Here is a 57,671-nt window from a genome sequence, read left to right on the forward strand (position 1 = left end):
ATAATAATACATCACTTAAAGTAATATGAATTTCTAGTTTCAGCACCTATTAAGACTTCAAAATTAAAATATTTTAATAAGTCAATCAACAAGTGCCCACACAGATTGTCTGATTCGTTGTTAAAGAGCAAAAAATAACGACGCACTGCAAAATTCACATCTCTCACAACAGCGCGTCGTTGTGTGGGGCGTATTATAGGAAAAAATTAGACCTATGCAAGCACTTTTTACAAAAAAATTATAAATTGCTATTAAATGACTAAATTATCACCATTAAAACACGATATTTTCTACACCTACCTCAGTTTTATTCAAAATTTGAGCTAAAACAAAACTTTGATTGTCCACCTGATAATTTAATGTTTGATTTTCTGTATCCCAATGTAAAAGCGTATTTGCCTTCACATCATTAGAAAATAACCTGTCGAAATGTTGTGTAATTCCCAATACAGATAAATCTAGCTTATCCTCTTGAGAATCAAAATCTACAATTATATTAAGCTCTTGATTTTTAAAATCATTATTCCCTAATACAAAAACATCCTTACCTTTTCCACCTGAAAGAATATTGTTGCCCTCCCCACCGTCTAGCCGGTTATCCCGATCATTCCCTAAAATATGTTCAATCTGAGCAGTCGAACGGCTAGAAAAATTAGTTTGTTCCCCTAATTGATAAACAACCGTTGGCAAACTCTCCCCTGCAGACTTTCCATTTTCTTGTAATTGAGTGTAGGCAACCGTACTCTTAGAATCATAGGGATCTGAATGGAAATAACGTTCAACAACATCAGCAATACCATCATTATCGCTATCTTGAGTATAAGAATTTGGCATCTCTTGCCATTTATCGTGACGACTACCGAAAGAAAAATGCTCAACCAATTTATCGGTTTTCTCGTAAAAGCGTATCAACGAATGTGAATCTAGCCAATCTCTTTTTTCAGGTTCAAAACGAACAGCATTTTCGTAAGTCCCAAAACCATCACCAATTTTATCTTTTACTTCTTTAGCAAGAGAATTGCCTACCCCAGCACCAATAAGCCCGCCAGCAGCAATTCCTAACCCTAAACCTCCAGTAATAAGACCCAGTATACCAAGACCAATGGCTCCGATGGCAGCACCTCCTCCAGTTGCTGTACTAACAACACTGCTCGGTACTCCCCCATCAGCCAAAAACTCCCCATTAATCACATAGGAATTGGTTTTATAGTGTGGGACATTGCTGGTAACATCATCATTACTGATCTCCTCTTTAACCAAGCGGTCATTATTAATACGAGCCAGATCCAATGCTTCCTCTGATTCTCTAGTCGTTAAAAGCATCAGTGGATTAAAAATCGCACTATGTTTCATTTTTGCCTGTAATTCAGGGCTTTGTTGCATTACATAAGCAGTAAAATACTGAGATAAATAACCACCGAGCGAATGCCCTGTGGCATAAACCGAATCAGACTTTTCTAGTAACTCTCTAATGTTCTCTTCTTTTTCTATCTGTTCTGCCTGCTTCGGTGTAACACCACGTAGGGCTTTTAAATCTGCATACCAATCTTGAAAATTGAGCCATTTACCCTTAGAACCTCTAAAAGCAAATACTAATTGCTCATAGCCACCATTCTCTTTTTTACCTTGACCAAAAATGGCATAATCTAAACCACTCCCTAAAAAATCGCCTTTATGTTCAGCTTCAACAAATTCCCAATTCTTAACAAAATCTCGCCCCTCTTCCTCACTAAAACTCAGATTAAATCCTTCCTTTTTGTCTTCGTTAATTTTATTCCATTCGATTAAATCTTCTTTATCGTTAAAAATGGCTTTGAGTTCTTTCTCATCTTTGTAAGAAAGTGTACTGAAAGTACGTAAATCCCGTTCTGATACATTCCAACACTGAGGATTCGGATCAAGCATATCAAATAAACCGTCTTTATCACTATCAAGCCGGCTGTTAAGTTTAAAGGTTTCAAAATCATATTGATAAGATTTCAAACTGATCGCTTTTTCGGATACATTTTCCTCTGACTGAGCGTCTGATTTTATTTGTTCTGGCTGATTTTGCTCTAGTTGAATTTCATTTTTTTCTTCCGTCTTACTTTCGACACTTGGTTGTGGTTTTAACGATGTAGGAGGTAACATTGCATTTTGCTCTTCAATTGATGAACCTTGTTGCGCCTCATCAGTTTTTTTCTCAACAGATTGTCCACCACCATTACTTCTACTACCAGACAATAAAGCAATGCCTCCACCAAATGCCGCTAATCCGCCTAAAAAATACCATTTTAATGAAGACTCCCCTTTTTCACTCCCTTCTACAGTCTCTTCCAACTGTTCTTCAGGTAATTTTTCAGATGCAAATTGAGCTTCCGTAGCCTGTATAGGTGTCCTTTTTTGTGGGACAAGACTTTCATCAACTAATCCCTCAGTCTGAGTTGGCGGCAAATTTTCTTCAACGGCATTAACGTTTACAATATTTTTCATTTTATTCATATAACCTCCATAAAATAGGTAAAAAGTATTGAGAAATGATCACATTCCTCCTCATAAATCGAACAATTTTTGATTATATATTGTTTTTTTTTTGATCAATCTTATATATTCTGCCTAATAAAAATCAATGCTTAACTCAACATAAAATATAGAGGATAAATAATGCTTCCAGCAAAAGCAAAAAATCATTTCTTAATGATTTTTCATTCACTAAACGTTAAAATTCAAACAATTTTTATCGAGGAGAATACAATGCATAACAATTTTATCGGCTTAGGCGTAGCAGGTAATTTTGCCGGCCATTTAGAACAAGCGGGCGAGGCGGCGGATTTTTTACAGGTGAAAACGCTAGAGGCTGTACAGCCCAAAGCGATTTTCCCTTTTTATGTACCCAGTGAAAACTTGGACGAGTATCAATTTCTGTCCACCTATCCCCTTTCCCATTCAGAAATTCGTTTCCCAAATGATGCGGACAATCTACAAATTGAACCTGAAATTGCCTTAATGTGCGAAATTCAATATTCTCTCGGAAAAGTGACCGCACTTTTGCCGACTCATTTTGCCGCTTATAACGACTGCTCCATTCGCCGCCCAAATGCTCGCAAAATTTGTGAGAAAAAGAATTGGGGGGAAAAATCCAAAGGCATTGCGGCAAATTGGTTAGCCTTAGATCATTTCAATACTGGCGGAGTGTTGGACGATTTCCATATCGCCTGCTTCCATAAACGCAATGGCGTAATGAATGAGTACGGCATTGATAGCCCGGCGGTGGGGTATAGCTATTTTCATCAAAAATTATTGGATTGGATTATCGATCGGATGAATAATCAGCTTGATGAGGGTCCGATGAACAATATCGCAGTATTACTTAAAACGGCAAATTATCCGAGACAAGCCATTATCAGCATTGGCGCAACACGTTACACCGACTTTGGCGAACACCATTTCCTGCAAGTTGGCGATACCAGTATTGTGGCGGTGTATAACGCTAAACGCTACTCTCATTCTCAAATCACTGAAATGGCAGAAAAAGAGCAATTTGAGAGTGATATTTCCTCTCTCATACAAAAGGTGATTTAAATCTAAGTGCGGTTAAAAACAACGAAATTTTTAACCGCACTTATTTTCTACGTAGGGAGACTTCGCCACCGTTAAAAGTGCGAAGTTCACTTCCGCATTGTACTTGTAAGCGTCCTCGCTCATCAATACCTTGCTCAATACCGGAAACCACACCCTGCTCAGTAAGAACATTCACCTCTTGGTAAGAAAACGCATTATGTCTCTGCCAGACTTGTCGAAATTCTTCACTAATCCCTTCTTTTTCGAAACGGTTTAAATACCTATACAGATGTTGAATTAATTTCGGAAATAAAATTTGGCGATCCGCATTAGGATCAATTTCACACAATTGTGTATAAGGTTGGTTAATACCTGTTTTTTCCGGTAACGACACATTGATTCCTACACCAATAACAAGGTTTAAATAACCATTTTTTACATTCGGAATCTCAACTAGAATACCGCCCAGTTTTCGCCCATTAAATAAAATATCGTTCGGCCATTTCACTTGTGCACCAAACGTCTCTGCAATCGCAAGCCCCACGACTAAACTCAACCCTTCAATTGATTTTTTAGGATCGAATGTCCAATAAAAACTAAACATCATTTGACCGGCAAAAGGTGACAACCATTGACGACCACGCCGCCCACGACCAGCCGTTTGATATTCCGCAAGACAAAGATCGCCTTTTTGAAGATGAGCAATATTTTGTAAAATCCATTCATTAGTGGAGGATATTACCGGTTCATAATGTACCCGATAGGGTAAAAGAGCGGTTGAAATTTGCTGTAAATTGAGTAAAGGCAACTGCGGTATTAATTGATAGTGTGAGGCATTTTCTTCAATATTTAGCCCCAACTCTCTCAACTGCTGCACATCAAAAGCCACATTTTGCGAAAATGTCGCCAATTCTGACCGCACCTTTGGCGTGCAATCGGACAAACTGGTTAATAATGCCAAATTCATACTTCTTCCCATCACGAAAACGTTTGCAAATCATAGCATAAAATCTAAAAATTTCATTTTCAACGCCATATAAAATCTGTATAATCCCGCCGCAATATTTTTTAACATTCATTTTTAACGACGGAAATATTGCTATGCTTAGAATCAAAAAAGAAGCGCTGACATTTGATGATGTTCTTCTTGTCCCGGCACATTCTACCGTGCTTCCAAACACGGCTAATCTTTCAACCCAACTCACTAAAACTATTCGGCTGAATATCCCCATGCTCTCTGCAGCGATGGATACGGTCACCGAAACCAAATTGGCAATTTCCCTCGCCCAAGAAGGCGGGATTGGCTTTATTCACAAGAATATGTCTATTGAACGCCAAGCTGATCGTGTGCGTAAGGTGAAAAAATTCGAGAGTGGTATTGTTTCCGAACCGGTTACCGTTTCACCAACGCTTACGCTTGCAGAATTAGCCGAACTTACCAAGAAAAATGGTTTTGCCGGTTATCCAGTGGTTGATGCGGAGAAAAATCTGGTAGGTATTATCACTGGCCGTGATACCCGTTTCATTTCAGATTTAAGTAAAACGGTAGCGGATTTTATGACGCCAAAAGAGCGATTAGTCACCGTCAAAGAAGGGGCGTCCCGTGAAGAAATTTTCCACTTAATGCATGAAAATCGTGTGGAAAAAGTATTGGTGGTAAACGACAATTTCAAATTAAAAGGGATGATTACCCTAAAAGACTACCAAAAAGCCGAAAGTAAGCCGAACGCCTGTAAAGATGAATTCGGACGTTTACGTGTGGGGGCGGCAGTGGGGGCTGGCCCGGGTAACGAAGAACGTATTGATGCTTTAGTCAAGGCGGGCGTCGATGTATTGTTAATCGACTCTTCACACGGTCATTCCGAAGGTGTGCTACAACGTGTGCGTGAAACCCGTGCCAAATACCCAGATCTTCCTATCATCGCCGGTAATATTGCGACAGCTGAAGGTGCTATTGCTTTGGCTGATGCCGGAGCAAGCGCCGTGAAAGTAGGGATTGGCCCCGGCTCAATCTGTACCACTCGTATCGTCACCGGTGTAGGCGTACCACAAATCACGGCGATTGCCGATGCCGCAGAAGCCTTGAAAGATCGTGGTATTCCGGTCATTGCTGACGGCGGTATCCGTTTCTCCGGTGATATTGCCAAAGCCCTCGCTGCCGGTGCAAGCTGTGTGATGGTGGGGTCAATGTTTGCCGGCACGGAAGAAGCCCCTGGCGAAATTGAGCTTTACCAGGGCCGTGCCTTTAAATCCTATCGTGGTATGGGTTCATTGGGTGCCATGGCGAAAGGTTCATCGGATCGCTATTTCCAATCGGATAACGCCGCCGACAAACTCGTGCCCGAAGGTATTGAAGGACGTATTCCATACAAAGGTTATTTAAAAGAAATTATCCACCAACAAATGGGCGGATTACGTTCTTGTATGGGCTTAACGGGCTGTGCCACCATTGATGAACTTCGTACTAAAGCGGAATTTGTACGAATCAGCGGTGCAGGTATTAAAGAAAGCCACGTTCACGATGTGACGATTACTAAAGAAGCCCCGAATTATCGAATGGGGTAAGCTGTAAAGTGGGCTTTAGCCCACTTTTGTTGTTTAAAGTGCGGTCATTTTTCACAAAGTTTTTCAAAATTTGAACGTTTATACTGAATAAGGAAGCCCTATGCTCCAAGCAATTATCTTTGATATGGATGGTGTGATTGTCGATACTGAATTTTTAGAATACGGCTTACAAACACAGTTTATTGAATCCATCAAAGAACACGACCGCACTTTAACTCCACTCGAATATTCAGAATTGGTAGGAAAAGGGTTGTCTGACATTCCTGAAATTGTAAAAAAATTAAGTGGTTCTTCATTACCATTAGAAGAAATCAAACAACGCTATTTTGATTTTTTCAATCAACTTTTTTCAAAAGTGGATTATCCTTCAATTTTCCGTTCTGATATTCAAAAAATTATTGATTTTGCCAAACAACACCATATTAAACTGGCAGTAGCCTCCTCTTCTCGCCTTGAACATATTCAGACTATTTTGACGAAATGTGGTATCATTCAACACTTTGATTTTATTGTCAGTGGCGAACAATTTGAACGTAGCAAGCCTGATCCGACAATTTATCGCTACACCCTCAAAAAATTAGATGTGCAAGCAAAAAATGCTGTAGCGATTGAGGATTCATTTTTCGGCATTCAAGCGGCAAAATCTGCCGGTATTCCTGTGATTGCCTACGAAGAAAAACGAATACTTATTGACCAATCCGAAGCCGATTATTGTGGCAAGGATATGATCGAAATTTCAACCATCATTCAAAAGTTACATTATTAACCATTTTATTAAGGTAAAAAATGACAAACATTCACCATCATAAAATCCTCATCCTCGACTTTGGTTCACAATATACCCAGCTGATCGCACGTCGTGTGCGTGAAATTGGGGTGTACTGCGAACTTTGGGCGTGGGATGTAACCGAAGAACAAATCCGAGAATTTAACCCAACGGGGATCATTCTTTCAGGCGGACCGGAAAGTACCACGGAAGAAAACAGCCCACGCGCGCCGGAATATGTCTTTAATGCAGGTGTGCCGGTACTGGGTATTTGCTATGGTATGCAAACGATGGCAATGCAATTAGGCGGTTTAACGGAAACCTCCGATCACCGTGAGTTTGGTTATGCCTCTGTTTCATTGGAAAATTCGACCGCACTTTTTGCGAACCTCAACGATGGCGATAACAAATTAGATGTTTGGATGAGCCACGGCGATAAAGTGACTCGTTTGCCTACTAACTTCAATGTAACCGGTACAACGCCAACCTGCCCAATCGCCGCCATGTCTGACGAAAGCCGCCATTTCTATGGCGTGCAATTCCACCCTGAAGTTACCCACACCAAAAGTGGTTTAGAATTATTAACGAATTTTGTGGTGAACATTTGTGGTTGTGAGACCAAGTGGACGGCTGAAAATATTATTGAAGACGCCGTTGCCCGCATAAAAGCACAAGTGGGCGATGATGAAGTGATTTTAGGCTTATCAGGTGGCGTAGATTCCTCTGTTGTCGCCTTATTATTGCACCGCGCAATCGGCAAAAACTTGCACTGTGTCTTCGTGGATAACGGCTTATTACGCTTAAACGAAGGCGATCAAGTGATGGAAATGTTCGGCAATAAATTCGGTTTAAACATCACCCGTGTGAACGCAGAAGATCGTTTCCTAAGCGAACTCGCCGGCGTGGATGAACCAGAAGCGAAGCGTAAAATCATCGGTAAAGTCTTCGTCGATGTGTTTGATGATGAATCGAAAAAATTGCCAAATGTAAAATGGTTGGCACAGGGTACGATTTATCCTGACGTGATCGAATCCGCCGCTAGCAAAACAGGCAAAGCACATGTGATTAAATCACATCACAACGTGGGCGGTCTGCCGGATTATATGAAGCTCGGTTTAGTCGAACCATTGCGTGAACTATTCAAAGACGAAGTGCGTAAAATCGGCTTAGCGCTCGGTTTACCGGCAGAAATGCTCAATCGCCATCCATTCCCAGGCCCTGGGTTAGGGGTGCGTGTGTTAGGTGAGGTGAAAAAAGAATACTGCGATCTCCTCCGCCGTGCCGATGCGATTTTTATTGAAGAATTACACAAAGCAGATTGGTATTACAAAGTCAGCCAAGCTTTCACCGTGTTCCTTCCGGTGAAATCCGTCGGCGTAATGGGGGACGGTCGTAAATATGACTGGGTTGTTTCTCTCCGAGCCGTTGAAACCATCGACTTTATGACCGCTCATTGGGCGCATTTACCATACGAGTTATTAGGCAAGATCTCCAATCGAATTATCAATGAAGTGAATGGTATCTCTCGCGTTGTGTATGACGTAAGCGGAAAACCACCAGCAACAATTGAATGGGAATAACGAAAAAGTGCGGTTATACCGCACTTTTTTAATATCTTTACAAAATTTTGTGATGAATATCTACCTTAATTTCCACAATCCGGCTAATAATCTTTCCATCAGTCATTTTCGTGGTGATCAATTCTTCTTGAGCGACATCTTTCACACTTGTAATCGCTTTCCCTTGAGTGTTTTGAGCAATGGAATAACCACGAGACAATACTTTCAATGGGCTTAATCCGTCTAGTTTGCCACATAAAGTCGCAAGCCTATTTTGGCGTTCTGTCAATCGGCGGTTTGTGCAGAAATGCAATTGCCCTTGTAATTGCACTAATTGTTGTTGATAACGTTGGATACGATAAGGTAAGGGATTTTGTGCCAAACGAAGGGAAAGCGCGGTCAATTTTTGCTGTGTTTTTTCAACCTGACGTTTCATCGCAAACTGTAAACGCTGTGCCAGTTGCTCATTTTTTGCCTGTTGAACACGCAGTTGATTCTGCGGATGTTGATTTTGTAAACGCAATGTTAGTTGCTTTAAATGCTGGCTTTTTTCTGTTAATAATCGGTCAAGCGCGATATCTAAACGCTGTTGCTGATGGCGGAGTTGTTGCAGTAACTCCCCTTGATTTCGGCTGACCAATTCTGCCGCCGCCGAGGGAGTCGGCGCACGAAGATCAGCAACAAAATCGGCAATAGTGACATCCGTTTCATGACCTACGGCACTGATAATCGGTAACGTGGAGCGAAAAATCGCACGTGCAACAGATTCCTCATTAAAACACCAAAGATCTTCTAACGAACCGCCGCCCCGCCCGACAATCAGCACGTCCACTTCTCGCCGTACATTTGCCAGTTCGATCATCTGCACAATCTCAGCCGTTGCCTCTTTGCCTTGCACGGCTGTGGGATAAATCACTACCTTCAAACTCGGATCACGACGAGCCAAAATGTGCAAAATATCTTGTAATGCTGCGCCGGTAGAGGAAGTGATAATCCCTACGGCTTTACTAAAGTGCGGTAAATTTTTCTTGAGATTTTGAGCAAAGAGTCCTTCTGCCGCCAATTTCATTTTCAGGGCGTCAAATTGCTGTTGTAACAAGCCTTCACCCGCAGAATGCATGGATTCAATGATGAGTTGGTAATCCCCCCGTGGCTCATATAAACTCACATTAGCACGCACCAAGACTTGCATCCCATTTTGCGGACGAAACGCCACACGCAAATTTTTCATCCGAAACATCGCACAACGCACCTGTGCATTTTCATCTTTTAAGGTGAGATACCAATGCCCCGATACCGGTTGGGTAAAATTAGAAATTTCCCCCGTCAGCCAAATTTGTGAAAAATTGTTTTCCAACATTTGGCGTGCCGCATTATTGAGTTGGGATACTGAATAAATATTATCAGACATATTCATCGAGCAACACCCAGCCATCGTCCAGCCAGTTACAAATTGAATCTAACAATAATTCCATCGTCGTTTCCGGATCTTCCGTTTCATTCGTTAAATCCGTTAAAAACGCCCAATCTAAGTATTCACCGTCCGCTAAGCGTTTCAAAACTTCCGTTTCCACCAAGTTTAACTCATCCAACCATTCGCCATTGGCATAAATGCGAAGGGGATTTTCCGTGTAGAGCAACTTGCAATTATTATCCTGACAAAGTAACGCCCCCTGTTCTAAATCGGCACGGACCTCTTCAGGATCACTCATTTCTTCAGAAACCAACAGTTCATAACGGCGTGAACTCACCGCGCTTGCCACAGCCTGTTTGAATAACTTATCAAAGGCTTCTGAATGGGCTAGTTTATCCAGTAGTTGTTGTTTCATCACCTGAATATTTTCGTCGGCAAGCTTACCGCTACGCTGTACCGATTGTGTTAAGCGAAGCGGTAAATCAAATTCACTTAAATTCAAATCCGGATCTTGATGGCAAAAACCTTTACTAATGCCATCAATTAAATGGGTCAAATTCGGATAACGCAGACCGAAAGAAAAAGTCAAACAATCTTCCTCCGCCACGCCATAATGTGCCATACGGGCGGGAATATAAAGAATGTCGCCCGGATTCATAACCTCATCAATCACCAATTCCCCCATATCGTCAAAAATACGAATCGGCTGATTCGGTTTAAATTCGGTACTCGGATCACACCATTTTCCCAACTGCCAACGGCGGCGGCCATAGCCTTGCACTAAAAACACATCATATTCATCATAATGTTTGCCCACCGAGCCACCTTTCGGCGCATAAGACACCATAATGTCATCACGTTGCCATTGGGGAATAAAACCAAATTTGTTCCAAAGTTGTCCTAATTCCGGCGACCATTGTTCCATATTTTGCACCAGCACCGACCATTTCTGTGGCAAATGTTTAAAATCCTGTTCCGTTAAAGGGCTAAAAAACACTTTCCAATCATCATCCGAAAAGGTTTTAATTAAACGTGCCGTGACATCTTCATTTTGCGCCAATTCGATAATATCTTGCGGTTCAAACTGCCCCACAATTTCAGGCAACCCGTTGCGGATAATGAGTGGCTTTTTCTGCCAATAATCCCGCAAGAAAATTTCAGGGGTAATATGCTCGGGTAAGCAAAAATCGGCTTGGGAAAGTGCGGTCATTTTTGGACTCCTTTTTCTTTATTGGCTTGAGCGGCTTGTTCTGCTGCCCGTTTACGGCGGATTTCTTTCGGATCAGCCAGTAAGGGACGATAAATTTCAACACGATCGCCCTCTTTCAATATATCGGTTAATTTTGTCGGACGACTGAAAATGCCCACTTTATTCTCACGTAAATCAATATCGGTAAATTGTTGCAGAATACCAGATTGCAAAATGGCAGTTTGTACCATTGTGCCCTCCTCCACTTGAAAAGATTTTAAATAATAGCGTTCCGGCAAGGCATAGGCGATTTCAATATTGATCTGATTCATTATGCTTTCTTTATACAAAAAATTTTGGCTATTATAGCGGAAAAGTGCGGTCAATTTTAACGATAAAATAAGGAAATATATTAATTTTGGCGGGCGTGCTTGTTCTTGCGTTATAGATTGAGAATTTACCTGCATTTCGCTACAATACGCCACTATTTTTTAACATCATTATGCAATATGTCTGAAATTAAACTCATTGTTGGACTTGGTAACCCTGGCGATAAATATGCCGAGACACGGCATAATGCCGGTGAATGGTTGGTAGAACGTTTAGCGTATCGTTTCAATGTTACGCTTAACCCCGACAATAAATTCTTCGGTAAAACCGCCCGCACGTTGGTGAATGGAAAAGAAGTCCGCCTGCTTGTGCCGACCACCTTTATGAACTTAAGCGGTAAATCCGTAGGCGCACTGGCGGGATTCTATCGAATCAAACCGGAAGAAATTCTTGTGATTCATGACGAGTTGGATTTATCACCCGGCACGGCAAAACTCAAACAAGGCGGCGGACACGGCGGACATAACGGCTTAAAAGATATTGTGGCGCAGTTAGGAAATAGTAACAATTTTTACCGTTTACGCCTTGGCATTGGACATCCAGGACATCGTGATTTGGTAGCCTCTTATGTGCTAAGTAAACCGTCTCCGACAGAGCGTAACATGCTTGAAAAAGCCTTGGACGAGGCAACAGATTGCGTAGAGATGATTTTTAAAGACGGCATAGTAAAGGCGACTAATCGCTTAAACAGTTTTAAAATTTAAAAGTGCGGTCATTTTCGCAACTTTTTTAACTCAATATTAAGGAAAAAATATGGGATTTAAATGTGGTATCGTGGGCTTACCAAACGTAGGGAAATCCACCCTTTTTAATGCGCTCACTAAAGCAGGTATTGAAGCGGCGAATTATCCGTTCTGTACAATTGAACCAAACACCGGCGTGGTCCCAATGCCGGACCCCCGCCTTGATGCTCTTGCAGAAATCGTCAAGCCGGAGCGTGTCCTTCCAACCACCATGGAATTTGTGGATATCGCTGGTTTAGTGGCAGGTGCAAGTAAAGGCGAAGGCTTGGGTAATAAATTCTTAGCAAACATTCGTGAAACCGATGCAATTGGTCATGTTGTTCGCTGTTTTGAAAATGACGATATTGTTCACGTGGCAGGGAAAATCGATCCGTTAAACGATATTGAAACCATCAATACCGAACTTGCCCTTGCTGATTTAGATAGTTGCGAGCGAGCCATTCAACGCTTACAAAAACGAGCCAAAGGCGGTGATAAAGAAGCGAAATTTGAACTTTCAGTGATGGAAAAAATCCTTCCCATCCTTTCTGAAGCGGGGATGATCCGCTCCGTTCCTCTCGATAAAGAAGAGTTACTTGCGATTAAAAGCTATAACTTCCTCACTCTAAAACCGACGATGTATATCGCCAACGTTAATGAAGACGGTTTTGAAAACAACCCGTATCTTGAAAAAGTTCGTGAGTTTGCCGAAAAAGAAGGCTCAGTAGTTGTGCCGGTATGTGCCGCCATTGAAGCGGAAATTGCGGAATTGGAAGAGGAAGAAAAAACAGAGTTTTTACAAGATTTAGGCATTGAAGAACCCGGCTTGAACCGTGTGATTCGTGCAGGATACGCCTTATTAAATCTTCAAACCTACTTCACCGCCGGTATAAAAGAAGTACGTGCGTGGACTGTTTCCGTAGGCGCTACCGCACCAAAAGCCGCTGCCGTTATTCACACGGATTTCGAGAAAGGCTTTATTCGTGCCGAAGTCATCGCCTATGAAGATTTTATCCAATTCAAAGGGGAAAATGGTGCAAAAGAAGCCGGCAAATGGCGTTTAGAAGGGAAAGATTACATCGTGCAAGACGGCGATGTGATGCACTTCCGTTTCAACGTATAAATCTAATTCAACACGACCGCACTTTTAAAGTGCGGTCTTTTTTAGAAAAATTTGGGGAACTTTATGTCTATTAAATATCGTCCAGAAATTGATGGTTTACGTGCAATTGCAGTCATTTCAGTCATCATTTTCCATTTAAATGAAACTTGGCTTCCTGGTGGCTTTCTTGGAGTAGATATTTTCTTTGTAATTTCAGGTTTCTTAATTACTGGAATTATTATCACTGAAATAGAAGAAAATCGTTTTACTTTCCAAAATTTTTATAATAGGAGAATTAAACGAATTTACCCTGCCTTTATTACCGTTATGGCACTGATTTCTTTTATTGCTTCCGCTATTTTCATTTATAATGATTTCAATCAATTAAGAAAAACTATTGAATTAGCCACATTATTTTCATCTAATTTCTATCTTGGATTCACACAAGGTTACTTTGATTTAAATGCCAATGAAAATCCTGTATTACATATTTGGTCATTAGCTGTTGAAGAACAATACTATTTAATTTTTCCACTATTACTTATTTTTTCTTATAAAAAATCCAGAAAAATAAAAAACTTACTTTACATCACATTACTATTTTTTATAACATTAATTTTAACATCCTTTATCCCTATTAATTTCTACAAAGACGTTTTAAACCAACCCAATATCTACTATCTATCAAACCTACGTTTTCCTGAATTATTAATTGGCTCACTCTTAGCAATTTTTAATAAATTAACAAATCAGCAAATCAGCAAATCAGCAAGCAATATTATTGCCATTTCAAGCTCAATTTTATTAATTTTTTGCTTGTTTTTTATACACAAAAATATGAACTTTATTCCTGGTATAACATTAATTCTTCCTTGTATACTATCTGCGCTGATTATTTATAGCACAACAAAACAAAATCTGATAAAAAGCTTTTTATCAAATAAGGCTATTGTTTTTATTGGAAAAATATCTTATTCGCTATACCTATATCATTGGGTATTTATCACCTTTACTTATTACATTACAGGAGAAAAGGTATTAACTAATTATCAAATATTAGGGATTTTAATAGTTACCGTTATCTTTTCTATCCTAAGCTATTACATTATTGAGCAGCCAATTAGAAAATCTAAGCTCACCTTTAAAAAAGTATTTTTCTATTTATATCTTATTCCTTCAGCTACACTAATCGGATATAACATTTATGCGAAAGGAAAATTAAAACAGGAAAAAGAGTATATTGAACAAAATACTCAAGATTTTATAAGTATGAATAATTTACCTCCAAAAATTATAACTATAGGTGATTCCCATGCAGAACATCTTGAATATTTTCTTGATTATGTCGGCCAAAAAGAGGGATGGAAATCAGAGATTTTGAATTTAGGACCTAAATGTCAAGTAATGGTTAATGACGCTTCTCATGTTATACCTGAATGCCAATCCCAATGGGATAAGGTAGAAAAATATGACATCGTATTTATTTCTGGGTTTTATGATTTAAGAATGGGAGGACAACCTGTGCCAAGATTTGAAACAGATTCCTATATTATTCCTAATTTTCAATCTAGATTTAAAGCAATGGTGAAAAAACTTGCAGAATCCAAACCCGTTTATGTTTTTGCAAATAACAGTTCTATTACCCGTTCTCCTATTCGTGGTCACTTATTGGAAAAATATGGTCTTGAAAAATATTTACAACCGGTTCGTAGAATGGGCAATATTGATACGAGTAATGAGATCATTCATGATTTAATTAAAAACATTCCAAATGTTTATTGGGTTGACGCTCAGCAATACTTACCAAAAGATAGTGTTATATCTGAAGGAAGGTATCTCTATGGCGATCAAGATCACTTAACAAATTTTGGCTCTTACTATATGGGACGAGAATTTAATAAATACCAAAGAATTCTCTCAGAAGAACAAGTACAAAACTTATATAAATAACCCTCTAATTATCCGAGAATAGCACTATGTCAAACATCATCATTCTAGACGGCGGTATGGGGCGTGAATTAGCACGCCGTAAAGCACCTTTTAAACAGCCCGAATGGTCGGCACTTGCCCTGTATCAACAGCCAATCGCCGTTCAATCTGTGCATGAGGATTTTATCAAAAGTGGCGCACAGGTGATAACCACTAACAGTTATGCTGTTGTGCCTTTTCATATTGGGGAACAACGTTTTCAGGCTGATGGAAAAATGTTAGCGGATCTTGCCGGGCGTTTAGCTAAAAGTGCGGTTGAAAATTCGGGTGTTTCACCTATCAAAATTGCTGGCTCTATTCCGCCGTTATTCGGTTCTTATCGTTTTGATTTATATCAGCCGAACCGCGTACAAGAAGTTGCACAACCGATCATTGACGGGCTTTCGCCTTATGTGGATTTTTGGCTGTGCGAAACCCAAAGTTCCGCTACCGAACCCCAAGCGATCAAACCTCTATTGCCTAAAGATACACGCCCGTTTTGGGTTTCTTTTACCTTACAGGATGATGAACCCACTGATGTCCCCCGCCTACGTTCCGGTGAAACAGTGCAAAGTGCGGTCGAAAAAATGATCGAATTGGGCGTGGCGGCAATTTTGTTCAACTGTTGCCAACCTGAAGTCATTCAACAGGCTTTGCTCGTCACACAGGAAACATTGAAAACCCGTCATGCAACAAACATTCGTATTGGCGCTTACGCCAATGCTTTTCCTCCCCAACCCAAAGATGCAACGGCAAATGAGGGGCTTGATGAAATCCGAGCGGATCTCACCCCACAACAATATCTAGTGTGGGCGGAAAAATGGGTTGAAAGCGGTGCGACCATTATTGGCGGCTGTTGTGGTATTGGCCCTGAGCATATCGGGGCATTAGCGGAAAAATTTAGCTAGTCTGAACAACAGTCCATAAAACGAAATAAATTAAACTGATTATGCAAACGATCAATCAAATCAAAACGGCGATTATCAATGATCCTCAAAATCAAGATTTCACCGTTCGCCATATTGAACCACTTTTTGCCGCCCCTAGCACTGCTCGTATTAACATTGTCGGTCAGGCTCCCGGTGTAAAAGCAGAGCAAACCCGTCTTTATTGGAACGATAAAAGTGGCGATCGCCTGCGTGAATGGCTAGGTGTTGATCGTGATATGTTTTATCATTCGGGGGTGTTTGCGGTAATCCCTATGGATTTTTATTATCCGGGCAAAGGTAAATCAGGCGATTTACCACCACGCAAAGGTTTTGCGGAAAAATGGCATCCTCAAATTTTAGCCACTTTACCAAATATTCAGCTCACACTCTTAATCGGGCAATATGCGCAAAAATACTATTTACCGCAAAATACCTTAAACGTGACGGAAACAGTAAAAAACTATCGTGAATTTCTACCGCACTTTTTTCCTTTAGTTCACCCATCACCACGCAATCAACTTTGGTTACAAAAAAATCTATGGTTTGAACAAGCTGTGATTCCAACATTACAACAATATGTGAAAACCATTCTATCCCTTTAATTTTTATCATTTTTTAGGAAAGCATAATGTCAAATAAAAAAATTGGCTTATTGTCTCTGACAGCATTAGTGTTGAGCTCAATGATTGGCTCGGGTATTTTCAGCCTACCGCAAAATATGGCGGAAGTTGCCGGCTCGGAAGCGCTCATTATTGGTTGGACGATTACGGGCATAGGAATTATTTTTCTCGGTCTCTCGTTCTTTTTCATTTCCCGACTTCGCCCCGAATTAGACGGTGGTATTTACACCTATGCACGAGAAGGTTTTGGCGATCTCATGGGATTTATGTCTGCTTGGGGCTATTGGCTCTGCGCCACTATCGGGATTGTGGGTTATTTAGTGGTTGCCTTTGAGGGATTGGGTACGTTCACCGATAGCGAAAGTGCGGTGATTTTCGGGCAGGGAAATACTATCGCTTCATTTATTGGTTCTTCAATCGTTGTCTGGCTTGTACATATTTTAATCGCCAAAGGGATAAAAGAAGCGGCAACCGTGAACCTTATTGCCACCTTTGTGAAAGTTTTTCCCCTGTGCTTGTTTATCATACTCGCCCTATGGTTCTTCAGCCCTGAAACATTTAACCATGATGTAAAAGCGACCGCGTTAAATAATCATGTCTCCGATCAAGTAAAAAACACCATGTTAATCACTCTGTGGGTGTTTACCGGCGTGGAAGGTGCGGCGGTATTATCGGCACATGCAAAAAAACGTACGGATGTCGGGCTGGCCACCGTATTGGGAATTGTCATCGCCCTTGCCTTATATGTGGCAATCACCGTGCTTTCCTTAGGAATTTTACCCCGTGAAACGATCGCTACAATGTCAAATCCCTCCATGGCAGGTTTGCTTGAACATATGATCGGGAGTAGCGGAAAAATCATCATTACCGCTTGTTTAATTGTCTCGGTAGTCGCCTCTTATATTAGTTGGACAATGTTCTCTGCCGAAGTACCTTATCGTGGCGCTAAGAACGGTGCGTTCCCGAAAATCTTCGACAAACTCAATGAAAACAACACGCCAATTCACTCCCTTTGGTTTACCGGATTTGTCGTACAACTTTGTTTGTTATTAGTTTTGCTGACAGGAAAAAGTTATAACGCTTTATTATTGATCTCCACTTCAATGATTTTAGTGCCTTATTTTTTAATTGGCGCCTATTTATTAAAGCTCTCCATTCAACAAAATGCCCCTTGGTATATTAAACTCACCGGCTTAATGGCATCGCTTTACGGTTTGTGGATTTTATATGCCGCTGGGCTGGATTATTTGCTACTTTCCGTATTACTTTATGTACCGGGAATTGGATTATTTTTATATTCTCGCTATCAATACCAAGGCGGAAAATTCAATTTAAACAAATGGGAGAAATTAGTCCTCGCCATTATTGCAGTTCTCTTTATTTGGGCAGTTTATAACGCCTTTACTAATGTTGATTGGGGCTAAGCAATCCATTAAGTGCGGTCAAAAATCAGTATAGTAGGGACACACTGCGTGTGTCCGTTATAAAGCCAAATCATTTCAATAGGTTAAAATTCGGACACACGCAGTGTGTCCCTCCCCCAAACAGATTTGTGCAACTGCTACATAATAGCAATAATCTTAACCTCACTTTTACTCTACAAAAGCAAACGTTTTCCTTATATAGCACTTTAACGTATAATTCGCGCTTTCTTTTACATAAGGACCCAAAATATGAACAACCAACTCCTCTACTCCGTTGAAGATAAACCGCCTTTTGGATTGAGTTTATTGCTTGCCGCACAACATTTATTAGCCGCACTGGGGGGAATTATCGCCGTGCCATTGGTGATCGGGAATGTTTTAAAACTCCCCACAGAAGATACGATCACATTAGTGAACGCCGCATTATTAATTTCCGGCGTGGTCACAGTGATTCAATGTCGTGGTCTAGGTCCAATTGGTATTCGCTTACCCAGTGTGATGGGAACCAGTTTTACCTTTGTCGCCGCCGCCCTCGCTATTGGTTTCAGCGATTATGGTGCCGCAGGGATTTTAGGGGCTTCCTTAGTCGGCTCTTTAGTGATGATTATCGGTAGCTTTTTTATGCCTTATATTCGTAAACTTTTCCCACCGGTTGTCACCGGCACAGTGGTGATGATGATTGGCTTGAGCTTAATTCCTGTTGCGGTGGATTGGTTTGCCGGCGGTCAGCGTGGTGATGCCAATTATGCCACGCCGGAAAATTTGATGATGGCAAGTTTTGTCTTGGTTATCGTTGTTGCGTTGGTTCAATGGGGGAAAGGTATTTTCTCCGCCGCCGCTATTGTAATTGGAATGATGACAGGCTATGTTCTCTGCCTTATTTTAGGTTGGGTGAATTTTGACGGTGTGGAAAACGCCCAAACCTTTGCTGTTCCCCAACCGCTTCACTTTGGGCTTGCCTTCCCTATTTCAGGTATTATCGGAATGTCCATTGCTTATTTAGTCACAATCGTTGAATCTAGCGGCAATTTCCTTGCATTGGGAAATGCCACTAATACTGAAATTACCGGTAAACATTTACGTGGCGGTGTATTGGCAGATGGTTTAGGCTCGGCTTTAGCGGCGATTATGTCCACCACACCGTTTTCTTCATTCTCTCAAAATATCGGGGTTATTTCTCTAACCGGCGTGGCAAGTCGCCATGTGGTCGCATTAACCGGTGTGTTATTGGCATTAGCAGGATTATTCCCTGTATTTGGTGCATTAATCGTCTCTATCCCTCTACCGGTACTCGGTGGTGCAGGCTTAATGATGTTCGCCATGATTATTGCCGCGGGAATTCAAATGTTGGATAAAGTGGAACGTAGCAAACGCAATGGCTTAATTATTGCTATTTCAATCGGTTGCGGTTTAGCGGTCACCACCCGTCCGGAACTGCTTGATAAATTACCGCACTTTTTCAAAGAGGTATTGGGATCAGGCATTACGGTTGGCTCACTATTGGCATTGATATTGAATTTAATTTTGCCGGAAGATAAACAAATCACAAAAGAATAATGAGAAAAAACACGCAATGATGCTATGCAAAAATGCGTGTTTTTTTAATCTGTGAGGATTTATACCACAGGTTTTTGGCGATAAAAAATCAATCCGGGCAACGCAAGCCCAAAAACCAACGCCCCTAAAATAAAGGCGGTGTTAATAAATGAGCTGATCATTTGCTCCAAAAGTTCATGAGAATAACCATAGTGATGAATTTGTACTATCGAAATCATCGCTTTATAAGCATGCACGCCCGGAATCATGGGAATGATCGCCGCCACCGTAAATGCCTTTGGATGTGCCAAATAACGGTGTGATAAATGCACGCCAATAAAGCCGATAACACAAGTGGCAAAAAAGGTTGCAAAAACAATAGGCACATTAATGTGTAAAAGTAATGTGCGTGTTACATGCCCTAATGCCCCTAAAATCGCACAATATTTTAACGCCTTAAGCGGCACATTAAATGCTAAGGCAAACCCCACCGCCGGAATGGCGGCAAAAACCATATCATCAAACAAACTCAATAGAAACATCATCATTAATGCCCCCATGTCGTGATATGTAACACACTTAATGCCAACACAATACCAAGGCAAGCCCCAAAGGTCAGAACGGTGGCAACTGTCCAACGCCCTAACCCCATATTGACATAGCCTTTTAAAATATCTGCCAACGAATTAATTAATGGGAATCCCGGTACAAGCAACAACACGCTGGAAGCTAAGGCGATTTGCGGATCATTTCCCCATTGATATTTCAAACTAACACCGGAAATGAGGGAAGCCACAAACGCCGTAATCGCAAAAACAATAATCGGATTATAATGATGTTTTGATAATTCTTGCCGGACAAACATCGCCACGGAGGAAGCCAAAAAAGTAATGAGGCAAATCAGCCAATCGCCTCCCGACAGATGTGCAAAAGAGGCGCAAGATAAACCAATCATAGGCACCACCAAAGCACGGTGATACTTCAAAGGATTTAAATTATCCAGTTTCTTCTGTGCCAGATCCAAATTGTATAATTTATGCTCTACCGCAATCACAATACGCTGTACTTCAGTCACCATTTGCATATTGATGCCTTTATCAGTATTTTTCCGTACTGTGGTAATGCAATGGTGGTTTGAAAGGGTTGTAATCACCACCGCATTTGCCGTAAGGGCACATTCTACACTTTCCACCCCAAGAGCGATTCCTAAACGTTGTGCCATTTGCACCACCACCGTGCTTTCCGCCCCATGTTGTAACAACAATAATGCCGTTTGTACACAAGCACGTGTCACGCCCCGTTGATACGCTTGTTCCATATCATCCTTATACCTAGAATTAATTAGATGAATTATAGACAGCTTGATAAAAAACGGTGTAAAAACAAACCGCACTTATGATCCAAATCAAAAGTGCGGTCAGTTTTTTGTTAGTTTTAGAGTTTAACGACTTTAGCCTGTTTAATCATATTATCTGCCACTTCAAGAATAGTGATTTGCAAACCTTCGATTTCACAAACTGTGCCTTCATCAGGAATTTCCTCTAAGTGTTCAAGAATTAAACCATTGAAGGTGCGGGCATCTTCGGTATCTAATTCCCACCCAAACATTTTATTCAAATCTCGCAGATTCGCCGAGCCATCAATAAGCATTGAGCCGTCTGATTGTTGTACCACTTCCTCGTCAATAGTCGGCGCAGTAGAAGTGGTAAAATCACCGACAATTTCTTCTAGAATATCCTCTAAGGTCACTAAGCCTTTAATATCACCATATTCATCTACAACTAAGCCTATACGCTCTTTATTTGCACGGAAGTTCATTAACTGCGTTTTCAATGGCGTGCCTTCCGGAATAAAATACACTTCGTCCGTAGCTCGAATTAAGGTTTCTTTAGTAAATTCATTTTTCTCAAGTAATAAACGGAAAGCTTCACGTACACGTAAAATACCCAATACATTCTCGTCTAAACTTCCTTTGTACAGCACCACACGATTATGCGCCGCATGATTCAGCTGACGCATTATTGCTTTCCATTCATCATCAATATCAATACCGCCAATTTCATTGCGAGGCACCATAATGTCATCTACGGTGACAGTGCCCATGTCAAGAATAGAAAGTAACATTTGAGGATGTTGCTCATCAGGCGTAGCTTCTCCAGCTTCAGTCACAATACTTCTTAATTCTTCATGGCTAATCACCTGTTTTTGCATATCCGGTTTTAGCCCTATTAATCTCATTAAGGATTTCGTAAAAATATTCATTAACCAAACGAGTGGATAAAAGACTTTTAGCAGAAAAGATAAAATATGGCTTGAAAATAACCCGACTTTCTCAGGGTACATTGCCGCAACGGTTTTCGGGAAAATTTCAGAGAAGACCAGCATAACAAAGGTTAATAACCCTGTTGCTATCGCCACACCGGCATCGCCATACAAACGCATACCGATCATTGTCGCAATTGCGGAAGCACTGATATTGACAAGATTATTGAAAATAAGAATAAAGCTTAATAAGGTGTCAGGTTTCTCAAGCAATTTCTCCGCTTTTTTCGCCCCTTTATTATTTTGTTCGGCAAGAAAACGTAAGCGATATTTGTTCAGCGAAAGCAAGCCGGTTTCAGAGCCGGAAAAATACGCCGATAAAACTAAACAGATAATGAGAGTGATAAATAAAGTACTAAGGGGAATACTATCCAAGAGTTGATCCTTTTTGTTTGTTAATCATCATCCGTAAATTGTGTGGGTTTACAAAATTTGTGGGATTACAAATATTTTATGTGCCACACGTTATTTTCACACAGCTACGGTTCACAATAATAAAGGCGAATCTCTATTCGCCCTATTTTTAAATTAACCGACTGCCAAAATAAGCAATCGTGAGAAAAATGATACCTGAAATGGCGTAAATAATCATCCTTTTTCCTCGCCATCCTAATCGCCAATGCCCAAATAAGGCAATACCAAATATCAGCCAAGCTAAAAATGAAAACCCTGCTTTATGGATGTTTTCTGTCGTCAGCGCACTGAGCGAATGATACACACCGGAAATTAACGTCAATGTGAGAAAACCTTCCCCTAATGCAAATAATTTGAAGAAATGGCGTTCAACAGTGAGGAGTGAAGGCATAATCGGTGAAAACAGCATTTTTTTGGCTTTTAAACGATAATCAATCCATCCAATTTGAATCGCATAAAGTGTCGCAATAAAACATACGGCATAGGTAAAAATGGATAAGCCAATGTGAAATAACATCGCTGAATCTTGATTTAATAGCTGAATAATATGGCTTGGCATAAAAGTAGCTAAAATCAAGTTTAAAACAGAAAAAGCAAACACAATGGGCAATAAAAACCAAATAGAATTGACACGCAATATTGCCAAGGTGGCAAGCGCTGCAATGCTCACACTCATCAGTGAACCAATTTGCATCAATGTGAAAATATGATCTTCCGCTAAATTTTGTAAAGAAGGATATAAACTTGCTACATGAAAAATAATCGCCAAAAGTGCGGTCAAAAACAGCAGTGTTTTTTTAGGGCGATATTGAACATTATCAGTTGAGGTAAGTAATGGTGCGATCATCAACACACTTATCAGATAAAACAAAATCGAAAATACGGCAAACCACATAATTTGAGCAAGTTTATTGAGAATGTTTTACATTTTAACGATCTCCCAGGCAATTCGCCATAAATTTATTTGAAATGATGAAAATCCCCTAAATTTCGGTATAATCACGGCAATTTTGGCTAAAAAACAGGATTAATATGTTTGAGAATTTATCTGATCGCCTTTCGAAAACCTTACGCAATATCACAGGGAAAGGTCGTTTAACGGAAGATAATATTAAAGAAACCCTACGTGAAGTACGCATGGCACTGCTGGAAGCAGATGTCGCATTGCCGGTGGTGCGTGAATTTATCGCCAAAGTAAAGGAAAGTGCATTAGGCGAAGAAGTCAATAAAAGTTTAACTCCGGGGCAAGAATTCTTAAAAATCGTACAACGTGAGCTTGAAAAAGCCATGGGTGAAGCGAATGAAAGCCTAAATCTCGCCACCCAGCCACCGGCAGCCATTTTAATGGCGGGTTTACAAGGTGCGGGGAAAACCACCAGCGTGGGAAAATTGGCAAAATTCTTGCGTGAACGCCATAAAAAGAAAGTATTGGTTGTCTCCGCCGATGTGTACCGCCCAGCGGCGATCAAACAATTGGAAACCTTGGCACAATCCGTGGGGGTGGATTTTTTCCCTTCTGATGTCAAACAAAATCCGGTAGAAATTGCCAAAGCCGCCCTTGCAGAAGCAAAATTGAAATTCTACGATGTTCTCATTGTAGATACTGCCGGTCGCTTACATGTAGATGGCGAAATGATGGATGAGATCAAACAAATCCACAATGCGTTAAATCCAATCGAAACCCTCTTTACCGTTGATGCGATGACAGGGCAAGATGCGGCAAACACCGCCAAAGCTTTTAACGAAGCACTACCACTCACAGGGGTGATTCTCACTAAAGTGGATGGCGATGCTCGTGGCGGGGCGGCATTGTCAATCCGTCAAATTACAGGCAAACCGATTAAATTCCTCGGTGTTGGGGAGAAAACCGATGCCCTTGAGCCGTTCCACCCTGATCGTGTTGCCTCGCGTATTTTAGGCATGGGCGATGTGCTTTCCCTTATTGAAGATCTTGAACGCTCGGTAGATCGTGAAAAAGCGGAAAAAATGGCACAAAAATTCAAGAAAGGTGATACCTTCACCCTTGATGATTTCCGTGAACAGTTGATCGAAATGAAGAAAATGGGTGGAATGATGTCCATGTTGGAAAAACTCCCCGGAGCGAAAAATTTACCTGATCACATCAAAAACCAAGTGGACGATAAAATGTTCATAAAAATGGAAGCGATCATTAACTCTATGACTTTAAAAGAGCGTGCCAATCCCGACATCATCAAGGGTTCCCGCCGCCGTCGCATAGCATTAGGTTCTGGCACACAAGTGCAAGATGTGAACAAATTACTCAAACAATTTGATGAAATGCAACGTATGATGAAAAAAATGCGTAAAGGCGGAATGGCAAAAATGATGCGGGGAATGCAAGGTCTAATGGGAGGAGGCTTGGGCGGTCTTGGTGGTTTAGGGGGAATGTTTAAACGTTAGACAAATAAACTCCCAAAACAAAGTGCGGTTAAAAAACGGATCGTTTTTCGACCGCACTTTTAATCAAGCTTATCTATTTCAGCCATCCCATAAACTAGTTAGTTCAAGCCATTTAAACGGGCCATTCTTTCTTCAAACGGTAAAGTTGATAAAGATTTACGCAAACAAGGAAAGTATTCAATACCGCCACAGGATAGGCATCAATAATAATGCCATAAATCACAAAAAGTACATCACCAATACTGTTGACTATACGCAAATGGACGATCGATTTAAATAAAAACGATGTTGCCACAAAAAACGTTGCCATATAGCCCAGCAATTCTATTGTGTTCAATTCCATTAGTGCTCCGCTCTTTCATTAAAATAAATGTGTTGAATAATAAAAGATTTAGATTAAAGGGAAAAGAGGCGAAACAAAGGCAACCGATTGCCCCACAAGGAATGTTTATTATTCCCTCAAAAAATTATATAAAGATAGTCTGAACCAATAACATATAAAATATCGTACCTACTGCAATAGATAGAAACATATTCTTTTTCCAAAAATGTAGCCCTAACACCAATGCACCTGCCAGAAAATCAGGTATGCCATGGTATCCATTTAACACATCAATATTTTTATAACAATAGACAACCAACATACCAAACATCGCTGCCGGTAGTACCTTTCCAAGATAGCGGATATATTCTGGAATTGGGCGATTTGCCGGAAAAATCCAGAAAGGCAAAAGGCGGGTAAATTGCACGGCAAGTACGCAAACACTAATCGTAATAACCTGCTCCGTTAATGTCATTTTAACGCCTCCAATTTACTTTCCATTTTGGGACGACGCAGCGTCAAAATTGACCAAATTCCGATTAAGGTTGGAATTAAAAAATGCTGTTTTCCCACAATGAGCAGAGAAATCAGGGCAATACCCAAACCAAGTAAAGAACTTTCATGGGATTTTTCTTTCATCCAATTTTCCGCAAAAATCACTAGGAAAAGCGCGGTCATGGCAAACTCAACACCCTTTAAATCAATAGGAACAATCTCTCCGAATAAATTACCTATTGCGGCTCCCAATACCCAATAAATATGCAGATATAAACTCACAAAGAACATATACCATCCTTTGTCTAAGTGCGGTGGAATATTTGCCATATAATTCAGCGAGAAAGATTCATCAACCAAACTACTGATTAAATACCAACGCTTTTTGCCAAGATGCACGCCATATTTTTCTAACATTGAAATGCCATAGAAAATTTGACGTCCACTCACCATGAGTGTAATCAGCAAAACACTGAGTGGAGAAAAAGGGGCGATTAGTGCAGCCGCCGCAATAAACTCCACCGACCCGGCATAAATCAATAATGCCATTAATGTGGGATACCAAACACCAAAGCCAAGCGCTTTCATATAAATGCCATATGCCACGCCAAGAAATAAAAATCCTGCAATCATCGGGGCACTATAAGGCAGTGCAGCTTTCGCAGCTGTACGAATAGGATGTGATTGAAAAAATTCCATTGATAATTCTTATTCTAAAACTGATAACCCGGGTAAAGTGGAAAAACTTTGAGATTTAACGGTTTGATAAAAATCTTCCATATAAGCGAGACTTTCATCTTCTTTTCGAATGGCAGCATATAGGTTGCTATGCAATCCTTCTTGCGTCACTTTTCGAGCGACTACATAGCCTTTTTCAAGATATGGCAATGCGGCCCAATAAGGCACTGTCGCAATACCACGGCGACTCGCCACGAGCTGGATCATCGCGATGGTAAGCTCTGTAGTTCGGCGTGTGGGATTAATTCCTTTTGGTTTCAATACCTTACGTAAAAGATCCAACATATCGTCCGGCACAGGATAAGTAACCCAAGTTTCATCGGCAAAATCTTCGGCTTGCCAAATTTCTTTCGCAGCCAAGGGGTGATCTTTCGAGCAAATGCCGACCATTTCATAAGAAAAGAGCGGTTTAAAAACCACCTCATTATTTGCTTCAATCTCAGACACAATCGCCCAATCTGCCCGATGAGAAAGTAATAAACCGACGGGATCGGTGTGAAAGCCTGAGACAATATCTAACTCGACCAAGCCCCAATTCTGACGAAATTCATCCATCGCCGGCATAAGCCAATCAAAACAAGTATGACATTCCACCGCAATACGCAATTGCCCAGCCTCACCATGTTTAACTCGGGTTAAATCACGCTCCGCATCAATCACTTTAGGCATCACGTCGTTGGCAAGGCGAATCAAACGTTCGCCAGCAGCAGTAAAACGTAGCGGATGACTTTTGCGTTCAAATAGGGGCAAACCAAATTGATCTTCGATAAGTTTTATTTGATGTGAAAGTGCAGATTGAGTGAGGTAAACCCGTTTTGCCGCCGATGAAACACTGCCCGTTTCTTTCAAAGCAAGCAGCGTTTTAAGATGTCGGAGTTCAAGAAATGTTGGCTTCATGAGTACTATTCATAAAATGCTAAAAATGAATAAATACTATCATACCGAAAAAACAGGAAAGTTAAAGGGCAAGAATGAATGGATATTTCACAAAAATTATCCGTCAAAAACGTTTCTCAAAAACAAGGTTAATATTACTTTGCTTGTAAGAATACATTTGGGGGATATTACTATTTTGCTTTTTCCATATAAATTGTAGCTTCGGCGTGATACCCCATAAATGCCAATCCCGCTTCCAAAGTAACATATGCAAAGAATAAATATGGTCTTTTCTCACCTTTCCAAAAGAAAAAAAGTCCAAATTTCCCAGTTTTGCCGTATCTTTATATGCTCTTTTAATAAAGGATAAGCCAATTTGTGAAGAAATCCCCCCTTGCCATTCTTGCCCCCAGCCAGCCCGAAATGCGTGACTGTCTGAACTATATTGCCGAACTTTCGTTCTTTCGGACACCACATCCGTCCCCAAATAAAAGTGAAGTTTTGGATTAATGAACCAAGCTAAAGTGGAAGAAAACAGCCGACTATGTCCATTTAACATCAGCTCATCAAAATAATGCTGTTTAGCAAATTCAAATGATAAAGAAAGCCGCCAATTTGGGCTGAACCAGTAAGCATTTTCCAGTGAAATCCCATTATTCCAACGATAGGATTTATTGCCATACCAGCGTTTTTCATAGAAAGGTTTAATCCGAAAGGTATTATTGGCGACTTTATAAGCATACCCGAGAGAAGTGCGGTTAAAAATATCATCATATTTGTGATTATCCCAATAGCTTTTTCCTACAAAGAGATTGGTCAGAGAAAAATAGTGAGATCCGACTAAATTAAAATCTCTGTTCACATTTAAATAATAAGAAAAACCTTGTGCTTTTTGCGGGAGCATTCCCCCTGATTTACTTAATGTGGCTTGGTTGGATAAACGGATATTTTCAGCATCAGATACATTATTGACATTTTTTTCTTTAACATAGTGAATCGAAAAATCAATCTCCCACCCCGCCTGTTTTGCGAGATTTTCAAGATAGTGCTCAACTAACCTTCTGCTATCCTCCGGCAATTCTGGGTCGGATTTTATTTTTTCAAATTGTTCTTTCGCAGCCTCATTCTGTTTTTGATAAAAAAGCGTGATCGCTAATTCCAATCGAACCGGAGTGAGAGTCGGATTTTCAGCTAATACTTTTCTATAAAGTGTAATGGCTTGTGAGTAATCTTTTTGTAAGAAAGCGACTCGTCCGGCCGCGACTCCAGCCAAACGTGCATTATGTTCAGAAAAATTTCTATAATTCTCTAACAAAATATTTAAATCTTGTGCATTTAATTGATATAAATTTTCTGAAAGCACTTGTTCCACTTGCTTGAAATTCATTCCTTTTTCAAAATAAAAAGATTGTGCTGCCGAAAAACGAGAAATAAATAAAAAAAGCAAGGCAAAAGAAAATTTCTTCATTATTTACTCATCATAAAAATAGGCGGACTATTTCCGCCTATTCAATCATAAAGAAAAAATAATTAGCGATAACCACCAAAAGATGTGTTTAATGCCGGGTTATTGGAAAACTCAACTAGCCCAGCGGCTTCTTCTGCATTTGGCCCAAATAATCCGCCTTTATAATGTCCACCATTATTAAAAATCACACTTGCTTTACCAGAAAATTGGCTACCCTTTAAATCTGTTTCATGTAAAGTAATATCCCGCGCCCATGGCATTTCTATTAGACCCGAGACTTTCTTCGTATCAAAATTAACATTCAATGTTGTTTTACCATCTGCTTGAACACCATCAACAGTATCTGCAATCAGGTCTCCACGTGTACGAACAGCATGCCCGGTGTAGGTTGCCGAACCTCTAGGCAATCCGCTTTCAGGTGTTGATGTACCTTGATAACGAATTTCTTGACGGGTTTTACCATCATTCACCCAAACACCATAAAATGAGTGGTTTTGGTTATAGCCAATAAGTTTGCCGTCCATGGTTTCCGCTCTCACTAAACCCTTTGGAGTATTTGTAAGATCTACCTTTGTTCCATCAGGCGTTTCGGCAGTGCCCGCACCACCACCGCCACCTGAGCAAGCAACAGCAACTGCAGATAAGGTAAGAATTGAGAGTAACTTAATTTGTTTTAGCATAATGATTTCCTCATAGGTTATGGAAAGGATATTAATACTCACGACTTTGTCGCACTTTTACTTCGTTTCGTTTTAGCTACTGTTTTAGAAGAGGCCTTAACCTTTTCTACACCAGCTCTGTCTTCAATTGAGGTTTCTTCCCGCTGATTCATTTTTGCACTCGGGCGTAAATGAGGGGGAATTCCCCAACGAAAACCATCTGCTTTCATGCAGGCCTCAACTAAAGTTCGATCTTTTGTCGGATCAACCTTGTTCATTCCTACGTTATACACGCAAGAAGCATATTTACTCTGAGCTTCTTCATCTGTTACACCCAATTTATACCAACGTGGCTCCGGTTGATGTGGAACAACGCAACCTGCTAGTAACATGACTGTTGCAAATACACCTAATACTTTTACTCTCTCATTCATATTGATTCCCCTAGGTAAATTAATTTACAAAATAATCATTCAAATTGTACAAATAAAAATATACAACTTAAAAGATATAAATTCAAGCGTATAAATCACAAAAAATATCACTCAATGCGTAAAACAGTATGGGAGTGAAATAATGTCAAAATTTATGGCGGCTGAAGTAGATAGTGCAATTGGTAAACGAATTCAACAAAGACGTAAAGAAATAGGCTTAACAGCTGAAGTGTTGGCGGAACAAATAGGCGTATCGCAGCAGCAATTTTCACGCTATGAGAGAGGAGCAACTAAAATTAATGTCTCACACCTTGTAAATATTGCCGTTATTTTAAATACACCGATTGATTGGTTCTTCGCGGATAGTAAAGCAGAAAATTTAACCTTTTCTAATGAAACACATTACACGCCTCTGCGGACAGATTCACTAAAATCCAGACTGGATTATCATTGGAAACATCTATCTCATTCTCAGAAACGCAATCTTATTAACTTTTTAGATTCGGTTATAAATAATAAGCCTTAATTTCCATTAAGGCTTTCAAATTTAAAATATAGGACAAGTTATGAATTTCCTTATTTTTCAAGCTGAAGAGGAAAGAATAAACTCAATGGGCGTTGTTTGACAATACGCCCAACTTCTCGCCAAATTGCCCACCAACTGTCAATTTCAGTATTGAGTGAACGCAATGCAAGCCAAAGGGTTAAGGAAAAACTCACAATCAAATTAACTAATCCAATCAATAGTACAAAGGCAATACATTGTAATAAAAACACAAAATCAAAATATCCACTTACAGCGATATAACCGACATTGGCCGAGGAAAAGGCAACATGGCGGATATCAAGGGGTAAACCACTCACATAGCCCACAACCCCCGTTAAGCCAAGTAATAGACCAAAACAAAGGTTTCCCATAATAGAGCCATAGTTTTCGTGCAGATAATCTGCCAATTTTTCTTGATATTTGAAAGGGAGCACTTTTCTCAAACCAGGGTGCTGACGTAAACGCATCCGTGTATTCAAATAATGACTACGATTATCAAAATAGCCTGAAATGATTCCTGAGCAAAATAACCATACACCGGCAATAGCCGCAAACCACAACGTACCGGCAAAAGGGTCAATGCTATGTAGCTGATAATCAATTTGCTCTTGATTCAGTAAAACTTGCCCCGTTTGGTGCTGATATATAAATGCAATCAATGCCGCCAAACTCATCGCAACGACCACATTACCGACAACCGCAATACTTTGCGAGCGGAATACATCCACTAGCAGTTGAGCCAACTTCATATTCAAGGCTTTACCTTGTGGGTTACGCTCCACGGCTTCAGCAAAGCGGGCAGCGGTCATTGCAGGTTGTTTTGTTGCAACGGTGAAATGCAACATAAAAATTAATGTAAAACCCAGACCATAATTTAGCCCTTCAGCAATCCCCTTCCAGACTTTATCATCAATCACACTTCCCAAATAGATTTTGAAAAGTGCCATTAATGCAATTAGTACGCCTCCACCGGCGGCAGAATAAAACATTGAAACATACTCTTTTTTATCTCGTGTGATGTAATGCTCGCCATGATCACTCGAATTTTGCGTGATACTGCGTGCAATCAGCTTTGAACTTTGTTTCCACAAACGAGAAATACTATGTTGATCCGCTGCTGCTCTAGCAAAACAACCTGTCAATAATAAAATACGGCGTGGTAAATAACGATTGGAAGCAAAAATTGCCATCAGTTTTTCTAACCGTTCAAGAGTCTGAGAAAGCCGTTCTAATAAATAAGCCACATTAAGTGAAGAACCAACCTGTGCACCACGTTTTTGTAGTCGTTCGATTAACCCTTTACATTGTTCAAACATCACTTGGAAATGGCTATCATCAAAAATATTTCCCTGACGGCGCGCGAATAGCCAATCTCCCACTTCACGATTCAGCGCAACAAAAGGAGAATCTGCATTCAGTAATGAGGGCTCCATACGCATTAATTCCGGCTCCATATCTTCAGCCGCAATCCAAATTGAAAGCATTTCTATAGCAAACAGCCCCTCATTTTGAAAATGAGTTTGTAAACGGTGGCGATCTTTTTCAACCAATTGACGTGCTAGCACCCCAACAATTGCCCGCCATTCCCTTAATGGAATCGCATCAATCCAATGCACATCATTTTTATCATTAAATAATAAATAAAAAATATCACGCAAATCATTTACATCTTTAAAAGAAGGATTAAAACGTTCATAAAGACGACTCTTCATTTCACGCCCAAATCCTTCACGTGACAAAATACCACTACTGATAAAAAGTGGGTACAAACGCAAACTGCATACCCAATTACATAATAATGCCGCCACCAAACCGGCAAGTTCTTTATCTTGTTTTAAAATACGTCTGATTAAACGGATATGAGGGACAATCTGATATACTCGGCTTTCCCGTAAAAGTTGGCACCAACCTTCGATCAAGCCAAAAGCATCATTTTCAGCCACTTTCTGACGAATAAATTGTGGCAGAGTTTCCGGTTTTATCGTTAGTTTCAAAGAATCCTCCTCTATTTTTTATAAAAGCGCGCCATTATACAGAGAGAACAGAGAAAGGGAAAAGAAGAAAAGTGCGGTCAATTTACCACTTAAATAGATCATGTTTATCAAAAAAATTGCTCATTTTTATTAACTTTATCCGCAGGTAGTATATAAACACTTTCTTGCAATTTTTACTCATATTCTCTCCGTTTTTTCCCATTGTAAAAATAATTCCAAACAGATAGAATCCGATCCCAACTTTACATTAACTTGGTATTAGGTACTTACACTGGGATAAATACTATATTTATATGTTAAGTTACTTGTAAACCCATTCTTCCACTCTAAATACTAGGAGAGTTTTATGAATAAAATTTTTAAGGTTATTTTCAATCATGTTTCTCAAACTTGGGTCGTGGTATCCGAGTTGAGCCGTGCAACAGGAAAAACCAAATCATCAACAAATCAACCGGTCTCAACCAAGAATAAAATTTCTGTTTCAGCGACATTAGTACTAATGTTAGCCAGTGCTAATGCACTGGCTGCAGTTCAAATTGGTTCGACGACTGGCGATACAATAAGTGGAAGCGGGGCAACATCTGCAGGTGGTAGTATTGCTATTGGTAATGGTGCTAACGCTCCTATCAGTAATAATGAACCTTCTATTGCAATCGGTTCAAATGCTAATGCAAATGGTAGAAACGTTGTTTCCATCGGAACCAATTCTTTTGCAGGTCGAGGAGGAAGCGTAGCCATTGGTAATGAAGCTATAGCCAGTCAGAATAATGACTTTGATTATGCAGGGAATTCCTATGCTAATCATGGCGTAGCCATAGGGCAATCGGCAAAAGCGGATGCAGATGGAGCCGTCGCATTAGGGCGTAGTACTCAGGCAATTCATGCCCGAGGTGTTGCATTAGGTTCTGATTCTGTAACAGATGCAATAAATCAGGTTTCAGTCGGGAATGATACGCTTAAACGTAAAATAGTGAACGTAGGAAATGCCGTATTAAGTACCTCTTCAACTGAAGCTGTAACCGGCCAACAGCTCTATGCCACCAATACCGCCGTAAGTACAGCCCAATCTACGGCTAATGCCGCTTCAACAGCAGCAGTGGCAGCACAAACAACTGCTAATAACGCTTCAACGGCTGCATCGGCTGCACAAACAACTGCTAATGCTGCTTCAACTGCAGCAGTGGCTGCACAAACAACCGCTAATAACGCTTCAACGGCAGCAGCGGCTGCACAGTCAACCGCCGATAAGGCTCAGAGTACAGTAAGTGCTGTGTCAACTGCAGTAAATAACAAAGCAGATTCCGGTCGAGCATTTACCTTTAGTGTAGAAAACTCTTCTGCAGAGCTAAGCAATAAGTCCGGTAATGCGGATCAATGGACCTTATCAAATGATGATTCTTTAACTTTTGGTGCAACTACTGATCTTAGCGTGACAACTGATGGCTCCGGAAAAATTATTTATGGCTTATCTTCTACTGCAAAAGCCGCTGTTTCTGCGGCAAGTACAGCTGCTCAAACTGTTAGTGATAATCTAGCTAAAATTGAAACTGCCGCATCAGCTGCAACCAGTGCTGCCTCAGCTGCTGCAAGCTCTGCAACCAAAGCGGACTCTTCTGCAACCGTAGCATCAAATTCAGCGTCTGCCGCTGAAAGCTCTGCAACTAAAGCAGATTCTTCTGCCACTGCAGCATCAAACTCAGCGTCTGCCGCTGAAAGCTCCGCAAGCAAAGCAGACTCTTCTGCCACTGCAGCATCAAACTCAGCGTCTACCTCTGAAAGCTCCGCAAGCAAAGCAGACTCTTCTGCCACTGCAGCATCAAACTCAGCGTCTGCCGCTGAAAGCTCAGCAAGCAAAGCAGACTCTTCTGCCACTGCAGCATCAAACTCAGCGTCTGCAGCTGAAAGCTCCGCAAGCAAAGCGGATTCTTCTGCCACTGCAGCATCAAATTCTGCTTCTGCGGCTGAAAGCTCTGCAAGCAAAGCAGACTCTTCTGCAACCGCAGCATCAAACTCGGCGTCTGCTGCTGAAAGCTCTGCAAGCAAGGCTGACTCTTCTGCCACGGTAGCATCAAACTCAGCGTCTGCCGCTGAAAGCTCTGCAAGCAACGCAGCTTCATCCGCAACTGCTGCCGATAGTTCAGCAAGTAACGCAGCATCATCTGCTACTGCTGCTGATAGTTCAGCAAATAATGCTGCTTCATCTGCAACCGCTGCTGATAGTTCCGCAAGTAACGCAGCTTCATCTGCAACCGCTGCCAATAGTTCAGCAAATAATGCGGCTTCATCCGCAAGCGCTGCCAATAGTTCCGCAAATAATGCTGCTTCATCTGCAACCGCTGCTGATAGTTCAGCAAATAACGCAGCTTCATCTGCTACTGCAGCCGATAGCTCCGCAAGTAATGCAGCTTCATCTGCAACTGCTGCCGATAGTTCTGCAAATAATGCAGCATCTTCTGCGAATGCAGCAAGTAGCTCTGCTACTGAAGCAAATGCTGCTGCAAGCAGTGCAAGCTCTTCATTGCAGAAAATTGAAGATTCCGGTTTGATCAGTGAAGATGGTAAAACTTCTTTCGGTGCTGATAATTCTGATAATGATGCAAGTGCTAAGGCTACAGGCAAAAACTCAACAGCTTTAGGTTATGGTGCTGAAGCTACCGCAGAAAATACGACAGCAGTAGGTAATAAAGCGAAAGCAACAGGATCAAATGCGACTGCAACCGGTCAAAATTCAAAAGCAACGGCAAATAAATCAACCGCACTTGGTCAGAATGCTCAAGCGACTGCAGAAAATTCTGTGGCACTAGGAGCGGATTCTGTAGCAAATGAACCAAATACGGTTTCGGTGGGCAGTGAAGGTAAAGAGCGCCGAATCACGAATGTTGCGCCGGGTGTAAAAGGTACAGATGCGGTCAATATGAATCAACTTAACCAAGTGAAGGGGGATGTTGAATCCGTTCGTAAAGATCTGAGAAAAACAGATAAAAAATTACGTGGCGGTATCGCAGGAGCAACAGCCATTGCTAATATTCCACAAGTCACTCAAGCAGGTTCAAATGTTGTGGGTATTGGAGTGGGTAACTACAATGGTCAAAGTGCAGTAGCGGTCGGTTACTCTAAATTAAGTGATAACAACAAAGTTATCTTTAAAATGAGTGGTGCTGCGACAACACAAGGCGACTTTAATGTAGGTGCCGGCATAGGCTACCAATGGAAATAAGCTAGTCTTAAATCACTCAGACACTTGCTGTCTGAGTGATTTTTTATGGACTTAAGAAAAATAAAGCTCTTTTTGTATCTGATTAACTTCGTATGCGTAAATATAAAATTGGTATAACTTTTAATTTAGAAAGCAAAGTCACTGATATTTGGGCAAATGGTGCCAATCAAAATATTATCCATTTGTTTCATTTATTTCAGCACTCCACAATTATTGAAGATGTTGTGTTAGTTTCTTGGGGACCGGAAAAACGAACAGAGCCTCCCGCCGGTTTTATGTTAGATGACTTAAATCTTAAATTTGCCTATATTGAAGATGTCATTGATGAATTAGATGTGCTTATAGAGGGAACACTGACTATTGAGCCACACCAACGTGATCGTATGCATAAACACGGTGGAAAAGTTGTAACCTATAAAATAGGTAACGATTTTATTATGGACATGGAATATTTCTTATTTGATAAGCCCGCCGGTCGAACGTTTAACGGTACAACTTTTGATAGTGTTTGGCTAATTCCACAACATGAAAATACTTGTCGATCTTATTTTTCCATCATGTACTCTAGCCCGGCTTACGTTGTTCCTGCTATTTGGTCACCAATATTTTGCGATAAGGTAATAGAAAGGCTCAAAAATCAGCACCAATTATCTTTTGGTTATCGTCCAAATCAGAATATATCAAAGCGGATAGCCTGTTTTGAGGCGAATATTAATGTGGTTAAAACAAGTTTTACGCCTATTCTCATTTGTGAGCAGGCATACCGTACTTCACCGGAAAAAATTAAACATTTTTATGCTTGCAATACCTACGATAAAAAAGATAATCCGACATTTTTTAATTTTATTGGGCGTACCCGTATTGTTAAGGATAATGTGATGACAGTTGAAAGCCGCTATCAAATGCCCGATTTTCTAACCCGTTATGTTGATGTGGTGCTAAGCCATCAATGGGAAAATGGGCTTAACTATGCTTATAATGATGCACTTTATGGCGGTTATCCTTTTATTCATAATTCTAAACTTTTACCTAAAGGAGTTGGTTATTATTATGATCAATTTGATGCGTTTGAAGGTGCAAAAGTGTTATTAGATGTCATTGACAACCACGATCAGCATCACGAAGAATATGTTAAACGAGCCAAAGAATATCTAGATTCATTGTTGCCAACCAATCCTGTCAATATTTATTTATATGAAAAAGAAATTAAGCGTTTATTTGAACAGTAAAAGGGGAAGCATACTGTAGGTATCCGAATTTTAACGTATTGAAATAATTTAATTTTATAACGGACACACGCAGTGTGTCCCTACCTGTCGTTAAAATTTCTATTTTTGTGCATTTGCGACATAATATCGAAAATTCATATTGTTTTTTAACCGCACTTGTTTGATATACACCCTACTCTTTTTTCAATAGGAAGATCCCTTGTTCTGCGAGATTGATATAAGCTTGTTTAAGATCCGCCTCAAAATCTTCCGGTTTACAATTCACCAGTAATTCTTTTCCTGCCCAAATCGCGACCACTTCCCAATGATTGCCCATATAGACCGCACTTTTAATCTCACAACGTTGATTATCTGAGCCTTCATTACTTAGATAAACCGCTTCGGGACGAATCCCCACCAAACATTCTCCATCAGCCAAACCAAATTGTGCCGTATTAGAAAGGGGGATTTGATAACCATTAATATCCACCGTATCATTTTGTAATTTTCCCTCAAAAATACTGGACTCGCCCATAAAATTCGCCAAAAACAAGGAATTCGGACGAAGATAAAGCTCTTTTGCCGGTGCTTTTTGCATAATTTTACCTTTATGCATCACAATAACTTCATCAGATACGGCAAAGGCTTCGGTTTGATCATGAGTAACATATAAGGACGTGATACCCAATCGTTGTTGTAATTCACGAATTTTTTCACGCATAGAACGGCGAAGGTTCGCATCTAAGTTGCTCAATGGCTCGTCAAATAACAAAACTTTTGGTTTCAGAACTAAAGCACGGGCTAACGCCACACGTTGTTGTTGCCCACCGGAAATTTGATCGACAAATCGTTCTTCAAAACCGGCTAAATCCACCAATTCAAGGGCTTCCTTGACCCGCTGAGCGCGTTCTTGTTTGCCCACACCTTGCATTTTTAAGCCGTAACCCACGTTATCGCCAATACTCATATGCGGAAATAAAGCATAAGATTGGAACACAATACAAATATCACGGTTTTGAATAGACGATTTCGTTACATCTTCACCGTCAATAAAAATTTGACCACTTGTGGGATTTTCCAACCCCGCCACCAATCTTAATACTGTTGTTTTGCCACAACCGGATGGCCCAAGCAAGGTCACCATTGTGCCACATTTAATGGTTAAATCTAAATTATCAATTACGACAGCCTTACCAAATGCTTTGGTGATATTTTTCAATACTAAAAAATCGTTGTTCATCATTACTACCTTTTAAAAACTATTTATTTTTATACCGCACTTTTATAGATGTTCAGACGGTGCTTAATTCATTTTTTTCGCTTTGGATCGGCTAATGCGGGTATCCCCCACAAGCCAGTCAAAAAATAGAATAATCGCCATCATGACAACAATGAGAATCGAACCGTAGGCAATCGCCACACCATATTCACCGTCCTCGACTCTATTTAAAATATAAGATGTCGCAACACGAGTATCGGCCGTGACAAGAAAGACGATGGCACTCACTGTTGTCATAGAGCGGACAAAACTGGTGACTAATGCAGATAATAATGCCGGTTTAAGCAATGGCAACACGATAAACACAAGGGTTTTAAATGAACTTCCCTTAAGCGAAAGCGAAGCTTCATCAAGGGATTTATCCAACTGCCCTAGCCCTGCAATCGCAGCACGCATCCCCACCGGCATATTACGCATGACCATAGACAGAATAATGATTAATCCCGTCCCTGTGATATAAATCGGTGCGTTATTAAAAGCAAGGATATAAGACACCCCCGCAACCGTCCCCGGTACGGCAAAGCAAAGTAAGGTGAGAAATTCTAACGTCTTCTTCCCTTTAAAATCACGACGCACCGTAATGTAGGCAATCAATAGCCCAAAGAGTGCCGTAATTGGCGCCGCGGCAGCGGAAAATAAGACGGTTTGGATAAGAGACGGCCAAGCCCCATCGCTAAAACCTTGACCAAATAGCGCAAGATAATGTTTGAAGGTTAATGTGTAATCTACGCCCCAGTTAGCGGTAAAACTGCCGTAGAAAATGCTGCCGTAGAGAACCACATTGAATAACACCCAAAAACCTAAAATCAGCATAATGGCGTATTTCATTAGATTAGGCAGATCCTGCACATCACCACGATAGGATTTACCAGAAACCGTCACGTACGAGCGATTACCTATCCATACATACTGGATCACGAAAATGGATAGCGAGAAAATAAGCAATAAACTCCCCAGTGTACTGGCTGATGCATAATCAAGTTGTGAGCCTGCAATAAAGAAGTAAATTTGTGAGGAAATGACATCAAAACTACCGCCAAGTACCAACGGCGTACTAAAATCCGCTAAAGATTGAATGGCAACCACAAGGAATGAGTTACCCAGTGCCGGTTTCAATAGTGGGAAAATGATATTGAAAAAGGTTTGATAGCGGTTTGCACGCAAGGTATATGAAGCTTCTTCAATGGAAGGGTGAACAGATTTGAGCGCCCCCTCCAAAATCATAAAAGACATGGGTGTCAATGCCAGTGTATGAGCAATGACAATCCCTGTAAAACCGTATAACCAGTTGTTATTAAAGCCAAGATACTCTACTAAAAATTGGGTAACGTAGCCTGAACGTCCAAGCATTAACGTTACCCCCAATCCGACCACAAATGGCGGGGTGACAATGGGTAAAATGGAGAAAATTTTACCGATAAAAGCGGTACGTTTGGCGATACGTGTCGTATAAAGGGCAAAAATTAAACCAAATAGCGTTGCCAAAATACCAATCGTTGCCGCCACACTCAATGAATTGAAAATGATGCGAATAATATAGGGCTGTTCAAGGATTGTTAAGAATTGGGTTGGAACAAATTCCGAACCGTCATAAAACATAGAAATAAAAATTGCCAAGGTAGGATAGACAATAAAGAAGAAAATCATCAATACAATACTGATAAGTGAAGCGATGATAAATTTATCACCTTGCATTATTTTCATTTTTGCCAGAGCATTCGTTGCCATGGCAATCAATGACACCAGCAAAATAAAAATTGAATAACCTAAACTCATTTTAGCGAGTGTTGCAGAGATAAAGATAAATGTAACAATTGTACAAATCAGCAGAAATTCAAATAATCCTTGTTGGCGAGCCTTCTGCCTGAAAAAATGCGAGATAACAGGAATCAGCAATAATGTACCGAACCAAAACCAACTAAGATTAGGAGCCATCCATCCCATCGCTTCCAGCAGTTCCTCTGGAGTTGATTCAGCGATGCCATAATAAAGTGCCGTAGAAGGCAAACAAACGAACCCCATTAGGGCAATAGCAATCCAAAACCAATTGCTTTCAAAAAGCGCCTGCTTTCTCATTAATACCTCCGCAAGGCTATTTAGCGTTTTCTGTAGTGTATACGAGAGACTCACGCCACAAATTCATCTCATATTTATAAAACAAGATCAAAGTGCGGTCAAAAATTGATAATTTTCCAGTATTCTGCAGCAGTTACACAAATCTGTTTTCTGGTTAGCTAGCTTGTAGGGATACACTGCGTGTGTCCGAATTTTAACATATTGAAATGATTTGATTTTATAGTGGGCACACGCAGTGTGTCCCTACATGTCGTTGAAATATCTATTTTTGTGCATTTGCTACATCATACCGTAATTTTCAACCGCACTTTCAGAATATTATTTCGCTAATTTAATCTCTTGAACCCATTTTTCAATAAGACGTTTACGTTCTTCTGTCGCACCATATTTTTCAAAGTCGTAATTGATTAAATTGAGTTTGGTCGGATCAAATGCTACCGGAGATTGCTCAGCTGTGGTATTGGTTAAAATCTGCAAAGATTCCCCTTTCTTCCAAGCCAGCTCCTGTCCTTCTTTCGAAAGTGCCCAATCTATAAATAATTTGGCATTATCAAGATTTCGAGCGCCTTTAAGGATACTCACTCCGCCTAATTCATAACCCGTTCCTTCACAAGGTACGATTAATTCTAATGGTGCGCCTTGCTGTTTTTCTAGTGCATAATCGTGTAAAAAACCAATGCCAATTGCGGTTTCAGCCCGTGCTGCATTGCGTGATGGTGCAATGCCGGATTTGGTGTATTGTGATACGTTTGGATGTAATTGTTTAAAGAAATCAAAGGCTTTATCTTCTCCCCAAAGTTGTACAAAGGTCGCGATGGCAGTATAAGCCGTACCGGAACTTTGCGGATCGGCTATTTGAATTTCACCTTTTAAATTTGGATCCGTTAAATCTTTCCAACATTTCGGGACTTCTTTAATACCTAGTTTAGCAAGACGCTCGGTATTCACCCCAAAACCTAAAATCCCCATATAAATGGCGGAGACATAATGACCTTTCGTTTTTGCCGGATCACGGAACGATTCAACAATTTCATCAATATACTTAGACTTATAGGGCTCAATCAACCCTAATTCTGCCGCTTGCGCTTGCGGATCAAAGGTACCGCCAAACCACACATCCGCTTGCGGATTATTTTTTTCCGCCTCGACTTTTGCAAAGGTACTGCCCGAACCATTGCGGATAAACGACGTTTTAACATCATATTTTTCACCAAAAGCCTTTGTGGTGGTTTCACATAAAATATTCGTGGCACTACAATACACCACTAATCGACCTTTTGCATTTACAGCTGAAGATATCATTAAACCGCCCGCTAAAAGTGCGGTTGAAATAGAAAGAGAAATTTTATTGAATGTCATAATCAACTCCTATCTGAAGAAAAACGCCAAAATACTACGTGAAAACGAAGAAGAATACCGTGACTCTCCTCACAATTTTGCGAATTGATGGCATAAAATAAAGGTGAAATTGACCGCACTTTTCTTTATAATTCAGGCAATTTTATCAGCCTCTAGGTTATATTTATGCCAGATTCATCTTGTATCATCATTGCTATCACCGGCGCCTCTGCCTCAGGAAAAAGTTCTATTGCCTCTACTGTTCACAAAGAACTCTGTAACGAATTAGGTTGTCAGCAAATCGGTATTATTGCAGAAGATAGTTACTATAAAGACCAAAGCCATTTAGAAATGAGCGAGCGCGTAAAAACCAATTATGACCACCCTAACTCGATGGATCGTGATTTACTCATTCAACATTTAAAAGATTTAAAAGCCAATAAAGCGGTGGATATTCCCGTCTATAGCTATGTAGAGCATACTCGAACCGCTGAAACCACGCACTTCACCCCTAAACGCATCGTTATTTTAGAAGGTATTTTATTACTCACCGATGAACGAGTACGCCAATTAGCGGATATTTCCGTTTTTGTGGATACCCCGTTGGATATTTGTTTTATCCGTCGCTTGCAACGTGATATGGAAGAACGCGGTCGCTCACTACAATCCGTTATTGATCAATACCGTTCAACGGTACGTCCAATGTTCTTACAATTTATTGAACCGTCTAAACAATACGCCGATATTGTCATTCCTCGTGGTGGTAAAAACCGCATTGCGATCAATATGTTAAAAGCTCAAATTCTTCATTTATTAAACCAAAAATAGGAGAAATTATGCGTCTTTGTGATACCGATATTGAACGCTATCTTGATGATGGCATTATTTCTTTAACCCCTCGTCCCGCTAATGACAAAATTAACGGTGCAACTATTGATGTACGTCTGGGTAATTCTTTTCGGGTATTTCGTGAACATTCTGCACCTTATATTGATTTAAGCGGGCCGAAAGAAGAAGTCTCGGCACAATTAGAATCGGTCATGAGTGATGAAATTATCATTCCTGATGATGAAGCTTTTTTTCTACACCCCGGCGTATTGGCTTTGGCAACCACTTTAGAATCAGTCAAATTACCGGCGAATATCATTGGCTGGCTAGATGGGCGGTCTTCCCTTGCTCGTTTGGGATTAATGGTACACGTCACCGCTCACCGTATTGATCCGGGTTGGGAAGGCAAAATCGTGCTGGAGTTTTACAATTCCGGTAAATTGCCTTTAGCCTTACGCCCGAATATGGTGATCGGTGCACTCAGTTTTGAAGTGTTAAGCGGGGAGGCTGCACGCCCTTATAATCGCCGTAAAGATGCGAAATATCGAAATCAACAAAATGCCGTGGCAAGTCGCATTGATGAGGATAAATAAATGAAAAAGATCGCAATAAGCCTGTTGATCGTGCTTGTTGCGATCTTTGCTTTTTTTTACATCCAACTTCAACAAGCTAAAACACAACTCACCGAGCAATTAGCCCAACGCAATATTCAAGTAAAATCCCTTGAGTTTAATCTCTTTCCTCAACCTTATTTTTCTATTGAGCAACTCAACTATCATGAGATTTCCCTCAAACAAATTGAGGGAAAATTGGCATTTTTACCCTTAATTCTCGGCGATCCAAAACTTGAACAGCTCGCTATAACGCAAGCAAAAGTAGGGGAAAAAAGCCTCAATTCTGCCAAAATAACCATGTATTTTTCAGATTTTTCACTGAAAAAATTATTGGCAAAAAGTATTTCTTTTAATGGGGAAAATCGAATCTCAATTGAACTTGAAAAACCGATTTACGGTAGAAATACCACCTTTAATCTTGCTTTTAATAAAGGAAAGATTGCCCTAAATCAAGGCAACGAATCTTTACTCCAATTTGATGGTGTCTCTTTAAATGGGCAGCCATTGGACTATATCGAGGTACACAGTGATTTTTCTAAACCACAAAAAATACTGGCTGCCTATATGAAGCCCTACTGTACTACCGATTGTTTAGCGATACTAAAATTCAACAGCCTTGCACAAAAAAGTGCGGTCAAATTTTCCGGTAAAAATTTCCCAATGGAACGCTTACTCACCTTATTGAGCTTTCCTAATACCATGACGGGTACGACTGATTTTAATGTCCAACTTACCTTTTTCAATTCAGAATTAACACAAGGAAAATTTGATTTTAATGCACGGGATGGCGAGCTTTTGGGGCTAAATTTACTTGACCTCGCCACACAGTATTTTCCAATTAATTACAATGATGAACTTTTACAAGGGAAAAGTATGAATACTGCCTACCAAACCTTTATCTCATCATTGAACCTCGAAAATAATTTATTAACTGTCAATAAAATCAGCCTAAAAACAGCCGCACTTTTAGGCGAGGGTAATGGGGCGATTGATTTGCATACCATGCAATGCGATATTAATCTCAACCTTTCTGCAACGAATGAAAAATACCAAAACCTTAAACTGCCTATTCGCTTTTTTGATAGTTGTTATTCTCCCCAGTATAAACTGGAAATAAATAAAGATTTTCGGAAACAATTAAAACATCTCATTAAAGAGAAATTAAAATAATGTCCTTTTACCAGCAAGCTGAAAAAATCCAAACTTGGCGAGTCATCATCATGGCTTGTGCCGCATTTATTTTCAACACAACAGAATTTGTGCCGGTTGCATTACTGACAGATATTGCTCAAAGCTTTGATATGCAAACCGCTGAAACCGGGCTAATGATGACAGTCTATGCATGGACTGTACTAGTGATGTCTTTACCGGCAATGTTGGCGACAGGAAAAATGGAACGGAAAAGTTTACTCATTAAACTTTTTGTGATTTTTATTATCGGGCATATCCTCTCTGTGATTGCATGGAACTTTTGGGTATTGCTGATTGCCCGTATGTGTATTGCATTGGCTCATTCTATTTTTTGGTCCATTACTGCCTCTCTCGTGATGAGAATCGCCCCCAAAAATAAAAAAACGCAAGCGCTCGGTATGTTAGCAATTGGTTCGTCCCTTGCCACAATTTTAGGCCTACCTCTCGGACGTTTAATTGGTCAGCTTGTCGGCTGGCGGGTCACTTTCGGCATTATAGCTCTCCTAGCACTATTGGCGATGTTCTTAATTATTCGGCTTTTACCTCGTCTCCCAAGTAAGAATGCCGGCTCACTTGCCAGTTTACCCGTTCTCGCCAAACGCCCATTGTTAATCGGACTTTATCTCACAACGGCACTCATTATTTCAGCACATTTTACCGCCTATACCTATATTGAACCTTTTATGATTCAAATTGGACAACTAGCACCAAATCTTACCACGATAATCCTCCTTGTATTTGGCTTGTCAGGCATTAGTGCCAGCTTACTGTTTAATCGGTTATACCGCTTTAACCCAAAAAAATTTATTCTCAGTGCAATGGGATTATTCATTGTCTCACTCACACTTTTGCTCGGTTCAACCCACTATACAGCTACAATATTTTCCCTTGCTTTTATTTGGGGAATCGGTATTTCCTGTATCGGTTTGGCACTACAAATGCAGGTGCTGAAACTTGCTCCCAATGCCACTGATGTCGCCACCGCCATTTATTCCGGTATATTTAATGCGGGAATCGGTGCCGGTGCGCTATTAGGCAGTCAAATCATGAATTATGTGGGATTGGAATACATCGGATTGAGTGGTGCAATATTGGGGATTATCGGGTTAACAATTTTTCTTGTTTTCCAATTTCGCTATCCGCAGAAAAATATTTAAAAAAATAACCGCACTTTAATCAAAGTGCGGTAGTTTCCCTTGTTATTTTTATTAATCAACGTGAAAACAAGCAATCAGCCTACCATCTGAATAAGAAGATAATATTGGTTTTTCTTCACGACATTTTTCTGTTGCTTTCCAACAACGGGGGTTAAAAGCACAGCCTTTTGGTGGGTTAATCGGGCTTGGCAATTCTCCACTTAATTTAATACGTTCACGGCGTAAATGAGGGGAGAGACGTGGCGTAGCCGAAAGCAGTGCTTGTGTATAAGGATGTTGCGGATTAGAAAAAATTTGATCTGTAGTGCCTTTTTCCACACAACGCCCCAAATACATCACCATGACTTCATCGGCAATATGTTCCACCACTGAAAGATCGTGAGAAATAAATACATAAGACAGACCAAATTCATCTTGTAAATCCATCATAAGATTTAACACTTGCGCGCGCACCGAAACATCAAGGGCAGACACCGGTTCATCTGCTACGACAATATCCGGCTCTAACATTAAACCGCGCGCGATGGCAATGCGTTGGCGTTGCCCACCGGAAAACATATGAGGATAACGATCGTAAAATTCCGGACGTAATCCCACTTTTTCCATAATAGAAAGTACTTTTGCTTTACGCTCTTGAGCAGAAAGTTTGGTATTGATGACTAACGGTTCTTCCAAAATTGAACCGATTTTCTTACGCGGGTTCAACGAGGCATAAGGATTTTGAAAAACAATTTGAATTTTCTTACGGCGTAAGGCTTTGGTTTCCGAATTATTCTCTAAAAAATTCTGTCCGTTGTAATACAATTCCCCCTCTGTGGGCTGCTCAATCATCGCAAGCAAACGCCCCAACGTGGATTTACCACAACCTGATTCTCCCACCACGGCAAGGGTTTTCCCTCGCTCTAGTTGGAAAGAAACGCCATCTAAGGCCTTCACCAGCTGAGGTTTGGCAAAGAAGCCTTTTTTAACCGGATAATATTTTTTTAACCCTATCGCATTCAGTAAAGGGGCATTCTCTTTGATATGATTTGTCATTGATTATTCTCCTTTACGCCATTTAATTGGTTCACCATTAGTATTCAGTGCTGTATGGCATTTCACTTTACGATCACCAATGTGATGTAATTCCGGTTCAACTTGTCGGCAGTATTCCGTTGCATAAGGGCAACGAGGATTTAATAAACATCCACCTGACCGGTCATAACGCCCTGGAACAACACCCGGTAACGACTGCAAGCGTGATTTGCCTTCTGCAAATTCAGGTAAAGATCGCAATAATGCTTGCGTATAAGGATGTTTGGGTTCGCGGAAAATATCTTCAGCCCGCCCTTCTTCGACTACCTGACCGGCATACATCACCACAATTCGATGTGCTGCTTCGGCAACAAGTGCAAGATCGTGGGTAATTAAGATTAACGACATACATTCCTTTTTCTGTAAATCGAGTAATAAATCCACAATTTGCGCTTGAATCGTCACATCTAATGCTGTAGTCGGCTCATCGGCAATCAATAGCTTTGGTTTACAGGCAATTGCCATTGCAATCATCACCCGTTGGCTCATTCCGCCCGAAAGTTGATGAGGATAAACATCAATACGGGATTCCGGATCGGGAATACCAACCAAACGTAATAATTCCAAAGTGCGTTCACGACGTGATTGTTTTGAACCACCTTCGTGGACTTTTAGCGCTTCCATAATTTGAAACCCCACGGTATAGGCAGGGTTCAGGCTGGTCATCGGATCTTGGAAAATCATCGCTACATCCGCACCAATGAGAGAGCGTTTATCTTTAGCACTCAGTGTTAATAAATCTTTATCCTCAAATATTAAAGACTCTGCCGAGACTTTCCCTGGATAATCAATTAACCCCATAATGGCGAGAGAACTGACGGATTTACCAGAACCTGATTCACCAACAATGCCTAACACTTCGCCTTGTTCCACTTGGTAACTCACCCGATCTACCGCTTTAAAGGCAGTGTTTTTCTCACCGAAATGAACTGAAAGTTCTTTTACTTCTAATAATGCCATTCTCACCCCTATTGTTTGAGTTTTGGATCGAGGGCATCACGTAAACCGTCACCCATTAAATTAAATGCCAATACCAAGGATAAAATCACTAAACCCGGAATCGTCACAAGCCAATTCGCCGCCTGCATAAAACTACGGGCTTCTGAAAGCATAGTACCGAGTTCAGGTGTTGGAGGCTTCGCACCAATACCAAGGAAACCAAGGGTAGCAAGTTCTAAAATGGCATTAGAAATTCCCATCGTCATTTGCACAATAAGTGGAGCTAAACAATTAGGCAAAATCACAATAAACATCAGACGTAAAATGCCAGCTCCTGCCACTTTAGATGAGGTCACATAATCACGATTTTTTTCATTCATCACTGCCGCACGGGTTAACCGGACATAACTTGGAATGGAAACCACCGCAATGGCCAACGTCGCATTCACTAGAGAAGGTTCAAGAATTGAAACCACAACAATCGTCAGTAGTAAATTTGGAATAGCGAGCATAATATCAATTAAGCGCACAATAACTGTATCCAATGCCCCTCCATAGTAACCGGCCACCAAGCCTAAACTTGTGCCTAATAAACAAGAAAGGAGTACGATGATGAATCCAGCAAAAACTGAAATTCTCGTCCCATAAATAATGCGGGAGAGAATATCACGGCCGATATCATCAGTGCCCAGTAAATAAGCCGCATTCCCCCCCTCATACCAAGCAGGCGGTAATAATAAAGCCGTGCGATTTTGCTCAGCGGGATCAAAAGGCGCAATGTAGGGAGCCAATAGGCTGATTAACGCCACAATTAAAATAAAAATTAACCCGATAAGCGCCCCTCGATTTTGTCTAAAATAGAACCAAAATTCTTGTAGAGGTGTTCTAGGCGCTAACATTGAAATCCTGTCTGTCATTCTTTCTCCTACAATTAATGACGAATACGCGGGTTCACCACGCCATAAAGTAAATCAATGGTTAAATTCACCACAATAATAATCGTGGCAATAATTAAAACAGAGCCTTGTAGCACCGGATAATCACGTGCATGAATCGCATCAATGATCCATTTCCCTATACCAGGCCATGAGAAAATGGTTTCCGTTAATACCGCACCGGAAAGCAGTTGACCAACAATTAATCCCACCACGGTCACGACCGGAATCAATGCATTACGCAAAGCATGTACCATCACAATACGAGTATAACTTAGCCCCTTCGCTTTCGCCGTGCGAATATAATCTTCGCCTAGCACTTCCAACATAGCAGAACGGGTCATTCGTGTAATAATGGCGAGCGGTATTGTGCCTAATACAATGGCAGGCAAAATCAAGGATTTCACTGCATTTTCAAAAGCACCCGGTACACCGGAAAGCCAAGTATCAATCAGCATAAAACCTGTTGGTGTGTCTATCCAAAAATCGTTCTCTAAACGCCCCCCTTGTGGTAAACCCAAGGAAGGGGACACATATAAAATAAGGATTAAGCCCCACCAAAAAATCGGCATTGAATAGCCGGTTAATGACACGGTAGTCACAGTATGAGAGAGCCAGCTATCTTTTTTTACCGCGGCAATAGTACCCAGAATCACACCACCGAGTAGCGACCAAAATAGCGCAAAAAAAGCCAATTCAGCCGTCGCGGGGAAAAGGGTAAAAAACTCGGTAAGAACAGGCTGTTGGGTTCGAAATGATGCACCAAAATCCCCTTGAAGCACATTACCGATATAGTTGAAATATTGCTGATATAAAGGGAGATCCAAGCCTAATTGGTGCATCATTTGCTGATGAACCTCAGGTGTTAACCCCCGTTCCCCCATCATAATCTCTACCGGATCACCAGGAATAAAATGCACGAGTGCAAAGGTCACAAAAGTAATAGCGATAAAAGTTGGAATCACCATTAAAATTCGTTTGAAGATAAATTTAAACATTCAATCACTCTGTAACAAAAAGGAAAAGTGCGGTCATTTTCACCGCACTTTTAGAATAAAGCCTTTAGACTCAAAATAAAATGCCTTTGGATTCTACCGCACTTTTTCTAATTTTTCCAAATCACCAATTGCTATTAATCATTCTTTTCCAGAATATACCAATTTTCATTGCTGAATCAAAACACCCTTTAATATAGGAATAAAATCTACCGAACTTTCTCCAATTTTGCCAAATGTGCGATTAACCACTTAATACCTTGTGCTTGGAACGCAATTTGTAACCTTGTATTATTGTCACTCCCCTCAACATTGATCACCGTTCCCAAACCAAATTTTGCATGTTTGACTTTTTGTCCCATTTTCCAACCGTTTTCACTTTCTATCGACTGTGCCAGCGATCCAACTTTGGCTAAATTCATTGCACGTGTCACCGTTCCCCGCAGTCGGATTTCTTGGATACATTCTTGTGGTAACTCAGCAATAAAACGGGAAGGCAAATGTCGCTCTTCTTTTGCGTATAAACGGCGGCTTTCCGCATAAGAAATCGTGAGTTTTTGCTTTGCTCTCGTGATCCCCACATAGGCCAAACGGCGTTCTTCCTCTAGTCGTCCCGGTTCTTCAAAAGAACGAAAACTCGGAAATAGTCCTTCCTCAACGCCCACCATAAATACCCGTGGAAATTCTAACCCTTTGGCCGAATGTAATGTCATCATTTCTACACAAGATTGATGAGGAGAAGCTTGTTCTTCTCCTGCTTCAAGGGACGCATGGGTTAAAAAGGCGGTAAGTTCCGTCATCTCATCAGCATCATCCGGTTTCACAAACTCACGAGTAGCGCTAACCAACTCTTCTAAGTTCTCTATCCGCACTTCACCCTTTTCACCTTTTTCCTGCTTATACATATCATACAAACCGGAATGTTTAATTACAAAATCAGTTTGGGCAAAAAGTGGCATTTCTGCAGTATCCAATGACAAGGAATTAATCAGCTCTTGGAAACGTAACAAAGCTGTGCTAGCACGACCTGTAAGCATATTTTCTTGTATCGCAACTTGTATCGCTTGCCATAAGGTGATTTGTCGCTCACGGGTTAGATTTCTCAAAATATCTAAGGTGCGATCACCAATGCCACGAGGTGGCGTATTGATCACACGCTCAAAAGCCGTATCATCTTGACGGTTATTAATTAAGCGTAAATAAGCCAACGCATCTTTAATTTCTTGGCGTTCAAAGAATCGCATACCCCCATAAATACGGTAAGGAATTTGACAACGGATTAGGGCTTCTTCAATCACTCGGGATTGGCTGTTGCTACGATAAAGCACCGCACAATCATCCAACTTCCCTCCATTTTCAACCCAATCTTGAATTTGAGATGACACAAATTTAGCTTCATCAAGTTCATTAAAGGCAGCGTAAATACCAACCGGCTCGCCCTTTTCCCCCTCTGTCCATAAATTCTTACCGAGACGATCCGCATTATTAGCGATTAATTCATTCGCACTATTTAGGATATTGGCAGTAGAACGATAATTTTGCTCAAGGCGTATGGTTTCCCCCTTGAAATCCTTAAGGAATCTTTGGATATTTTCAACCTGAGCACCACGCCAACCATAGATAGACTGGTCGTCATCACCCACTATCATGACTTTGCCGGTTTGTCCTGCAAAAATTTTGAGCCATTGGTATTGAATTTTGTTGGTATCTTGAAATTCATCCACCAAAATATGTTGAAAACGTTGTTGATAACGCTGCAAAATCAGCTGTTTTTTAGCAAATAATTCATAAGCACGAATTAACAATTCTGCAAAATCAACCAGACCTGCACGATCACAAGTATCTTGATAAATCTGATAAATTTTAATCCATTCACTCTCTTGACGATCATTAAAATCCTCAATTTCTTGCGGTCGTAAGCCTTCATCTTTTTTGTTATTGATATACCAACAAGCCTGTTTGGGCGGAAAGGCTTTTTCATCAAAATTATGTAATTTTAACAAACGTTTCACTAAACGAAGTTGGTCTTCCGAATCCAAAATTTGGAAATCCTGAGGCAATCCGACATCTAAATGATGAGCACGTAATAAGCGATGAGCAATGCTATGAAATGTACCAATCCACATACCAAATAAATTTGAGTTGGAATATTGGCTCAATGTAGTTTGAATACGGTGACGCATTTCCGCAGCGGCTTTATTGGTAAAAGTCACTGCCATAATGCTTCCTTCGGAAATATTTTCCACTGCCACCAACCAAGCAATACGATGGGTCAATACACGGGTTTTACCACTGCCCGCCCCTGCCAATACTAAATAATTACCAAGTGGTGCGGTCACCGCTTCACGCTGTTTATCATTCAAACCATCAAGTAATTCAGAAATATCCATAACATTATTTCATCTGTTTAAATTTACAGTTATTATAGACATTATTTTTTAATATCACAACGACAGCAACAATAAACAGATCCGACTTTACAAAAATAAGATTACAAATTATAGTTTTGGCTTGGTTAGTCGGGGTGCGAGAATCGCTGAGAAACACCCGTGAACCTGAAGCAGTTAGCACTGACGTAGGAAACTAATCTCTTCTTCCTCAAGGGCTGACTTACTTTTTCTTTATTCATTAAGTAAGGATGCATATGATTCCCTATACTCATTTAAAAAATGCCTTTAAATTAACCGCACTTTGTACATTATTAAATATTGGTCTGCCAAACACAGCTAAGGCACAAGGAAAGTTGGTTGTTTATTGTACGGTACAAAACACAACCTGTGAAAAGGTGACCCAAGCTTTCAGTAAAAAATATGATGTAAATACACAATTTGTCCGCAATAGTACCGGTACAGTACTAGGCAAACTCAAAGCGGAGAAAGACAATCCTCAAGCGGATGTTTGGTATGGCGGAACATTTGAACCCCACTTGCAAGCCCGAGATGCAGGTTTGCTTGAAACCTACCGTTCACCTGAGCAAAAAAATATTTTGCCTCAATTTAAAAACTTGGTGGAACAACGCGGTGATACCACTTCCATTATTTATTTAATGGATCTTGGCATTGGAATTAATGAGAAATCCCTTGCCGAAAAAAATATCGCCACACCGCAGTGTTACGCTGATTTATTAAAACCGGAATTTAAGGATTTGGTTCAATATCCTGATCCACGCGTATCCGGCACAGGATATAGCATTATCGCCACTCTTGTTGAGCTGATGGGCGAAGATAAGGCGTTTGATTATTTGAAAGCATTAAACAAAAACATCAACCAATACACTAAAAGCGGTATGGCGACCAGCAACCTTTCTACCGGTGCAACAACTGCCAATATTGGATTTATGCATGCTTATGTTCGGGAAAAAGACAAAGGTGCACCGGTTGCCGGTATTCTTCCTTGCGAAGGCGTTGGCTATACCTTGGGGGCGGCAAGTATTATTAAAAATGGGCGAAACTTAGAAAATGCCAAACTTTTTATGGATTTTGTACTTTCCGCAGAAGCTCAAGAAATTCCATGGCGTGAGGCAGAGGCTTATCAGCTTCCAACTAATATTTATGCTAAAGCCCATCCTAATCTGTCGAATCCAACAAAACTCAAACTCATTGATATTGATTTCATTCGATTTGGTTCTGATCAGGAAGCAAAACGTTTGATTGAGCGTTGGGTAAAAGAAGTGAAGGGAGAATAAAGATTCGACTTCCAAAAGGGCAAGATGGTTTCTTGCCTTTTTATAAAATCCCATAAAAATTCTCTCTCAGAAAATCAAGCGCTCTTCCCCATTATAGATATTTCCCTTACCTGTTCTGGCAAATCCAACCAAAGTCAGATGATGTCTTTTTGCCATATTAACCGCCAAATCCGTTGCCGCAGAAATCGCCACTAACATTTCCACCCCACAAGCAATCACTTTTTGCACCATTTCGTAGCTTGCCCGACTTGAGGTGAGTATCATTCCTGATGGCTTACCCGCACTAACATACCAGCCAATCAGTTTATCTAAGGCAACGTGGCGCCCCACATCTTCTCGAATGGCAAGTAAGTTACCTTGCAAATCAAAAAATGCACAGGCATGTGTTGCGCCAGTCTGTTTACCTAATTGTTGATTTTCCTGCAATATAGCAAGGCAATTATCTAGCAAACTAACATCAAACTGAAAAGTGCGGTCTAATTTAGGAAAATTTTTGTAAACCTGATTGAGTTGCTCCGCCCCGCAAATGCCGCATCCTGTACGTCCGGTAAGATTTCGTCGATGTTCTTTAAGTGCCATAAATTGACGACTGGAAAGCTCTATTTGCACTTCAATGCCGTTGCATACTTCTATTACATCAATTCCATAAATATCTAAAGGACTATCAATAATCCCCTCTGTTAAAGAAAACCCTAAGGCAAAATCCTCCAAATCTTGTGGAGAACACATCATCACCGCATGAGAAATACCGTTATAGACAAGCGAAACCGGAATTTCAACGGCAAGAAAATCATTTTTTGTTTCTAAAAGTGCGGTCGATTTGTCTGATATTTTTGTTTTTTTAAAAAACTTGATGGATTGCTCAATGCTACTATTCATTGATAGCCTACCTCTTCAGTTATGTAACAATAATGTTATTTTTTTGCTAACTTCGTGATCTAAATCACATCCTTTCAGGGATATAATGTATTTTGATTATGGATTTATCGTAAAAAAATCGGTATCCTACTCTCACCTTAAATTGGTGTTTTTCTATACGCAATTTAGTCTGTTGATTAAGGTTATTCTAACGAAATCAACTCAATTTTCTAGATGAATTTCTTTACTATCTAATTAATATCTCAACAAACTATTGTTGAAAGGAGTGATTATGCAGGTCTCAAGAAGAAAGTTCTTTAAGATCTGTGCAGGTGGTATGGCGGGAACTTCTGCTGCGATGTTAGGCTTTGCGCCGGCAAATGTGTTAGCAGCGCCGCGTGAATATAAATTATTGCGCGCTTATGAATCCCGTAACACTTGTACATATTGTGCCGTCAGTTGCGGTATGTTGCTTTATAGTACCGGTAAACCTCATACAGGATTAAGTAGCTACACCGGTACCAATACCCGTTCAAAATTATTTCACCTTGAAGGCGATCCTGACCATCCAATCAGTCGTGGGGCGCTCTGTCCGAAAGGCGCAGGTGCGCTTGATTATGTCAACAGCGAAAGCCGTTCCTTATATCCTCAATACCGAGCACCGGGTTCCGACAAATGGGAAAGAATCTCTTGGCAAGATGCAATCAAACGCATTGCCCGATTAATGAAAGATGATCGCGATGCCAATTTTATCGAAACCGATGCAAGCGGAAAAACTGTAAACCGTTGGGCAACCACAGGGATTATGACTGCCTCCGCCATGAGCAATGAAGCTGCGTTACTCACGCAAAAATGGATTCGAATGCTCGGGATGGTGCCGGTATGTAACCAAGCGAATACTTGACACGGACCAACGGTAGCAAGTCTTGCTCCATCATTTGGTCGCGGTGCCATGACAAATAACTGGGTTGACATCAAAAATGCCAATTTAATTATCGTTCAAGGCGGTAACCCTGCCGAAGCTCACCCTGTTGGCTTCCGTTGGGCAATTGAGGCGAAGAAAAACGGTGCGAAAATTATCGTTATCGATCCACGCTTTAACCGCACAGCCTCTGTCGCTGATCTTCATGCGCCAATCCGTTCAGGTTCTGATATTGCGTTCTTAATGGGCGTGATTCGTTACCTATTGGAAAATGATAAGATTCAACACGAATATGTAAAACACTACACTAACGCCTCTTTCTTAGTCAACGAAGGTTTTAAATTTGAAGACGGATTGTTCTCAGGCTACGATACAGAAAAACGTAGCTATGACAAATCAACTTGGAATTATCAATTTGATGAGAACGGTCAGGCTAAACGTGATATGACATTACAACATCCACGTTGTGTAATTAATGTATTAAAAGAACATGTTTCCCGTTACACCCCTGAAATGGTCGAACGCGTAACAGGCGTCAAACAAAAACTATTCTTACAAATCTGTGAGGAAATCGGTAAAACCTCCGCACCAAACAAGACGATGACGCATTTATATGCATTAGGTTTTACAGAACATACTATCGGTACGCAAAACATTCGCTCAATGGCGATGATCCAATTGCTATTAGGTAATATGGGAATGCCGGGGGGCGGTATTAACGCGTTACGTGGGCACTCAAACGTACAGGGTACGACAGATATGGGATTGTTACCGACTTCCCTACCTGGCTATATGCGTTTGCCAAACGATAAAGACTCATCTTATGAGCAATATATCAATGCGATTACGCCAAAAGACATCGTTCCTGGTCAAATCAACTATTATCGTAATACTTCAAAATTCTTTGTAAGTATGATGAAAACGTTTTATGGCGATAATGCAACCAAAGAAAACGGTTGGGGCTTTGATTTCCTACCGAAAACAGATCGCTTATACGACCCTATCACGCATGTGAAATTAATGAATGATGGCGAGTTGCACGGTTGGATCTTACAAGGTTTTAACGTATTGAATTCATTACCGAATAAGAATAAAACCCTTGCCGGTATGAGCAAATTAAAATTCTTAATTGTGCTTGATCCACTTCAAACTGAAAGTTCTGAATTTTGGAAAAACTTTGGCGAATCAAACAATGTCAATCCTGCGGATATCCAAACCGAAGTATTCCGTTTACCAACCACTTGTTTTGCGGAAGAAGACGGTTCAATTTCCAACTCCGGTCGCTGGGCACAATGGCACTGGAAAGGCTGTGATCAACCGGGTGAAGCTTTACCTGATGTAGATATTCTTTCAATGATTCGTGAAGAAATGCACGAGCTCTACAAAAAAGAAGGCGGTCGTGGTATTGAATCTTTTGAGGCTATGACATGGAATTATGCGCAACCACACTCACCAAGTGCGGAAGAATTAGCAAAGGAATTAAATGGTTATGCTCTTGAAGATCTTTATGACCAAAACGGCAACCTGATGTATAAAAAAGGGCAATTACTCAATGGTTTTGCTCACTTACGTGATGACGGTACAACCACATCGGGTAACTGGCTATACGTAGGTCAATGGACAGAAAAAGGTAACCAAACCGCTAATCGTGATAATTCAGATCCGTCCGGTCTAGGCTGTACTGTGGGTTGGGGCTTTGCTTGGCCGGCAAACCGTCGTGTCCTTTATAGCCGTGCGTCCTTAGATATTAATGGTAAACCATGGGATAAACATCGTCAGCTAATCAAATGGAACGGTAAAAACTGGAACTGGTTTGATGTTGCCGACTATGGTACCCAACCTCCGGGTTCTGAGGCAGGGCCGTTTATTATGTCCGCCGAAGGTGTAGGTCGCTTATTTGCCGTAGATAAAATCAATAACGGCCCGATGCCGGAGCATTATGAACCGGTTGAAAGCCCGATTGACACTAATCCACTCCATCCAAATGTGGTAACAGATCCTACCGTGCGTATCTACAAGGAAGACCGTGAATTTATCGGTTCAAATAAAGAGTTCCCATTTGTGGCAACCACTTATCGTTTAACCGAGCATTTCCACAGTTGGACCGCACAATCTGCACTTAATATTATTGCCCAACCGCAACAATTTGTGGAAATCGGGGAAAAATTAGCCGCAGAAAAAGGTATCCAAAAAGGCGATATGGTGAAAATCACATCAAAACGTGGTTATATCAAAGCCGTTGCCGTTGTTACCAAACGTTTGAAAGAACTAGAAATTGACGGTAAAACCGTTCACCATGTGGGTATTCCGATTCACTGGAATATGAAAGCCTTGAATGGAAAAGGTAATCGTGGATTCTCCACTAATGTTCTCACACCATCTTGGGGTGAAGCTAATACACAAACACCGGAATACAAAACATTCTTGGTAAATATTGAGAAAGCGGAGGCATAAACAATGAGTGTACAATCTCAAGATATTATCAAGATCTCCGCAACCTCAGAGCTCACCCCGGCACCGCAGGCGCGAGATCACAAAGTTGAAGTGGCAAAGCTGATTGATGTTTCCACCTGTATCGGCTGTAAAGCCTGTCAGGTAGGCTGCTCTGAGTGGAATGACATCCGATCCGATGTCAATGCACAATGCGTAGGCGTTTATGACAACCCCGTTGATCTTAACGCCAAAGCATGGACTGTTATGCGCTTTAACGAAGTGGAAGAAAACGATCGTTTAGAATGGTTAATTCGTAAAGACGGTTGTATGCACTGCTCGGAACCGGGCTGCTTAAAAGCCTGCCCTTCACCGGGAGCAATCATTCAATACAAAAATGGTATTGTGGATTTCCAATCAGACAAATGTATCGGTTGCGGTTACTGTATCGCAGGCTGTCCATTTAACATTCCTCGAATGAATCCGGACGACAATCGTGTGTATAAATGTA

Annotated in this window: 48 protein-coding genes and 1 riboswitch (1 of these 49 running past the window's edge); of the genes, 22 read left to right on the top strand and 26 right to left on the bottom strand. The window is 40.7% G+C overall.

The features are described from left to right. Window positions 1–273 precede the first annotated feature (273 nt). Window positions 274–2,481: a M10 family metallopeptidase C-terminal domain-containing protein gene (locus tag E4T92_RS11125; protein ID WP_135092936.1), complete on the bottom strand. Its 2,208-nt coding sequence runs from the start codon at window positions 2,479–2,481 to the stop codon at window positions 274–276. Window positions 2,482–2,733: 252 nt separating this feature from the next. Here E4T92_RS11125 and E4T92_RS00010 point away from each other — a divergent pair, with 252 nt between their 5' ends. Continuing rightward, a complete protein-coding gene (locus tag E4T92_RS00010; protein ID WP_135092937.1) occupies window positions 2,734–3,561 on the top strand; it encodes a DUF5718 family protein in 828 nt (275 codons plus the stop codon). A gap of 40 nt (window positions 3,562–3,601) precedes the next feature. On the opposite strand, the gene birA is transcribed toward E4T92_RS00010, so the two are convergent. After that, window positions 3,602–4,507: a bifunctional biotin--[acetyl-CoA-carboxylase] ligase/biotin operon repressor BirA gene (gene birA, locus E4T92_RS00015; protein WP_135092938.1), complete on the bottom strand. Its 906-nt coding sequence runs from the start codon at window positions 4,505–4,507 to the stop codon at window positions 3,602–3,604. A gap of 134 nt (window positions 4,508–4,641) precedes the next feature. On the opposite strand from birA, the gene guaB reads away from it, so the two are divergent. The 3 genes from guaB (at window position 4,642) to guaA (ending at window position 8,451) form a co-directional block, all read left to right on the top strand. Beyond that, complete coding sequence (guaB, locus tag E4T92_RS00020) at window positions 4,642–6,105, top strand: IMP dehydrogenase (RefSeq protein WP_077540513.1); 1,464 nt, start codon at window positions 4,642–4,644, stop codon at window positions 6,103–6,105. Between the two features lie 100 nt (window positions 6,106–6,205). Further along, a complete protein-coding gene (locus E4T92_RS00025) occupies window positions 6,206–6,871 on the top strand; it encodes an HAD family phosphatase (RefSeq protein WP_135092939.1) in 666 nt (221 codons plus the stop codon). A 20-nt stretch (window positions 6,872–6,891) separates the two neighbouring features. Beyond that, a complete protein-coding gene (gene guaA / locus E4T92_RS00030; protein ID WP_135092940.1) occupies window positions 6,892–8,451 on the top strand; it encodes a glutamine-hydrolyzing GMP synthase in 1,560 nt (519 codons plus the stop codon). A 37-nt stretch (window positions 8,452–8,488) separates the two neighbouring features. Here guaA and xseA read toward each other — a convergent pair whose 3' ends face one another. From xseA to E4T92_RS00045, 3 genes are read right to left on the bottom strand one after another with little or no spacing between them, the layout of a single operon-like run. Then, complete coding sequence (xseA, locus tag E4T92_RS00035; RefSeq protein ID WP_135092941.1) at window positions 8,489–9,841, bottom strand: exodeoxyribonuclease VII large subunit; 1,353 nt, start codon at window positions 9,839–9,841, stop codon at window positions 8,489–8,491. Next, the gene (locus E4T92_RS00040) at window positions 9,834–11,054 is read right to left on the bottom strand and encodes a cupin domain-containing protein (RefSeq protein WP_077540508.1); all 1,221 of its coding nucleotides are present in this window, start codon (window positions 11,052–11,054) and stop codon (window positions 9,834–9,836) included. Before E4T92_RS00040 ends, xseA begins: the two co-directional genes overlap by 8 nt. Continuing rightward, on the bottom strand, window positions 11,051–11,365 hold the full coding sequence (locus E4T92_RS00045; RefSeq protein ID WP_077540534.1) for an RnfH family protein: 315 nt from the start codon (window positions 11,363–11,365) through the stop codon (window positions 11,051–11,053). The genes E4T92_RS00040 and E4T92_RS00045 overlap by 4 nt, the downstream gene beginning before the upstream one ends. A gap of 177 nt (window positions 11,366–11,542) precedes the next feature. Between E4T92_RS00045 and pth the strand changes: the two genes are divergently transcribed. The 7 genes from pth to E4T92_RS00080 all read left to right on the top strand — a co-directional run bounded on the left by pth (window position 11,543) and on the right by E4T92_RS00080 (window position 19,745). Continuing rightward, entirely contained in the window at window positions 11,543–12,127 is a 585-nt protein-coding gene (pth, locus tag E4T92_RS00050; protein ID WP_135092942.1) for an aminoacyl-tRNA hydrolase, read from the top strand. Window positions 12,128–12,176: 49 nt separating this feature from the next. Then, window positions 12,177–13,268 (top strand): redox-regulated ATPase YchF, encoded by a 1,092-nt coding sequence (gene ychF / locus E4T92_RS00055; protein ID WP_135092943.1) that lies wholly within the window; start codon window positions 12,177–12,179, stop codon window positions 13,266–13,268. Between the two features lie 63 nt (window positions 13,269–13,331). Beyond that, window positions 13,332–15,197, top strand: coding sequence for an acyltransferase family protein (locus E4T92_RS00060; protein ID WP_135092944.1), 1,866 nt, complete (start codon window positions 13,332–13,334; stop codon window positions 15,195–15,197). Window positions 15,198–15,223: 26 nt separating this feature from the next. Continuing rightward, window positions 15,224–16,123, top strand: a complete 900-nt coding sequence (locus E4T92_RS00065; RefSeq protein WP_135092945.1) for a homocysteine S-methyltransferase family protein — start codon at window positions 15,224–15,226, stop codon at window positions 16,121–16,123. Between the two features lie 41 nt (window positions 16,124–16,164). Next, window positions 16,165–16,746 carry a uracil-DNA glycosylase family protein gene (locus E4T92_RS00070; RefSeq protein WP_077540498.1) on the top strand — a complete coding sequence of 194 codons (582 nt, stop codon included), beginning with the start codon at window positions 16,165–16,167 and terminating at the stop codon, window positions 16,744–16,746. Between the two features lie 26 nt (window positions 16,747–16,772). Then, entirely contained in the window at window positions 16,773–18,188 is a 1,416-nt protein-coding gene (locus E4T92_RS00075; RefSeq protein ID WP_135092946.1) for a basic amino acid/polyamine antiporter, read from the top strand. 249 nt (window positions 18,189–18,437) lie between these two features. Further along, window positions 18,438–19,745, top strand: a complete 1,308-nt coding sequence (locus E4T92_RS00080; protein WP_135092947.1) for a nucleobase:cation symporter-2 family protein — start codon at window positions 18,438–18,440, stop codon at window positions 19,743–19,745. Window positions 19,746–19,804: 59 nt separating this feature from the next. Here the strand turns inward: E4T92_RS00080 and E4T92_RS00085 are convergent, their stop codons facing one another. The 4 genes from E4T92_RS00085 to ccsA all read right to left on the bottom strand — a co-directional run bounded on the left by E4T92_RS00085 (window position 19,805) and on the right by ccsA (window position 23,355). Then, window positions 19,805–20,269, bottom strand: coding sequence for a threonine/serine exporter family protein (locus E4T92_RS00085; protein WP_077540530.1), 465 nt, complete (start codon window positions 20,267–20,269; stop codon window positions 19,805–19,807). A 2-nt stretch (window positions 20,270–20,271) separates the two neighbouring features. Continuing rightward, a complete protein-coding gene (locus E4T92_RS00090; protein WP_135092948.1) occupies window positions 20,272–21,042 on the bottom strand; it encodes a threonine/serine exporter ThrE family protein in 771 nt (256 codons plus the stop codon). 116 nt (window positions 21,043–21,158) lie between these two features. Then, window positions 21,159–22,421, bottom strand: coding sequence for an HlyC/CorC family transporter (locus E4T92_RS00095; RefSeq protein WP_077540490.1), 1,263 nt, complete (start codon window positions 22,419–22,421; stop codon window positions 21,159–21,161). A 148-nt stretch (window positions 22,422–22,569) separates the two neighbouring features. Continuing rightward, entirely contained in the window at window positions 22,570–23,355 is a 786-nt protein-coding gene (gene ccsA / locus E4T92_RS00100; protein WP_135092949.1) for a cytochrome c biogenesis protein CcsA, read from the bottom strand. A gap of 137 nt (window positions 23,356–23,492) precedes the next feature. Here ccsA and ffh point away from each other — a divergent pair, with 137 nt between their 5' ends. Next, entirely contained in the window at window positions 23,493–24,881 is a 1,389-nt protein-coding gene (gene ffh / locus E4T92_RS00105) for a signal recognition particle protein (protein WP_135092950.1), read from the top strand. Between the two features lie 112 nt (window positions 24,882–24,993). On the opposite strand, the gene E4T92_RS00110 is transcribed toward ffh, so the two are convergent. The 7 genes from E4T92_RS00110 to E4T92_RS00140 all read right to left on the bottom strand — a co-directional run bounded on the left by E4T92_RS00110 (window position 24,994) and on the right by E4T92_RS00140 (window position 29,873). Beyond that, a complete protein-coding gene (locus E4T92_RS00110; RefSeq protein WP_135092951.1) occupies window positions 24,994–25,224 on the bottom strand; it encodes a YgjV family protein in 231 nt (76 codons plus the stop codon). A gap of 124 nt (window positions 25,225–25,348) precedes the next feature. Beyond that, a complete protein-coding gene (locus tag E4T92_RS00115; protein ID WP_077540483.1) occupies window positions 25,349–25,678 on the bottom strand; it encodes a branched-chain amino acid transporter permease in 330 nt (109 codons plus the stop codon). Next, window positions 25,675–26,397, bottom strand: a complete 723-nt coding sequence (azlC, locus tag E4T92_RS00120) for an azaleucine resistance protein AzlC (RefSeq protein ID WP_077540482.1) — start codon at window positions 26,395–26,397, stop codon at window positions 25,675–25,677. Before azlC ends, E4T92_RS00115 begins: the two co-directional genes overlap by 4 nt. A 9-nt stretch (window positions 26,398–26,406) precedes the next feature. Continuing rightward, window positions 26,407–27,333 carry a LysR family transcriptional regulator gene (locus E4T92_RS00125; protein ID WP_135092952.1) on the bottom strand — a complete coding sequence of 309 codons (927 nt, stop codon included), beginning with the start codon at window positions 27,331–27,333 and terminating at the stop codon, window positions 26,407–26,409. Window positions 27,334–27,436: 103 nt separating this feature from the next. Beyond that, window positions 27,437–28,780, bottom strand: a complete 1,344-nt coding sequence (locus tag E4T92_RS00130; RefSeq protein ID WP_135092953.1) for a porin family protein — start codon at window positions 28,778–28,780, stop codon at window positions 27,437–27,439. Window positions 28,781–28,842: 62 nt separating this feature from the next. Then, the gene (locus tag E4T92_RS00135; protein WP_135092954.1) at window positions 28,843–29,460 is read right to left on the bottom strand and encodes a factor H binding protein domain-containing protein; all 618 of its coding nucleotides are present in this window, start codon (window positions 29,458–29,460) and stop codon (window positions 28,843–28,845) included. Window positions 29,461–29,498: 38 nt separating this feature from the next. Further along, window positions 29,499–29,873 (bottom strand): hypothetical protein, encoded by a 375-nt coding sequence (locus E4T92_RS00140; protein WP_077540478.1) that lies wholly within the window; start codon window positions 29,871–29,873, stop codon window positions 29,499–29,501. Window positions 29,874–30,015: 142 nt separating this feature from the next. Between E4T92_RS00140 and E4T92_RS00145 the strand changes: the two genes are divergently transcribed. Next, window positions 30,016–30,399, top strand: a complete 384-nt coding sequence (locus E4T92_RS00145) for a helix-turn-helix transcriptional regulator (protein WP_135092955.1) — start codon at window positions 30,016–30,018, stop codon at window positions 30,397–30,399. Between the two features lie 50 nt (window positions 30,400–30,449). Here E4T92_RS00145 and E4T92_RS00150 read toward each other — a convergent pair whose 3' ends face one another. Further along, window positions 30,450–32,402, bottom strand: coding sequence for a recombinase (locus E4T92_RS00150; RefSeq protein WP_135093239.1), 1,953 nt, complete (start codon window positions 32,400–32,402; stop codon window positions 30,450–30,452). Between the two features lie 358 nt (window positions 32,403–32,760). Here E4T92_RS00150 and E4T92_RS00155 point away from each other — a divergent pair, with 358 nt between their 5' ends. Together E4T92_RS00155 and E4T92_RS00160 are read left to right on the top strand one after the other, a co-directional pair. Next, window positions 32,761–35,631 carry a YadA-like family protein gene (locus tag E4T92_RS00155; protein ID WP_135093240.1) on the top strand — a complete coding sequence of 957 codons (2,871 nt, stop codon included), beginning with the start codon at window positions 32,761–32,763 and terminating at the stop codon, window positions 35,629–35,631. A gap of 92 nt (window positions 35,632–35,723) precedes the next feature. Continuing rightward, window positions 35,724–36,860 (top strand): DUF2827 family protein, encoded by a 1,137-nt coding sequence (locus tag E4T92_RS00160; RefSeq protein ID WP_135092956.1) that lies wholly within the window; start codon window positions 35,724–35,726, stop codon window positions 36,858–36,860. A 172-nt stretch (window positions 36,861–37,032) separates the two neighbouring features. Here the strand turns inward: E4T92_RS00160 and fbpC are convergent, their stop codons facing one another. The 3 genes from fbpC to E4T92_RS00175 form a co-directional block, all read right to left on the bottom strand. Then, window positions 37,033–38,082, bottom strand: coding sequence for a ferric ABC transporter ATP-binding protein (gene fbpC, locus E4T92_RS00165; RefSeq protein ID WP_135092957.1), 1,050 nt, complete (start codon window positions 38,080–38,082; stop codon window positions 37,033–37,035). 60 nt (window positions 38,083–38,142) lie between these two features. Next, window positions 38,143–40,194 (bottom strand): iron ABC transporter permease, encoded by a 2,052-nt coding sequence (locus tag E4T92_RS00170; protein WP_077543926.1) that lies wholly within the window; start codon window positions 40,192–40,194, stop codon window positions 38,143–38,145. A 318-nt stretch (window positions 40,195–40,512) separates the two neighbouring features. Next, the gene (locus E4T92_RS00175; protein WP_077540468.1) at window positions 40,513–41,553 is read right to left on the bottom strand and encodes an ABC transporter substrate-binding protein; all 1,041 of its coding nucleotides are present in this window, start codon (window positions 41,551–41,553) and stop codon (window positions 40,513–40,515) included. 165 nt (window positions 41,554–41,718) lie between these two features. Here E4T92_RS00175 and udk point away from each other — a divergent pair, with 165 nt between their 5' ends. The 4 genes from udk to E4T92_RS00195 are packed head-to-tail and all read left to right on the top strand — an operon-like array spanning window position 41,719 to window position 45,322. Next, the gene (gene udk / locus E4T92_RS00180) at window positions 41,719–42,360 is read left to right on the top strand and encodes a uridine kinase (RefSeq protein ID WP_077418073.1); all 642 of its coding nucleotides are present in this window, start codon (window positions 41,719–41,721) and stop codon (window positions 42,358–42,360) included. A gap of 8 nt (window positions 42,361–42,368) precedes the next feature. Further along, on the top strand, window positions 42,369–42,953 hold the full coding sequence (dcd, locus tag E4T92_RS00185) for a dCTP deaminase (RefSeq protein ID WP_077540466.1): 585 nt from the start codon (window positions 42,369–42,371) through the stop codon (window positions 42,951–42,953). Then, window positions 42,954–44,144, top strand: a complete 1,191-nt coding sequence (locus tag E4T92_RS00190) for a hypothetical protein (RefSeq protein ID WP_135092958.1) — start codon at window positions 42,954–42,956, stop codon at window positions 44,142–44,144. It abuts the gene before it with no gap. Further along, the gene (locus E4T92_RS00195) at window positions 44,144–45,322 is read left to right on the top strand and encodes a sugar transporter (RefSeq protein WP_135092959.1); all 1,179 of its coding nucleotides are present in this window, start codon (window positions 44,144–44,146) and stop codon (window positions 45,320–45,322) included. Before E4T92_RS00190 ends, E4T92_RS00195 begins: the two co-directional genes overlap by 1 nt. A 51-nt stretch (window positions 45,323–45,373) precedes the next feature. Here the strand turns inward: E4T92_RS00195 and E4T92_RS00200 are convergent, their stop codons facing one another. The 5 genes from E4T92_RS00200 to uvrD form a co-directional block, all read right to left on the bottom strand. Then, on the bottom strand, window positions 45,374–46,357 hold the full coding sequence (locus tag E4T92_RS00200; protein WP_135092960.1) for a peptide ABC transporter ATP-binding protein: 984 nt from the start codon (window positions 46,355–46,357) through the stop codon (window positions 45,374–45,376). A 3-nt stretch (window positions 46,358–46,360) separates the two neighbouring features. Next, entirely contained in the window at window positions 46,361–47,356 is a 996-nt protein-coding gene (dppD, locus tag E4T92_RS00205) for a dipeptide ABC transporter ATP-binding protein (RefSeq protein ID WP_135092961.1), read from the bottom strand. Between the two features lie 8 nt (window positions 47,357–47,364). After that, window positions 47,365–48,252, bottom strand: a complete 888-nt coding sequence (locus tag E4T92_RS00210; protein WP_135092962.1) for an ABC transporter permease subunit — start codon at window positions 48,250–48,252, stop codon at window positions 47,365–47,367. A gap of 14 nt (window positions 48,253–48,266) precedes the next feature. After that, window positions 48,267–49,268, bottom strand: coding sequence for an ABC transporter permease subunit (locus E4T92_RS00215; protein WP_167753967.1), 1,002 nt, complete (start codon window positions 49,266–49,268; stop codon window positions 48,267–48,269). 206 nt (window positions 49,269–49,474) lie between these two features. Next, window positions 49,475–51,655: a DNA helicase II gene (gene uvrD / locus E4T92_RS00220; RefSeq protein ID WP_135092963.1), complete on the bottom strand. Its 2,181-nt coding sequence runs from the start codon at window positions 51,653–51,655 to the stop codon at window positions 49,475–49,477. A 120-nt stretch (window positions 51,656–51,775) separates the two neighbouring features. Beyond that, window positions 51,776–51,864: riboswitch (TPP riboswitch) on the top strand. A 45-nt stretch (window positions 51,865–51,909) separates the two neighbouring features. Here uvrD and E4T92_RS00225 point away from each other — a divergent pair. Beyond that, the gene (locus tag E4T92_RS00225; RefSeq protein ID WP_135092964.1) at window positions 51,910–52,950 is read left to right on the top strand and encodes an ABC transporter substrate-binding protein; all 1,041 of its coding nucleotides are present in this window, start codon (window positions 51,910–51,912) and stop codon (window positions 52,948–52,950) included. A 66-nt stretch (window positions 52,951–53,016) separates the two neighbouring features. Here the strand turns inward: E4T92_RS00225 and fdhD are convergent, their stop codons facing one another. Beyond that, window positions 53,017–53,829 carry a formate dehydrogenase accessory sulfurtransferase FdhD gene (fdhD, locus tag E4T92_RS00230; RefSeq protein WP_135092965.1) on the bottom strand — a complete coding sequence of 271 codons (813 nt, stop codon included), beginning with the start codon at window positions 53,827–53,829 and terminating at the stop codon, window positions 53,017–53,019. Window positions 53,830–54,100: 271 nt separating this feature from the next. Between fdhD and fdnG the strand changes: the two genes are divergently transcribed. Then, the gene (fdnG, locus tag E4T92_RS00240; RefSeq protein WP_143531147.1) at window positions 54,101–57,184 is read left to right on the top strand and encodes a formate dehydrogenase-N subunit alpha; all 3,084 of its coding nucleotides are present in this window, start codon (window positions 54,101–54,103) and stop codon (window positions 57,182–57,184) included. Window positions 57,185–57,187: 3 nt separating this feature from the next. Continuing rightward, window positions 57,188–57,671 carry the 5' portion of a formate dehydrogenase subunit beta gene (gene fdxH, locus E4T92_RS00245; RefSeq protein ID WP_077540435.1) on the top strand. Its footprint extends 440 nt past the window's final position, so the window shows 484 of its 924 coding nt (coding positions 1–484); its start codon is at window positions 57,188–57,190; the stop codon falls past the right edge of the window.

This window comes from Pasteurella sp. WM03 (assembly GCF_004570945.1).
GTDB lineage: Bacteria > Pseudomonadota > Gammaproteobacteria > Enterobacterales > Pasteurellaceae > Rodentibacter.

Coding starts and splice junctions, on each gene's coding strand:
- guaB (WP_077540513.1), top strand. CDS start 4,642: ATGCTTAGAATCAAAAAAGAAGCGCTGACATTTGATGATGTTCTTCTT.
- ychF (WP_135092943.1), top strand. CDS start 12,177: ATGGGATTTAAATGTGGTATCGTGGGCTTACCAAACGTAGGGAAATCC.
- E4T92_RS00200 (WP_135092960.1), bottom strand. CDS start 46,357: ATGACAAATCATATCAAAGAGAATGCCCCTTTACTGAATGCGATAGGG.
- E4T92_RS00040 (WP_077540508.1), bottom strand. CDS start 11,054: ATGACCGCACTTTCCCAAGCCGATTTTTGCTTACCCGAGCATATTACC.
- azlC (WP_077540482.1), bottom strand. CDS start 26,397: ATGGAATTTTTTCAATCACATCCTATTCGTACAGCTGCGAAAGCTGCA.
- E4T92_RS00075 (WP_135092946.1), top strand. CDS start 16,773: ATGTCAAATAAAAAAATTGGCTTATTGTCTCTGACAGCATTAGTGTTG.
- E4T92_RS11125 (WP_135092936.1), bottom strand. CDS start 2,481: ATGAATAAAATGAAAAATATTGTAAACGTTAATGCCGTTGAAGAAAAT.
- dppD (WP_135092961.1), bottom strand. CDS start 47,356: ATGGCATTATTAGAAGTAAAAGAACTTTCAGTTCATTTCGGTGAGAAA.
- E4T92_RS00065 (WP_135092945.1), top strand. CDS start 15,224: ATGTCAAACATCATCATTCTAGACGGCGGTATGGGGCGTGAATTAGCA.
- E4T92_RS00175 (WP_077540468.1), bottom strand. CDS start 41,553: ATGACATTCAATAAAATTTCTCTTTCTATTTCAACCGCACTTTTAGCG.
- E4T92_RS00025 (WP_135092939.1), top strand. CDS start 6,206: ATGCTCCAAGCAATTATCTTTGATATGGATGGTGTGATTGTCGATACT.
- guaA (WP_135092940.1), top strand. CDS start 6,892: ATGACAAACATTCACCATCATAAAATCCTCATCCTCGACTTTGGTTCA.
- E4T92_RS00085 (WP_077540530.1), bottom strand. CDS start 20,269: ATGATGTTTCTATTGAGTTTGTTTGATGATATGGTTTTTGCCGCCATT.
- E4T92_RS00115 (WP_077540483.1), bottom strand. CDS start 25,678: ATGACATTAACGGAGCAGGTTATTACGATTAGTGTTTGCGTACTTGCC.
- E4T92_RS00110 (WP_135092951.1), bottom strand. CDS start 25,224: ATGGAATTGAACACAATAGAATTGCTGGGCTATATGGCAACGTTTTTT.
- E4T92_RS00135 (WP_135092954.1), bottom strand. CDS start 29,460: ATGCTAAAACAAATTAAGTTACTCTCAATTCTTACCTTATCTGCAGTT.
- E4T92_RS00190 (WP_135092958.1), top strand. CDS start 42,954: ATGAAAAAGATCGCAATAAGCCTGTTGATCGTGCTTGTTGCGATCTTT.
- E4T92_RS00225 (WP_135092964.1), top strand. CDS start 51,910: ATGATTCCCTATACTCATTTAAAAAATGCCTTTAAATTAACCGCACTT.
- E4T92_RS00070 (WP_077540498.1), top strand. CDS start 16,165: ATGCAAACGATCAATCAAATCAAAACGGCGATTATCAATGATCCTCAA.
- E4T92_RS00210 (WP_135092962.1), bottom strand. CDS start 48,252: ATGACAGACAGGATTTCAATGTTAGCGCCTAGAACACCTCTACAAGAA.
- E4T92_RS00170 (WP_077543926.1), bottom strand. CDS start 40,194: ATGAGAAAGCAGGCGCTTTTTGAAAGCAATTGGTTTTGGATTGCTATT.
- ffh (WP_135092950.1), top strand. CDS start 23,493: ATGTTTGAGAATTTATCTGATCGCCTTTCGAAAACCTTACGCAATATC.
- E4T92_RS00145 (WP_135092955.1), top strand. CDS start 30,016: ATGTCAAAATTTATGGCGGCTGAAGTAGATAGTGCAATTGGTAAACGA.
- E4T92_RS00060 (WP_135092944.1), top strand. CDS start 13,332: ATGTCTATTAAATATCGTCCAGAAATTGATGGTTTACGTGCAATTGCA.
- dcd (WP_077540466.1), top strand. CDS start 42,369: ATGCGTCTTTGTGATACCGATATTGAACGCTATCTTGATGATGGCATT.
- fbpC (WP_135092957.1), bottom strand. CDS start 38,082: ATGATGAACAACGATTTTTTAGTATTGAAAAATATCACCAAAGCATTT.
- E4T92_RS00090 (WP_135092948.1), bottom strand. CDS start 21,042: ATGGAACAAGCGTATCAACGGGGCGTGACACGTGCTTGTGTACAAACG.
- uvrD (WP_135092963.1), bottom strand. CDS start 51,655: ATGGATATTTCTGAATTACTTGATGGTTTGAATGATAAACAGCGTGAA.
- xseA (WP_135092941.1), bottom strand. CDS start 9,841: ATGTCTGATAATATTTATTCAGTATCCCAACTCAATAATGCGGCACGC.
- E4T92_RS00125 (WP_135092952.1), bottom strand. CDS start 27,333: ATGAAGCCAACATTTCTTGAACTCCGACATCTTAAAACGCTGCTTGCT.
- pth (WP_135092942.1), top strand. CDS start 11,543: ATGTCTGAAATTAAACTCATTGTTGGACTTGGTAACCCTGGCGATAAA.
- birA (WP_135092938.1), bottom strand. CDS start 4,507: ATGAATTTGGCATTATTAACCAGTTTGTCCGATTGCACGCCAAAGGTG.
- E4T92_RS00010 (WP_135092937.1), top strand. CDS start 2,734: ATGCATAACAATTTTATCGGCTTAGGCGTAGCAGGTAATTTTGCCGGC.
- fdhD (WP_135092965.1), bottom strand. CDS start 53,829: ATGAATAGTAGCATTGAGCAATCCATCAAGTTTTTTAAAAAAACAAAA.
- ccsA (WP_135092949.1), bottom strand. CDS start 23,355: ATGTGGTTTGCCGTATTTTCGATTTTGTTTTATCTGATAAGTGTGTTG.
- E4T92_RS00215 (WP_167753967.1), bottom strand. CDS start 49,268: ATGTTTAAATTTATCTTCAAACGAATTTTAATGGTGATTCCAACTTTT.
- E4T92_RS00160 (WP_135092956.1), top strand. CDS start 35,724: ATGCGTAAATATAAAATTGGTATAACTTTTAATTTAGAAAGCAAAGTC.
- udk (WP_077418073.1), top strand. CDS start 41,719: ATGCCAGATTCATCTTGTATCATCATTGCTATCACCGGCGCCTCTGCC.
- E4T92_RS00155 (WP_135093240.1), top strand. CDS start 32,761: ATGAATAAAATTTTTAAGGTTATTTTCAATCATGTTTCTCAAACTTGG.
- E4T92_RS00080 (WP_135092947.1), top strand. CDS start 18,438: ATGAACAACCAACTCCTCTACTCCGTTGAAGATAAACCGCCTTTTGGA.
- E4T92_RS00140 (WP_077540478.1), bottom strand. CDS start 29,873: ATGAATGAGAGAGTAAAAGTATTAGGTGTATTTGCAACAGTCATGTTA.
- E4T92_RS00130 (WP_135092953.1), bottom strand. CDS start 28,780: ATGAAGAAATTTTCTTTTGCCTTGCTTTTTTTATTTATTTCTCGTTTT.
- E4T92_RS00195 (WP_135092959.1), top strand. CDS start 44,144: ATGTCCTTTTACCAGCAAGCTGAAAAAATCCAAACTTGGCGAGTCATC.
- E4T92_RS00045 (WP_077540534.1), bottom strand. CDS start 11,365: ATGAATCAGATCAATATTGAAATCGCCTATGCCTTGCCGGAACGCTAT.